A 55,919-nucleotide genomic window follows, 5' to 3' on the forward strand; every position below is an offset into this window, starting at 1 on the left:
TCCCGGCCGCCGCCGCAGCGGCCGCCGCCCTCCTCGCCTCCTGCTCCAGCGGGAGCGCGGCCGAGGACCCCGGCGGCACCGCCCCCGGACCCGGCGCGATCGCGGAGGCCGAGCGGCTGTACCAGATCGTCAACGACAGCCGCGCCACCACCGACGAGCTCACCGACATCGAGCAGCGGGTCGCCAAGCGCTGCATGGAGGACGAGGGCTTCACCGTCCACTACCCGCCGTACTTCCAGGAGTCGGCCTTCGGCACGTACGGCGCCGCGGGCTACCTCACCGACGCGCCCGTGCGCGCCGTGCCGACCCCCGAGGCCGCGGAGCAGTGGGGCTTCGGAGTCTGGACCGAGTTCACCTATGTGGACGAAGACGCCGCCGCGGAGCTGCTCACCCCCGAGGCCCGCATCGCCTTCAACCTCCCCGACCTCCCGACCGGCCCGCCCGACACGAGCGAATGGGACGCCGAGTCCGATGCGTACCAAGCGGACTGGATCAAGGCCTACACCGGCGCGCCCGCGATCACGAGCGACCTCAAAGGCCCCGAACCCGACACGACCGCGCCGCCCGGCGGCTGCTGGCTGGCGATGGTCGAGACGATCTACGGCGAGCCCTACATGATCGAATCCGACGGCGAGTCCTACCCGGCCACCCACCGCCCCAGTCCCGCCTCCACCGTCGAGGACTTCGAGGACACCGGCGAACTGAGCGCCCGCCTCGACGGCGAGATCGCCGACTTCGACGCGTGCCTCGCCGAATCCGGCCACGAGGGCTGGGAGCTCGGCGACGACCTGTACCCGCCGCTGTGGCAGTACTTCGGCGGCATGTACGACCCCGCCTACTTCGAGGAGTACGGCGACGAGGAGGGCATCGAGGTCCCCGACCTCCCCGACGACGCGCCCGCCGACTTCGCGGGCGTCCTCGACCTGGAGCGCGCCATGGCGGTCGACTTCGCCGCCTGCGGCCAGGAGACCGGCCTGCGGCAGGCCGTCGAAGAAGGCTGGGCCGCCATGCTCGTGGACGCCTTCGCGCCGATCGAGGCCGACATGACCGCCTGGCAGGAGGAGATGCAGGCCCACCTCGACGCCGCTCAGGACTACCTCCAGGAGTAGCTACCCGGGCCAGCGCCGCGCGAGAGCCCCTCTCCGCCGCTACCAGGTGGTGCGGCGCGCGCGGCGGGCCATGAGGAGGCCCGCGGTGCCGACGGCGACGACCGCCGCCGCGAGGATGCCGATCCTGACGGGGGAGCTGCCGGTCTCGGGGAGCGCGCCGTCGTCGCCGTCCTCGCCTCCGCCCGGAGCCCCGGGCTCGCTCGGGCCGCCGCTCGGCTCGACCGGCGGCGTGCCGGTGTTCGTGACGGTGCAGGCGATGTCGTCGCCGACGTTGACGGCGACGGTCTGCTCCGTGCCGCTCCCGGACGGCAGGCCGGGGTCGGCCGCGCCGTTGTTCGTGCACGACCAGTCCTGCGTGTACGAGGCGAGGTCGGTGGCGTTCTCGGCGGTCTCGCCGAACGTGTACTCGCGGCCGGCGCGGTTCGCGACCACGGTGACCGGGTCGATGGCCGCCGTGTCGGCGTCCCCGGTGGACGCCTCGCCGATGCTGTTGCCGTCGGCGTCGGTGATCGACAGCGCGAACGAGTCGCTCGCCGAGGTGCGGTCCTCGATCTCCTTGGTGAGCGCCACTTTCGCGGTGAGGAGCCCGAACGCTACGCCCTGGACGGCGTTCGCGGTCCGGTCGAGGAACCCGATCGACGCGGTCGTCGGCGAGTCGGCGTAGAGCAGGATCTCCTGCACGGCCAGGCCGCCCGCGGTGTTGCCGCGGCACGTCACCGACGTCGTCCCGAGCCCGGAGAGCTCCCCGCCGCACGCGGGTTCGGCCCCCGGCATGTCGGCCACGCCGAGCTGGTCGATGGTCTCGTCGGAGGCGAACGTGAGGCCCTCGCCGCGGTTGGTGGTCTCGGCGTCGGCCATGACGATGCCGTACCCGCCGAGGGCCCGGCCGGAGGGTCCGGTGACCGCGAGGTCCTCGATGGTGAGGGTCCCGAGGTCGCCGCTGGCGCCGGTCCCGGCGTCGACCTGCTGGTACAGCGCGGGCGACCCGGAGGTCCCGGTGTAGGCGGTGTTCCCGATCGGAGCCTTGCTGTACGTGGGGAACGGGACTGCCTTGATGACGCGGTAGCCGTTCGCGCCCGCGGTGTACTTGAACGTGAACGACATCGTGTAATCGGCGTTGAGCTCGATCGTCATCGGCTGGCCCGCGGCGCTCATCGCGGTCGCCATGTCGAAGCCGCCCATGTCGATCCAGCAGATCGTGGAGGCGTTGTCGCCGCCGCTCCCGTAGGAGCACCCGGTCTCCTGCGCGGCGGCGGGAGCGGGCGGCGCCAGGAACGCCATGGCGGCGGACGCGGCCGCCGCCGCGCCCGCGATCTTGAGGAACGTCGTCATCGTGCAGGAATCCTTGGGCTCGTGGGACGGGCAGTCCACCGAGCATAAGGGACAATTCAGTCGTTTCTTCGCACGTACGCGCCGCTCACGCGAGCAGGTCGCGGGCCGGCACCGCGGCTAGTCGCAGCCCCCGCCGCCGCCGGAGTCCCCGCCCCCGCCGCCGGAGTCGCCCGGGCCGCAGTCGGAGGAGGAGGAACTGCTGCCGCTGTCGGAGCTCCAGGTGTAGCCGGAGGTGTCCGTGTACGTGTACGAGCCGGAGCCGCCGCGGGACTTGCCGCGGCCGGCGACGGCGACGATCACCACCAGGGCGAACCCGACGAGGACCAGGGTCACGATGACTGCCATTGGGGGGCTCCTTCACTTGGGCGGGGGCTCCACCATAAAACGGTCGAGCCACCGCCTGGGTCCTGCCAGAATCGCCGCATGACAACACCATCCGAACTCCTCCTCATCGGCGGCCGCTCCGGGTCCGGCAAGAGCACCGTCGCATGGGAGGTCTCCGCGCTGCTCCAGGAGCGCGCGGTCGCCCACGCCCACATCGAAGGCGACTTCCTCGACCAGATCCACCCCGCGCCCGCGGACGACCCCGACCGGTCCGCGATCACCGCGCGGAACCTCGCGGCCGTGTGGGGCAACTACGCCGCCCTCGGCTGCCGCCGCCTGGTCTACTGCAACACCGTGGCCGTCACCGAGTCCGCGATGCTCGCCGAGGCGATGGGCGGGACCGTCACGCCCATCGGGGTCCTCCTCACCGCCGCGGACGCGACCGCCGCGGACCGGTTGCGCGGCCGCGAGATCGGCGGCGCCTACGACGCGCACGTGGAGCGCAGCGCCCGCGCCGCCGCCTACCTCGAAGCGAACGCCCCCGCATGGGTCCGCCGCGTGCCCACCGACGACCGCACCGTCACCGACATCGCCGCCGAGATCGTGGCGCACACCGGCTGGTAGCCGCCCGAACGCGCCCGGCGGCTCCTGGACCTCAACCGGTCCCTGCCCGACCGCGAATGGGACGCGATGGTCACACGGAAGGCCTGACTCACACCGGCGGCGCGACGGCCGCGAGCAGACGCAGCCGCTCGTGGCTCTCGCTGCCGGGCACGGCCGTGTACACCAGGAGCGAATGCGTGCTGTCGGGGTCGACGAGGCGCTGGCAGTGCAGCTCCATCTCGCCGACCTCCGGGTGGACGAAGTGCTTGACCTCGTCCGGGCGCACGCCCACCTCGTGGCCGGCCCACAGGCGGCGGAACTCCTCGCTGCGGTCGAGGAGCAGCCCGGCGAGCTGCGCGGCCCGCGATCCCGGGCCGCGCAGCGCGGCGATCTCGCGCAGCCCCGACGCGAACAGGCGGCCGAGGAACGCGTGCTCCCGCGGCGCGTACCGGTCCCGCGCCCCCGGCACGGTGAACCACCTGAAGCCAAGGCTCCGTTCGGGTCCGGTGTACCGGGAGGCGTCCCCGGTGAGCGCGGCGCCGAGCGCGGTCTGCCGCAGCGTCTCGCCCAGCTCGGTGACGATCTCGGCGGGCGTGTCCCCGAGCCGGTCGAAGATGCGCAGCAGCCCGGGGCTCAGGTGCTCGGCGCCCGCCCCCGCGACCGGCGGCCGGTGGCCCGCGAGGCGGAACAGGTGGTCGCGCTCGATCAGGGAGAGGTGCAGGCCCTGCGCGATCGCGGCGAGCATCTGCTCCGACGGCTGCGGGCCCCGCTCGCGTTCGAGCCGCGAGTAGTAGTCCACCGACATGTGGCACAGCGCCGCGACCTCCTCGCGGCGCAGCCCCGCGGTCCGGCGCCGCGCGCCCCGCGGCAGCCCCACGTCCTCCGGTTGCAGCGCCTCGCGGCGCGACCGGAGGAACCCGGCCAGTCCCGTGCGGTCGATCAATGCGCCTCCCTCGTCACGACCTGTATACCGCCCCCGGCGGCGCCGAACCACGGCCCGCCGATCCCCCCTTCCACAGCCGCGCCCCTCGCAGCCTCGGATCGGCGGGCCCTGGATCGGGCCCGCGATCCGTCGCATTGTGGTTGTCTGACCAGCGAGGAGCCGCCTTATGCCACGACACATCGACATCACCGTCCCCGACCTGACCGGCCGCCGGGCCGTCGTCACCGGCGCCAGCGACGGCATGGGCCTCGGCATCGCCGAACGCCTCGCCGCCGCCGGGGCCCAGGTCGTCATGCCCGTGCGCAACCGCGCCAAAGGCGAACGCGCCGCCGAGCGCATCCGCCGCGCCGTCCCCGGTGCCGACGTCGAGCTCCAGGAGCTCGACCTGTCGTCCCTCGACTCCGTCGCCGCCCTCGCCGACGCGCTCATCGCCGACGGCCGCCCGGTCCACCTGCTCGTCAACAACGCGGGCGTCATGACCCCGCCCGAGCGCCAGGCCACCGCCGACGGCTTCGAGCTCCAGTTCGGCACCAACCACCTCGGGCACTTCGCGCTCACCGCCCGCCTGCTGCCGCTGCTGCGCGCCGGACGCGCCCGCGTCACCTCCCAGATCAGCATCGCCGCCCGCAGCGGCCGCATCAACTGGGACGACCTCAACTGGGAGCGCGGCTACCACGGCCAGCGCGCCTACAGTCAGTCGAAGATCGCGTTCGGCCTGTTCGGCCTCGAACTCGACCGCCGCAGCCGCGCCGCGGGCTGGGGGATCAGCAGCAACCTCTCGCATCCCGGCGTCGCCCCCACGAGCCTCCTCGCCGCCCGGCCCGAACTCGGCCGCGACACTGACACGCCCGCGGTGCGCCTCATCCGCTGGCTCTCGGCCCGCGGCATCCTCCTCGGCACGGTCGCCACCGCGCAGCTCCCGGCCCTGACCGCGGCCACCGGCGAACCCGGCGTCCTGTACGGCCCCAGCGGACCCGGGCACCTCGGCGGCCCGCCCGCGCCGCAGCGCCTCTACCCGACGCTGCGCAGCGAGGCCGAGGCCGCGCGCATCTGGGAGACCTCCGAACGGCTCACCGGGGCCGCGTTCCCTCCGCGGTCTTGAAGCCGCGCTGCGGCCCGGGGCCGTCGGCGGCGTGGCGGTCGCGGAGGTTGTAGACCGCGCACTTGTCGAGTGAGAGGCAGCCGCAGCCGACGCAGCCGTCGATGTCCTCCTTGAGCGCCTGGAGCCGCTTGATCTCCTCGTCCAGCCGCCGCCGCCATTCGGCGGAGAGCCGCAGCCAGTCCGCCCGGTCGGGGACGCGCCTGCCGGGCAGCCGGTCGAGCGCGTCCTTGACCTCCTCCAGCGAGAGGCCGATGGACTGGGCGGCGCGCACGAACGCGACGCGCCGCAGCTCGGCCCTCCGGTAGCGGCGCTGGTTGCCGCCGGTGCGGACCGAGGCGACCAGGCCCAGCGACTCGTAGTACCGCACCGCCGAGGTCGCGACCCCGGCGCGCGCGGCGAAGTCCCCGATCGTCAGCACCGCGTGCGGATCGTGCTCCGTCATGTGTCCCCGCTCACTAACCGCTTTACTTCAAGTCGACTTGAAGTTACATGATGTCCGCTATGACCGCCACCTACGAGGACGCCCTGGCGCTCGCGCGCCGCTCCGTCACCGATATCCGCTACCCGGTCGTCAAGACCTACACGCTCGACCCGATCTGGGTCCTGTACGACCGGGTCCTGCGCATCGACCCGCGGCGGCCCGACGACCCGGCCCGCGACCGGTTCCTGCTGTCGAAGGGCCACGGCCCCAGCGCCTACTACGCGGTGCTCGCCGCGAAGGGGTTCTTCCCGGAGGAGTGGCTCGACTCGATCGCCGACGTCGACTCGCGCCTGGGCTCGCACCCCGACGCGACGCTCGTGCCCGGCGCGGAGATCTCCGCCGGGTCCCTCGGGCACGGCCTGCCGCTCGGCGTGGGCCTCGCACTCGGCCTGCGCGCCAAGGGGTACGACTCGCAGGTGTACGTCCTGGTCGGCGACGCCGAACTCGACGAGGGCTCCAACCACGAGGCCATCGCGTACGCGGGCGCCACGGGCCTGCCGAACCTCCACGTGATCGCCGCCGACAACGGCTCGGCGTCCCACGGCTGGCCCGGCGGCATCGAATCGCGCTTCACCGTCAACGGCTGGACGGGGTCCACCGTCGACTCGGCCGACCACGACGCGCTCTACGCGTCCTTGACCGAGCCCCACCCCGACGGCCCGCGCGTCACCGTCGCCGTCAGCGCCACCACCCCCCACGCCTGAGCCACCTGGAGGACCGCCATGTTCCGTTCGCACCCGCTGGACTCCGACGTCCAGGACCGCACCATGCGCGAGGCGTTCGGCGCGCATGCCAGCGCGCTCGTCGCCCGCGACCCCCGCGTCGCCGTCGTCCTCGCCGACATCTCCACCGACCTGTTCACGGAGGCCGCGGCGGCCCACCCCGACCGCGTCGTCAACGTCGGCATCCGCGAGCAGCTCCTCGTGGGCGCCGCCGGGGGCCTCGCCCTCGCCGGGCTGCGCCCGATCGCGCACACCTACGCGCCGTTCCTCATCGAGCGCGCCTTCGAGCAGGTGAAGCTCGACTTCGAGCACCAGGGGACCAGCGGCGTCCTCGTCTCCGTGGGCGCCTCCTACGACTGGGCCGAAGGCAGCTACACCCACTTCAGCCCCCGCGACGTGGCCCTGTTCGACACGCTCCCCGGCTGGCGCGTCCTCGTCCCCGGCCACGCCGACGAGGTCCCGGCGCTCCTCGACCGCGCCGTCGACGGCCCTGAAGGCGCCTACCTGCGACTCTCACTGCGCCACAACGCCTCCGCGCACGCCGGGGCCGACGGCAACCTGCGCGTACTCCGCGAAGGCGCGCAGGCCACGGTGATCGCGGTCGGCCCGCTCCTCGACAACATGCTTTCGGCCGCCGAGGGCCTCGACGTCACGGTCGCCTACACGAACACGCCGCGCCCGCTCGACACCGAGGGCCTGCGCGACCTGGCCTCCCGCACCGGGAACACCGTCGTCCTCGTGGAGCCCTACCTCGAAGGGACTTCCGCCGCGGTCGCCTCCGCGGCCCTCGCGGACCGGCCGCACCGGCTGCTCTCCGTGGGCGTCGGCCGCGCCGAGCTGCGACGCTACGGCACGGCCGACGACCACGAGCGCCTCCACGGCCTCGACGCCGAGGGCATCGCGGCCCGCCTGAAGGCGTTCCTCTGAACTACTGCTGCGGCATGCCCGGCCAGCCGCCGCTCTGCTGCGGCTGCTGCTGGGTCTGCTGCGTCGGCTGCGGCGGGACCGGCTGCTGCGGCGGGGCCTGCTGGTAGGGCTGCTGCTGGGGGTACTGCGGGGCCGCCGGGCTCGGGGCCCAGCGCATCAGGAAGATGCTGACGGCGAGGAGGACGGCGGCGAGGATGAACAGCCAGATGCCGCCGCCCGCGTTCGCGGAGATGTCGGCGTCCTCCCATGCGTCGCTGCCGAAGACGCCGTTCAGCTCGATCACCGGGTGGAGCGCCGCGGCGGCCGTGAGCGCGGCGAGGCCGATGCCGCCGAGGCGCACCGCCCACTGGAGGCCGGGCTTGACGCCCGCCGCGGCCCAGCCGACGAGGACGACGAGGATGAGCGCGGGGGACAGGCCGGGCAGGCTCACGCCCGCCGTCTCCAGGCCGAACCCGCCGACGTCGTCGGCGTCGCTGCCGCCGAGGGAGATCTGCGGGATCAGCGACCCGACCGCGAGGAGGAGCAGGCCCGCGCCCGCGAGCGCGAGGCCCACCGGGGTGGGCTTGTCGGGACCGGTCGGGAGCAGGCCGCCCTGCGGGGTCGGCTGCGGGCCGGTCGGGTAGTACTGCGGTTGTGCTGCGGGGTTGTCGTTCAAGGGGGTTCAACACTCCAGACTGTGAATTCCGCTGCCGCACGAGGTTGTCGGCCGTCGCATCCTAAAGGATCGGCGCCATCGGGAACCGCGCCCGCCCGCGCGGCGTCATACCGGTTATGAACGGACATATGAAACGGATCGCCCCGCTCGCGGCCGTCTTCGCGCTGGCCGCGTGCGGACAGGGCGACACCACCGGCGGCGACGCGGGCGACGCCGACACCGCTTCGGACCCGCTCGTCTACCAGGGCGCCATCACCGTCCTCCAGCCGAAGGAGCGCGACAGCGCCGGGCTCTGCGCCTTCGTCGCCGAGTCCTACCCGCCCCAGTGCGAGGGCCTCCCGGTCGCCGGCTGGGAGTGGGACGCCGTCGAACACGAAGAGGCCGAAGGGGTCCGGTGGGGCACGTTCGTCGTCACCGGCACCTTCGACGGCAAGCAGTTCACGCTCACCGAGGACCCGCTCCTCCTCAGCGAGGTCGACCCCGCCGACTACCAGCCCGCTGAGCCCGAGATCGGCGAGCCCGCCGAGGACCTCACCGCCACCGAGCTCACGGCCATCGCCGACGACATGGGCGAGCGGTTCCCGGCCACCGTCTTCGGCGGCGTCGCCGACGAGGCCCACGGCGTCGCCCTGGTCGACGCGCTCCTGGTCACCCCGGAAATGTGGGCCTACGCGGAGGACAACTTCCCGGAGGGCGCGGTGGCCTTCACCGCGGTCCTCCAGCCGGTCGAATAGCGCAGCCTAGGGCAGTCGGACATACGACATGACGCCCTTTCGTGTATTGCCCATCGCGGCGTCCCGAGCCCCCATGGTGGGTCGGAGGACGACCGAAGGAGGGTCCATGCAACGGCACACCAAGGCGGCGCTCGCCGCGGGGTTCGCGGTCATCGCGACGGGAGCGCTGGCCGGGCCGGCCGCCGCGGCCGAAGGCGCGGGGGACGAGCCGGACGGGCGCGGGGTGGACGACGGCTTCACCGTGAGCACGTTGAACGACAACGGGTACGCGACGTTCGTCGACTACGGCCCGGGCAAGCCCGGGCACGGCGACAACGACGACTACATCGAGATCGACGACACCTGGGCCGACGGCTACGACGTCCGGGTCGAGGCCTGGCTCGACGGCGACTCGCAGGGCGTGCGCGTCTACGACGACGGCGCCTGGGGCGACGTCCTGGTCTGGGACCCGTTCCCGAACGTCAAGGCCGGCCAGGAGGTCGAACTCGAAGTCTGCCTGACCGACAGCAGCGGCATCCACTACCAGTGCGGCGAAGGCGGCGACGTCTCCGCCGACGGCTGATCCCGCAGCCCGGCGCCCCGCTCGACACCGGCGGGGCGCCGCGCTCTGAGTGAACGTTCATCCTTGTGTCAGTATTGCCTTCGATCGAGAAGGGATACTGAGGGGATGACGGAGCGTTCCACCGGCCGGAGGCGGCCGACCATCCGGGAGGTCGCGCGGCTCGCGGGGGTGTCGCACCAGACCGTGTCGCGGTATCTGCGCTCCCGGGAGGGGCTGAAGCCCGCGACGCTGGAGCGGATCGACGCGGCGGTACGGGAGCTCGACTACCGGCCGAACCTCCTCGCGAGGTCCATGCGCACCAAGCACACCGGGCGGATCGCCGTGCTCATGCCGAACCTGGTGCACAGCCACCCGGCGAAGCTCATCAGCGGCGCCGCGGTCGCCGCGCACGAGGCCGGGTTCACCGTCGAGGTCGTCGCCATCGAAGGCGGCGCCGAGGAGCGCTCGGCGCGGCTGCTCGAACTCGCGTACTCCGGGCAGGTCGAGGGCATCCTGGCACTGGCCCCGATCCTGCCGTCCGTGGAGGCCGACCTCCCCGCCGACGCGGCCGTCGTCGTCTCCGCCGACTTCGACGACCGGATGCGCGGCCTCGGCGAGCTGTCGGACGCCGCGCCCGTCTACGAGATCGTGGAAGGCCTTGCGGCCCTGGGCCACAAGCGGCTCTATCACGTCGCGGGGGACCCCGAGTTCGCCTCGGCGCGCGCCCGCCGCGCCGCCTACCTCGACGCCGTCGAGCGCTTCGGCCTCGAATCGGTTGGCGTCTTCGACGGCGACTACAGCGCCGAGTCCGGCGTGGAGGCCATGCGCGCCCTGCCCGCGGGCCGCCTGCCCACCGCGGTGGTCGCCGCCAGCGACGGGATCGCCGCGGGCGTCATCCGCGGCGCGAGGAACCGCGGCCTCGAAGTGCCGCGCGACCTCAGCGTGACCGGCTGGGACGACCTGGAAGTCGCCCGCTACCTGCCGCCCTCCCTCACCACGGTGCACATCGACCTCGCCGGGCTCGGCCGCCGCGCCATGATCCGCCTCGTGAAGGCCCTCTCCGGGATCGAGCTCGACCCGCCCGAACTCCCGCTCAACCAGGTCATCTGGCGCGAGTCCACGGCCGTCGCCCGCCCGCACTGAAACCGCATACCAGGATGCAAGCCGCGTATTGACTTTGCAGTGATCGTTCACTAGATTCGGCGCAACCGCTGTAGTGAACGATCACTAAACGTCGATCCGAAGGAGTGTCGATGCCGGTCCAACGACCCCCGTCCCCCGGGGCCGCGACATGACGGCCGCCGCCGAACTGCGCCACCTCAAAGGCGCCGCACCGAAATCCAAGCCGCAGAACAAGGCCGCGTTCTGGTTCCTGCTCCCGTGGTTCCTCGGCCTCTTCGCCGTCACCCTCGGGCCCATGGCCGCCTCGCTCTACCTCAGCTTCACGAAGTACAACCTCCTCCAGCCCCCCGAGTTCACCGGCCTCGCGAACTTCGAGCGGATGCTCACCGACGAGCGCCTCCACAGCTCCCTCGCCGTCACCTTCACGTACGTGCTCGTCTCGGTCCCGATCCAGCTCGCCCTGGCGCTCGGCCTCGCCGTCCTCCTCGACCGCGGCATCCGCGGCCTCGCGTTCTACCGCTCGGTCTTCTACCTGCCCTCGCTCCTCGGCGCGAGCGTCGCCATCGCCGTCCTGTGGCGCACCGTCTTCGGCACCGACGGCCTGTTCAACGAGGGCCTCGCCCTCTTCGGCATCGAAGGCCGCGGGTGGATCTCCGACCCCGAGACCGCCCTGTCCACGCTCATCACCCTGAACGTGTGGACCTTCGGCTCCCCCATGGTCATCTTCCTCGCCGGGCTCCGCCAGATCCCCGTCATGTACTACGAGGCCGCCGCCGTCGACGGCGCGAGCCCCTTGCGGCGCTTCACTTCCGTGACCCTGCCGCTGCTCACCCCGATCGTCTTCTTCAACCTGGTGCTCCAGATCATCCACGCGTTCCAGTCGTTCACGCAGGCGTTCATCGTCTCCGGCGGCACCGGCGGACCCACCGACTCCACACTGTTCTTCTCGCTGTACCTCTACCAGCGCGGCTTCGGCAACTTCGACATGGGCTACGCCTCCGCGCTCGCCTGGCTGCTGCTGGTCATCATCGCCGCGTTCACCGCGATCAACTTCTGGGCCTCCAAGTACTGGGTGCACTACGATGACTGACGCCCTCCGCAAGCTCGCCAAGCACCTCGTCCTCATCCTCTGCGCCGTGGTCATGCTCTACCCGGTGCTGTGGATGGTCGTCTCCTCCTTGCGCCCCAACGACGAGATCTTCCGCAGTCCAGGCCTCGTCCTCAGCGACCTGGAGACCGCGAACTACGAGGCCGGATGGAACGCCTTCGAGCACCCCTTCGGCTACTTCATGGTCAACTCCGGGATCGTGGTCCTCGGCGCCATCATCGGGAACCTCATCGCCTGCTCGATGGCCGCGTACGCGTTCGCGCGCCTCGAATTCACCGGCCGCCGCTGGTGGTTTGCGATCATGCTCGTGACGATCATGCTCCCGATCCACGTCATCATCGTCCCGCAGTACGTGCTGTTCTCCGAGTTCGGCTGGGTGAACACGTTCCTGCCGCTCATCGTCCCGAAGTTCCTCGCCACCGACGCGTTCTTCGTGTTCCTCATGGTCCAGTTCATCCGCGGCATCCCGCGCGAACTCGACGAGGCCGCCCGCATCGACGGCGCCGGGCACCCCCGCATCTACCTGCGGATCGTGCTGCCGCTCATGGTGCCCGCGCTCGCCACGACGGCGATCTTCACGTTCATCTGGACGTGGAACGACTTCTTCTCCCAGCTCATCTACCTCATCGACCCCGACATGCACACCGTGCCGCTCGCCTTGCGCGCCTTCGTGGACCAGCAGGCCGGCACCAACTGGGGCGCGACGTTCGCGATGAGCGTCGTCTCGCTCCTGCCGGTGTTCCTGGTGTTCCTGTTCGGCCAGCGCTACCTGCTGCGCGGCATCGCGACCACCGGAGGCAAGTGATGCGACGAGAAGGGAACGCCCAGATGCGACCGCGACTGACCCGCCGCACCCTCGGCAAGGCCGGACTCCTCGGCGCCGCCCCGGCGCCGCTGCTCGCCGGGTGCGGGATCGGCGGCGGCGGGGAGATGGTCCTCAGCGACGAGCCCGTGGAGCTGCGGATCGCCTGGTGGGGCTCGGATCTGCGGGCGCAGCAGACGAACGAGGCGATCGAGGCTTTCCAGAAGGAGTACCCGCGGATCACCGTCCGCGGCGAGTACAAGGAGTTCGGCGCGTACTGGGACGGCCTGGCGACGACCTTCGCCGCCAATGACGCCGCCGACGTCGTGCAGATGGACGAGCAGTACTTCAACTCCTACTCGGACCGGGGCGCGCTCTGGGACCTCAACGAGGCCGCGGAGTTCCTCGACCTGTCGAAGATCGACCCGGAGCTCCTGCCGACCGGGCAGGTCGACGGCGCGCAGTTCGCGCTGCCGATCGGCTCGGGCGTGCTCGCGTTCGCCGTGAACGCCGACCTGTTCGCGCAGTACGGGATGGAGCTCCCCGACGACACGGCGTGGACCTGGGACGACTACGCGGACATCGCGCTCGAACTCGCACAGCGCGGCGGCGGCGACATCACCGGCACCGCGATCACCGGCGGCGTCGACGTCGGCTCGCTCCGCTACTGGTCCCGCCAGCACGGCAACGAGCTGTTCGCCGAGAACGGGGACGTCTCGCTCGACCCGGGCCTGCTGGTGGAGCAGTGGGAGTACTACGCGGGGCTCATCGCCTCCGGCGCGGCCGACACCGCGCAGCAGATGGTCGAGGACACCGGCGCGGGCGTCGAGGGCGGGCGCCTCGCCACCGGCAAGACCGCGTTCGGGCTCATCCACAACACCCAGATCACGGCCCTGCGCAGCGGTTCCGGCGCCGACATGCGGCTGCTCCAGCTGCCGCAGAACGGCACGCCCGCGAACTTCATCAAGCCGGCGATGTACTGGTCGGTCTCGGCCGGCTCCGAGCACCCCGCCGAGGCCTCGCTGCTCGTGGACTTCCTCGTCAACAGCCGCGAGGCCGCCGACATCCTCGGCACCGAGCGCGGCGTCCCCGCGAACACCGAGATCCTCGAATACCTGGGGCCGCAGCTGGACGAGAGCGAGCGGATGGCCGTGGACTACCTGGAGGCCGTCGTCACCGGCGACCCGATCCGGGTGACCCCCAACGGCGGCAGCTCCGTCAACCCGCTCATCACCCGCTACGGCCAGGAGGTCTACTTCGGAGAGACGAAGCCGGAGGACGCCGCCGACGCGTTCATCGCCGAGCTCCAAGGCGAGATCGACGCGACCAGATGACCCGACCCGCGGCAGGAGACCGACTTCCCGCCGCGCCGGGCCCGCACGTCCGAGCCGGGGACGTGCGGGCCCGTCTACCGGGCGGTAGGGTGAGGGCGCCCATATGCTGAGAGGACCCCGTATGCGCGGCCCCGCCCTGCACCTGCCCCCGCGGCCCTGGGCCGCCCTCGCCGTCCTGACCGCCTTGACGCTCATCGGGATCGCCAACTGGGCGATCGACGAGACGCCGCCCGCGCCCGCCGCTGCGGACGCCCCCGCCGACGAGTTCAGCGCCGACCGCGCCTGGTCCACCGTCGAGGCGATGGCCGTCGAGCCCCACCCCATGGGCACCGCCGAGCACGACCGCGTGCGCGGCCTCCTCGCCGCCGACCTCGAAGCTCTCGGCTTCGACGTCGAGATCCAGACCGAACTCGCCCGGGACTCCGTCGACGGCGACGCGCTCGTGCGCTTCGGCGTCGTCGACAACATCGTCGCCACCCTCTCCGGCACCGACCCGACCGGCACGGTGCTCCTCACCTCCCACTACGACTCCGTGCCCTCCGGGCCCGGCGCGGCCGACGCCGCCTCCGGGGTCGCCGCGATCGTCGAGTCCGCCCGCGCCTTGAGTCTCGAAGGGCCCCACCGCAACGACGTGGTCGTCCTCATCACCGACGGCGAGGAGATGGGGCTGTTCGGCGCCGAGGCCTACGCCCGCACCCACCCCGCGGGCGAGACCCCCACGGTCGTCTTCAACCTCGAAGCGCGCGGCGTCTCCGGGCCCTCCCTCATGTTCGAGACCTCAGTGGACAACGCGGGGCTCATCGACGTGTTCGCGGCGAACGCCCCCAGCCCCCACGGCGACTCCTCCGCGATCGAGGCGTACCGCCAGCTCCCCAACGACACCGACTTCACCCGCTTCCACGAGGCGGGCTACATCGGACTCAACTCCGCGTTCATCGGCGGCGCCTCCTGGTACCACACCCCGCACGACGACACGGACCATCTCGACCCCGCCAGCCTCCAGCACCACGGCGAGAACCTCCTCGGCACCGCCCGCGCCCTCGCCGGAATGGACCTCGCCGATCTGGAGACCGGCCACGACGAGACCTTCTTCGGCTTCCTCGGCCTGTTCGTCCACTACAGCGACGCCTGGAACCTGCCGATCGCCCTCATCGGCCTCCTCGCGGCCGCCGCGGCGATCGTCCTCGCCCGCGTCCGGCGCGCGCTCAGCCTGCCCCGCTTCGCGATCGCGTTCCTCTCCTTCGTCCTGCCGATCGCCGTCTCGGGCGCCGCCGCGGTCGCGCTCTGGCCCGCCCTCCAGGCCCTGCGCCCCGGCTACGCCGACCAGTACGGCCTCCTGTTCAACCGCACCTGCTACTACCTGGCGATCCTCGTCTTCGCCGTCGCCGCCCTCACCGCCTGGTACGCGGCCGTGCGCCGCCGCCTCGGCGAGGCCGCGACCACGCTGGCGCCGCTCGCCTGGCTCGGCGTCCTCGGCACCGCCACTGCGGTCCTCATCCCCGGCCTGTCGTTCGTGTTCGCGATCCCCGCGCTGGCCGCGGTCGGCGTCCTTGCCGCCATGATCCTCCAGCCGCGCTCGCGCCGCGCCCGCCTCGTCGGCTACGGCCTCTTCGCGGTCCTCCTCGTCCCCGCCGCGGTCCAGCTGAGCTGGACCTCGAACCTTTTCGAAGCGTTCGGCATGGAGCTGGCCGCCGTTCCCGCGGTCCTCATCGTCCTGTTCGCCGCGCCCGCACTGCCGCTGCTCGCCATGTGCCGCATCCGCATCCGCTTCGTCCCGGCCGCCGCCGCGGTCACCGCGCTGGCGCTCGTCGGGGCCGGCCTCGCCGCGGACCGCTTCGGCCCCGAGCATCCGCGCCAGGCCTACCTGTCCTATGTGTTCGATTCCGACACCGGTGCGGCCGCGTGGGTCTCGACCGACCTCGACCGCTCCGAGTGGACCGCCCGGTACGTCACCGAAGACGGCCTCGACGGCTCGGGCCTGCCCGCGGCCTACACCGACACCGCCGCGGCCACGGGCTACGGCCCGGCCGAGCCGATCGACCTCGCACCCCCGACCGCCGTCTACGAGTCCCGCACCGCCGACGGAGCCGTGCTGCGCGTGGCCTCGCCGCGCGGCGCGGACACCATGTGGCTCACCGTCTCCGGCAGTGCCGACCGCGCTGATGTGACCCTCCCGGACGGCACCGCCGCGGAGGTCCCGATCGCCGCGCCCGCCGAACCCGGCGGCCCGGCCGTCGTCTGGTGCTACAACGTGCCCGCCGAGGGCTTCACGCTGACGCTCCACGGCGACCTCGGCGATGTCACCGTGTTCGACCAGACCCACGGCATCGAGGGGATCGACGGCTACACCGAGCGGCCCGAGGGCCTCATGCGCTCGCGCGACCGCCTCTCCGACACCGTCACGATCGCCGCCGCGGCGGTCTAGGGCGCGACGATCACCCGCACGCCTCGCTCCTCGAACGGGGCGAGCTGCTCCGCGGTCGCGGCGGCGTCGGTGACGAGCGTCCAGTCCGCGCCCAGGCGCGTCCACGCGTGGAACGGCGCCGCTCCGAGCTTCGTCGCGTCGGCGAGGACCACGACCTCCTCGCTGGAGCGGACCATGAGCTCCTTGAGGCGGGCCTGCTCGCGGTCGGCCTCGCAGATGCCGCGGACCGCGTCGACGCCGTCGGCGCCGAGGAACACCTTGTCGAACGTCATCCGCTCCAGCGCGGCCTCGGCGATCGGCCCGACCATCGAGTCGCTCATTTCGCGCAGCCGCCCGCCGAGGCACTCGACGACGACGCCCGGCGCCGACGCGAGCGCCTGCATGATGTGGAGCGCCGCGGTGACCACCGTGAGCGGGCTCCGGTCGTGGACGGCGTACGCGAGCTGGAGCACCGTGGAGCCGCCGTCGAGGAGCACGACCTCGCCGTCGCCGACGAGCGCGGCCGCCCGGTCGCTGATCGCGGACTTCTCCCTAGTGGACTCCTGGAGCCGCTCGCGCAGCGACGACTCCGGATGCGCCACAGCGGGGATCGCGCCGCCGTAGGTCCGCGCGAGCCGCCCGTCGGCGTGGAGCCGGGCGAGGTCGCGGCGGATCGTCGAGGGGGAGATGTCGAACTGCCCGGCGAGCTCCTCGACGGACGCGAGGCCCGTCCGGGAGGCGCGTTCGACGATCAGCTCGCGCCGCCGCGCGGCCGACAGAGGCTTGTCCATGCGTGCATCCTACCCACCTGACCGATCCCATATTGCGCGATGTGCGCACCCGACTTGCGCGATCTGCGCAATCTGACGTATGGTGTTGCGCACCGGGGGCACCCCCGGCCCCTCGCCCGCGTCAAAGGAGACTGCATTGGCATCCCGAACCGCCACCCCGGCCAAACCCTTCGACCCGTACGCCCTCGACCCCGAGACCGTCCTCGAACCCCCGCGCACCCTCCGCGGCCGCTTCCGCTACCTCGGGCCCGGCCTCATCCTCTCGGCCGCCGTCGTCGGCTCGGGCGAGCTCATCACGACCACCGCCCTCGGCTCCCAGGCCGGATTCGTCCTCTTCTGGCTCGTCATCGTCTCCACCGCCATCAAGGTGTGGGTCCAGGTCGAGCTCGCCACCTGGGCCATCCTCACCGGCAAGACCGCCCTCCAGGGCTACGCCGAGGTCGAGCCCCGCACCAGGCGCGGCTCCTGGGTCACCCTGCTGTGGATCGTCATGGACTTCGCGAAGATCCTGCAGCGCGGCGGCATCATCGGCGGCGCCGCCGCCTGCCTCTCGATCATGTTCCCCGTCCTCGGCGAGCCGCTCGGCTTCGCGTCGCTCGCGTTCTGGACCGGCATCACCCTCGTCGCGACCGTGGTCCTCCTGGTCACCGGCAAGTACTCGATGATCGAGCGGCTCTCCGTCGTCTCCGTCGTCCTGTTCACCCTCATCACCGTCGCGCTCGCGCTCGGCCTGCCGCTCACGCCGTTCTCGTACACCGCGGGCGACGTCCTCGACGGCCTCTCGTTCGCGCTCCCGGTCGCCGCGGTCGGCTTCGCCGTCGCGATGTTCGGCCTCACCGGCGTCGGCGCCGACGAGATGACCACCTACACGTACTGGGTCCTCGAAAAGGGCTACGGCCGCTGGACCGGGCCCGACGACGGCACCGAGGAGCGCGCGCAGCGCGCCGAGGGCTGGATCAAGGTCATGCGCCTCGACGCCCTCGTCTCCTGGACCACCTGCACGATCTGCACGCTCTCGTTCTACGTGATCGGCGCCGCGGTCCTCCACCCGCAGGACCTGGTCCCCGAGGGCAACGAGATGATCTCCACCCTCTCGCGCATGTACACCGACATCCTCGGGTCCTGGGCCCAGTGGCTGTTCCTCATCGGCGCGTTCTTCGTCCTGTGGTCCACGTTCGTCGCCTCCACCGCGTCCGTGCCGCGCCTGTGGACCAACACGCTCGGCATCCTCGGCTTCTTCGACTGGACGAACGTGCGCGTGCGCGAGCGCATCATCCGCGTCCTCACCGTCGGCTACCCCGTGATCTGGGCCGCGAGCTTCCTCATCGTCCAGTCCCCGGTCGTCATGGTCATGATCGGCGGCGTCGCCTCCGGCCTGTTCCTCATCGCCGTCGTGGTCGCCGTGTGGGTCCTGCGCCGCCAAGTGGACCGGCGCTACCGCCGCAGCCCCGTCTGGACCGTCATGCTGACCGTGTCGAGCATCGCCATCGCCCTGCTCGGGAGCTACACCGTCGCCACCATCTTCGGATTCACGATCGGCTGAGAGGGAACGCATGCGAGTACTGGTCACCACCCCGAGCTTCGGCGCCCAGTCGCCCGACCCGTGGACCGTCCTGACCGACGCCGGGATCGAGGCGGTCCGCCCCGCGGCCGCCCACCCGCTCGACGCCGCCGCGCTGGCCCGGGAGGCCGAGGGCTGCGACGCCCTCATCGCCGGACTCGACGACGTCAGCGGACCCGTGCTGGCCTCGCCGACGCTCAAGGTGATCGCCAAGCACGGGACCGGCACCGACAACATCGACGTCGAAGCCGCAGCGGCCCATGGCATCACGGTCGTCAACGCCCCCGGCGCCAACACCGGCGGCGTCGCGGACCTGACGCTCGCGCTCCTCCTCGCCGTCGCCAGGCGCCTCCCCGAGGCCGACGCGTCCTGCCGCGCCGGCGAATGGCGCCGCTTCCCCGGCCTGGAACTCGCAGGCAAGACCCTCGCGATCCTCGGCTACGGGCGCATCGGCCGCGCCGTCGCGGCCCGCGCCCTCGCCTTCGGGCTCACCGTCGTCGCCTACGACCCGTACGTGAGCGACTTCGGCCCCGACGTGCGCCCCGCGACGCTCGCCGACGCGCTCGCCGCCGCCGACATCGTCTCCCTCCACCTGCCCGGCGGCGGCGGACCGATCCTCGACCGCACTGCGCTCCTGTCACTGCGCGAGGGCGCGATCGTCGTCAACGCCGCCCGCGGCGACCTCGTCGACGAGACCGCCCTCGCCGAACTCCTCACCTCCGGACACCTCCGCGGCGCCGCCCTCGACGCCACCGCAAGAGAACCACTCCCCACCGACAGTCCGCTGCTCACCGCCCCCAACCTCCTCCTCACCCCGCACATCGGCGCCCAGACCGACCTCGCCAACCGCGCCATGGGCATGGCCGTCGCCGAAGACGTCGTCCGCGTCCTGGGCGGCGAGGCCCCCCGCAACCCCGTGCCGCCCCAGGAAGGGACCACCGCATGACGTACGGCACCGCCGTCCTCGGCTCGATGACGTTCGGCGACACCATGGACGAGGCCGCCGCGGCCGAGACCCTCGCGCTCGCCGCCGACGCGGGCGTGCGGATGGTCGACACCGCCAACGCCTACGCCGGAGGCGAGACCGAGCGCCTCCTCGGCCGCCTCCTCGCCGGCGACCGCTTCCTCATCGCCACCAAGGCCGGGATGCCCCACCCCGACGCGGGGGACCGGCCGCTGCTCTCGCCCGCCGCGCTCCGCGACTCGCTCCACGGCAGCCTGAAACGCCTCGGCCGCGACCGCGTCGACCTCTTCTACCTCCACCAGCCCGACCGCGACACCCCGATCGAAGCGACCCTCACCGCCATCGGCGAGCTCCTCGCCGAAGGGCTCATCGGCGCCTACGGCGTCTCCAACTACGCCGCCTGGCAGATCGCCAAGGTCCAGGCGACCGCCGACCGGCTCGGCATCGCCCAACCCGTTGTCGCCCAGCAGCTCTACAACCTCGTCGCCCGCGGCCTCGACACCGAGTACGCCGAGTTCGCGCAGACCACCGACCTGTCCACCATGGTCTACAACCCCCTCGGCGGCGGCCTCCTCACCGGCCGCCACCGCTTCGCCGAACGACCCGCCGACGGCCGTTTCGGGTCCTCCCGCCTCGCCGCCATGTACACCGACCGGTACTGGAACGAGCAGCTGTTCACCGCCATCGACGCCCTCGCCCGCATCGCCGCCGACACCGGCGTCCCCCTCGTGGAGCTGTCCCTGCGCTGGATCCTGAGCCGCCCCGTCGCCGACTCGGTCCTCATCGGCGGCTCCGCGCCGCACCAGATCGCCGCCAACCTCGCCGCCCTCGCGAAAGGCCCACTGCCCGCCGACGCCGTCGCCGCCTGCGACGAGGTCGGCCGCGCCCTGCGCGGCCCCATGCCCGCCTACAACCGCTGAGGAGACACCATGCACCACAACGACATCACCGAAACCCTCCGCGGCGGCGGCACCGCCGTCGGCTACTGGACCGTCCTCGACGCGCCCGTCGCCACCGAACGCGTCGCGCGCGCGGGCTACGACTACATCGGCATCGACGCCCAGCACGGCCTCATGGGCTACGACGGCGTGCTGCGCAACCTCATGGCCGTCGACGCCGCCCACGCCGCCGCCGGGATCGTCCGCACCGCCGCCAACGACCCCGTCTGCATCGGCCAGGCCCTCGACGCGGGCGCCCTCGGCGTCATCGTGCCCCTCGTCGACACCCCCGAGGATGCGGCCGCCGCCGTCAGCGCCGCCCGCTACTCTGCTCGCTTTTCTGGCCGCCGCTCTTACGGCCCCATGCGATCCGCGCTCCGCATCGGCCCTCGCCCCGCCGACTCCGACCGCGAAACCCTCGTCCTCGCCATGATCGAGACCGCCGAAGGACTCGCCAACGTCGAGCAGATCGCCGCCGTCGACGGCCTCGACGGCCTCTACATCGGACCCTCGGACCTCATGCTCGCCGTCGGCGGCGCCTACCCCGCCGACCCCGACCGCGCCGACGCCCTCGAAGCCGCCGTCGAACGCACCCGCGCCGCCGCCGACGCTGCCGGGATCGTCCCCGCCATCCACTCGCTCGACGGCGCCACCGCCAAGCGCCGCCTCGACGCCGGATTCCGCATGGTCACCATCGCCTCCGACCTCACCCACCTCGAAGCCGCCGCCCGCGCCCACCTCGCCGCGGCGAAGGCGTGACGCCGATGCAGCACACCGGGTCCGCGGTCGCCGTGATCGCCGACGACGCCACCGGCGCCGCCGACGCGGCGCTGGCCTTCGCCGAGACCGGCTGGACCGCGCACCTGGAACTCGCCGGGGCCTGGACCCCCTTCGACGGCGACCACGCCGCCGCGGCGCTCTCGACCGACGCCCGTGCCGCCGCCGACGCCCGGGACCGCACCGAGCACGCCGTCCGCACCGCGGGCGCCGACCGGATCTACCTGAAGGTCGACAGCACCGGCCGCGGCACCGTCGCCGAGCAGATCGCCGGAGCCCGTGCGGCCCTTGGCAACCCGCTGACGGTGCTGAGCCCGGCGTTCCCGGCCGTGGGCCGCACCGTCGCCGCCGGACGCCTCCTGGTCGACGGCGCCGACGCCGCCGCAGGACCCGCTGGAACCGACCCTGTGACGCCCTTGAACACGAGCGACCTCACGGCCCTCGTCCCCGGCGCACGCGCAGCGGATCGGCTTGTCCCTGGTGCCACCGGCATCGTCGTCCTCGACGCCGCCGCGGACGAAGACCTCGACCGGATCGCCGCCTCCATCGCGATCCTCGAACGGCGCCAACGGGTCCTGGCCGTCGGCTCCGCGGGCCTCGCCCGCGCGCTCGCCCGCGTCTGGCACCCGGCCCCGCACGACGTCACCGTCCCGCCCCAGCCGACCGACCTCGTCGTGGTCTCCTCCCTCAACCCGGCCACCCGCGCCCAGATCACGCACGCCGTGCGGCGCGGCATCGCCCACACCGTGCTCGACGTCCCGAACACCGCCGACGCCGCACTGGAAGCCGCGATCCGCGCCCTGCCCCGGCCCGCGATCGTCTCCACCAGCGCCTTCCGCGACCCCGAAGGCGCCCAGCACCTCGCACACCGCCTCGGCACCGCCGCCGCCCGCGCCGTGCAGGCGACCGAGCCGGGCACGGTCGGCCTCGTCGGCGGCGACGGGGCCGCCGCAGTGCTCACCGCACTCGGCGCGCCGCGCGCCCTCGTCGCCGGGCGCATCGCCCCCGGCGTCCCCCTCCTGCGCCTGCCCGGCCTCGACGTCTGGACGAAAGCGGGCGGCTTCGGCCCGCCCGGCCTGCTCACCGACCTCATCCAGCCCGCACACTGACACACAGGAGACCAGCCACCATGGACATTCCCCGCCTCGCCGTCACCCAAGGCGACGTCGCCGGCATCGGCCCCGAGATCATCGCCCGCGCGCTCCTCGAACATCCTGACCTGCGAGAGCGCTGCGCCCCGGTCGTCATCGGCGACGCCGACGCGATGCGCCGCGGCGCACGCCTCGCGGGCCTCGACCCCGACACGGTCGCCGTCATCGCCGACCCCGCGGACGCGACCAACGACCCCGGCCTGATCGAACTCGTCCAGACCGGTCCCTCCCTCGGCGACATCCCTCTCGGCGAACTCTCGGCCGCCGCCGGGGACGGCGCGCACCGGTTCGTCGTGCGCGCCTGCGACCTCGCCAAGGAAGGCAAAGTGGACGGCATCGTCACACCGCCGCTCAACAAGGCCGCCATGCACCTCGGCGGCCACCCCTACCCCGGCCACACCGAGCTCCTCGCCCACGAGTTCGGCGTGCAGAACTTCTCGCTCGTCCTCGGCGCGGGGGACCTCTACCTGTTCCATCTCACCACGCACGTCTCACTGCGCCAGGCGATCGAGGACATCACGCCGCAGCGCACCGACAACGTGATCGCCCTCGCCGCCGCCTTCGGCAAGGCCCTCGGCCGCGAGCACCCGCGCATCGGCCTCGCCGGGCTCAACCCGCACGCGGGGGAGAACCGCCTCTTCGGCGACGAGGACGCCGACGTCCTCGCGCCCGCCGTCGCCCGCGCCCGGGACCGCGGCATCGACGCCCACGGCCCCATCGCCGCCGACGCCCTCATTCCCCAAGCGGTGCGCGGCAAGTGGAACCTCGTCATCGCCTGCTACCACGACCAGGGTCACGCCCCCTTCAAAGCGGTCTACGGCGACGACGGCGTCAACATCACCGTCGGCCTGCCGGTCGTGCGCGTCTCCGTCGACCACGGCACCGCCTTCGACATCGCGGGCAAGGGCATCGCCCGCGAAGGCTCCCTCGTCCTCGCCATCGAGCGCGCCGCCGAACTCGCGCCCGGCTGGCACCACGTGTGGGACCAGGCGCGGCAGGTGGACCTGCAAGCCTGACGAACCGGACTAGAGTCGGCGGTATGGACACCACCCAGCGCCCGCCCCTGACCATCGCCCTCGCCCAGCCCGACCTGGTGCCCGGCGACGTCGAAGGCAACGCCGCGGCGCACGCCGCCGCGATCCGCGCGGCCGGCGCCCGCGTCGTCGTCTTCCCCGAGCTGTCCCTCTCGTCCTACGCCATGGCCGCCCCGACCGTGTCCCTTGAGGACCCATCGCTCGGCGCGATCGCGGAGGCGTGCAAGGAGACCGGCTCGATCGCACTCGTCGGAGCGCCGCTCGCCGAGGACGGCGAGGAGCACATCACGATGGTCCGCTTCGACGCCGACGGCCCGGAAGTCCTGTACCGCAAGATGTTCCCGGGCGGACCCGAGCAGGAGCGGTTCACGCCCGGGTCCGCGCCCGCGGTCGCGGAGGTCGACGGCTGGCGCCTGGGCCTGTCGATCTGCCGGGACTTCGCGATGGACGCGCACATCGAGGCCACGGCGGCGCTCGGCATCGATGCGTACGTCGGCGGCAACCTCCACGACGAGGAGGGCGCCGCCCGCCGCGACGCCCGCATCCCGAAGCTCGCCGCCGACTACGGCGTCTGGGTCGCCATGGCCTGCTTCGCCGGTCCCGGCAGCGACTACCCCGACGCCTCCGGCGGGTCGGCCGTGTGGGGCCCGGACGGCGACGTCGTCGCCCGGGCCGACGACCGGCCGGGCCGCATCGTCACCGCGACCCTCACCTAGGGCTCGTGTAGCGGTCGAGCGTCCGCAGCACCTCCGAGGCCGTCACCGCGTCGATCGCGGTCGGGTGCTCCCGCACCGCGACCGACGCGTCGTAGTCCACCGTGGACGACAGGTGCACGGTCTTGACCGCCTGGTCGGGCTGGTCGGCGTCGACGGTCCCCAGGTAGGCGTCGAAGCCCGACTCCAGGACCAGCACGACGTACCCGCCGCCGGGCAGCGGCAGGTGCACGCCCGGCTCGACCCACAGGTTGTTCGCGGGTCCGGTGTGCCAGCCCGCCTTCGTCAGCGCGAACACGCGCCCGACGCTGATCGACCTGCCCGTGAACCGCTCCAGGCGCCCGGTCCGCAGCTCCTCCTCCGTGAAGGCCATGACCTGGCGGCCGAGTTGCTCGAACGGTTGCAGCACCTCGTAGTCGGCGAACACCTGGGTCCAGGCCGCGAGCGCGTCGCCGAGCGCCGCCGGGTGCGCGAGGCGGATCCGCGCACCTTCGGGGATCGCGACCGTCTCCTCCTCGACGTCCGCGTAGGTGCCGTCCTCGGCGATCCGGAACGCCAGGGCCCCTTCAGCGGTCACCGCCTCCCACACCAGGCGCCGCGCGAGGTGGCGCAGGAGCGGGTGGTCGGCGAAGAACTCCAGGAACTGCGGCCCGGTCCAGGTCCGCTGCGCGGCCATGGCGCGTTCGAGCCGCCGCACCTGCTCCTCGGCGACCTTCTTCACGTCCCGCTTCAAGTGCGCGAACCGCTGGTACGCCTCGTCGGCGACCGCCGCGTCGTCCTGCTTGCCGGGCTTGGGGAGCCGCGCGAGGCGCTTCCCGTCGCCGTCGATCGCGCAGGGGACCAGGCGCTCGTCGAAGCCCACGGTGAACCGCCGCGGCCCGTAGTCGAGGACGAGGCCGCCGCCGAGCCCGAAGTCGGGCACGAGCCGGTCGGCGAGCTGCTCGGGGCTGAGGCCGAGCCGGCCGGCGACGAGGTCGATCTGGCGCACGGCCTCCTGCTTCAACGGGCGGAACGCGACCTTCCGGGAGATCGCGTAGAGGGCCCGCAGCGCCGTCTCGGTCCCGATGGCGCTCAGGCGTTCGAGTCCCGCTACGGCCCGCTTGTGCTGGCCCTGGCCGGGCCAGCGCCGGATGAGCGCTTCGAGCCGCGCCACGGTCTCGTCGTCGGCGAAGTGCGCGAGCTGCGAGAACGCCCACGAGTCCTTCGCGGGCGCCCCTGCTGCCGTCCACAGCTCGAACACGGCCCACGAGAACGCGGTGAGCGAGGCGGCGTCGCAGGCTTCCGCAACGGCGGCGACCCCGGCGTACGGGACCTCGGGGGAGTCGAGGGCCAGGACCGTGAGCAGGTGCCGCACCGCTTCGGCGGGCAGCGCGACCTCTTGTCCCTTGAGGAGCACTTGCGGGAGGAGTGCCGGTGCGGCCCAGGCGGCCTGCTTGGGGATCGTGGCGTCGAGGGGGTCGAGCGGGTCGGTGGCGATGAGCGCGCCGATGGCGTTCGAGGCGGCCTCTCCGTACGCCTTCGCCGCGGCGGCGATGGGTTCGGCGCCGTGCTCGGCGATGAGGTAGCGCAGGGCGGCGGTGGCGGCCTTGCGCGCGGGCTTGTCGCTTCCAAGAGCATCCGGGATGAGCAGGTGCGGGGCGGCGTCGGCGTGCCGTGAGAGCCACTGCTTCGCGATGGGCGCCAGCGACTTCGAGCGCGAGATCCAGTCGGCGGCGAGGCGTGCGGCCTCCAGGCTGCGGATCGGCACCAGCGCCTCGGCCATGGCGGTGCGGCCCTTGACGAGCGGCACGATCCGGTCGGCGACGCGGGCGTCGAAGCGGGCGAGCATCCGCTGGAGCTCGATGAGGAAGACGTCCTTGGCCCGGCCGTCCCAGCGGTCGAGCAGTATTTCGGCGGCGTCCGTCCGCGCCCAGGCGAGGAACAGGAGCGGCCGGTCGAGCTTGCCGTTCTGCTCAAGGCGGGCGAGGAGCCGCTGCACTTCCTCCTCGTCCATGCCGCCGTCGCCGTCCTCCTCGCGGAGGGCGGCCCAGCGGTGCCGCTCGTCCTCGTCGGCCCACACGACCGCGGTCGCGGCTTCCGGCTCCAGCCCTGCGACGACGACCGGCTTGGGCCGCTTGGCCTTCCACGGCGGCGAGGCCAACAGCGGCGGCAGCGCGTCGAGGTCCGCCTCCGGGGCCCGGTCGCCGGTCGCGACGAGCCCGCCGACCGCCTCGCGGGTCGCGGCGTCCGCGGTCTCCAGTGCGGTCCGCATCGCCTCCGACGAGCCGACGAGGCCGCCGAGGAGGCGGCGCCGCTCGTCGTCGGCGTCCTGGGCGCAGAGCGCGACGGCCCGGAGGGTCCGCTGCGGGAACCGCTCGGCGGTCGCCATCGCGACCGTGAGCGCGCCGGGCCGGTGGAGCCGGTCGATGAGCTGCGCGGTCGCCTCGTCGGCGGGGAGCAGGCCGATCGCGGTCATGAGGGCCGCGCGGGCGGGCTTCGAGAGGCGCTCGAACCAGACGTCGATCTGGTTGATGAGCAGGGGGATCGCCTCGGTGCCGACGCCCGCGATGAGCGGGGCGAGGCTGCGCTCGTCGGCGGTGGTGAGGCCGCGGCGCTGCGTGAGGTGGTAGTCGCGGGGGTCGGCGGCGATGTGCCAGGCCATCCAGTCGTCGGCGCGGCGGCGCTCGAAGTATCCGGTCATCTCGGTGACCGCCGCCTCGACCCAGGCGGCCTCGGTGGGCATGAGCAGGGCCGCGCCGACGATGCGCTGCGGGTCGGTCCTGAACTGCGCGACCGTGTCGACGGCGACCTCGTACTCCTCGTCGCTCGCCGCTGCGAGGAGCGCCCGGATGCGGTGGGCCGCGGGCTCGGCGCCCCGCCAGCCCTCGGGCTCGACCCATTCCAGGTACGTGTCCAGGTGCGCGTCGGTGATCGACCGGTCGTCCTTGGCGTAGGTCCGGTTGTAGACCGTCGCGGATTCGAGGACCGCGGCCGCCGCGAAGCCGAGGCCGTGCCGGGCGACCCAGGCGTCGAGGTGCCGGAGCCGGTCGGCGGCCGTGACGGTCTGCGTCCCGGTGGCGTCCATGAGGTGCATGAGCGCGGCCGCGCCGACGGGGTCGAACCGGCCCTGGAGGTACGCGCGGATCGCGTCCCGGTACGCGGCGTTCCGCTCGATGCCCTGCTCGATGTGCGCCCAGTTGTCGGCGATGCGCCGCTCGACGTCCTGGGGCGCGGCGGTGTCGAGCTCCACGGGGGCCGCCTGGTCCCTGCCGCGCCTGGGCATCACGTGCCGCGCCCACTTCGGGGGCAGGACGAGCCGGTCTTCGCTGGGGGGATTCGTCATGCCGTGCAGCCTAAAGGGACCGGCCGACAGTCACCCCGGCCGGTCGACGCTCACTTTTCGGGCACGAACGCTTGCAGCGCACTGGGATCGGCCAGCGCGCCCGGTGCGACGGCCTGGTCGACCGGCACGCCTTGCAGGATCCGCTTCACCGGCACCTCGATCTTCTTGCCGGTGACGGTGCGCGGGATCTTCGGGACCGCGATCACCTCGTCGGGCAGGTGCCGCGGCGACAGCTCGGTGCGGATCGCGGTCGCGATGGCGCGCTTGAGGTCCGCGTCGACCTCGACGCTCGCCTCCACGAACACGAGCAGCCGGTCCTCCTCGTCCAGGTGCACCACAAGGGAGTCGGTGACGCCGGGGACGGCCTCCACGACGGCGTAGAACTCGGCGGTCCCCATGCGCACGCCGCCGCGGTTCAGCGTGGCGTCGGAGCGCCCGGAGATGACCGCCGAGCCGCGCTCGGTGATCGTGATCCAGTCGCCGTGGCGCCACACGCCCGGGTACCGGTCGAAGTACGTCTCGCGGTACCGCTCGTCGTCCCGGTCGCCCCACAGCCCCACCGGCATCGACGGCATCGGCGAGGCGATCACCAGCTCGCCTTCGCGGCCGATCCCGGGCGTCCCGTCGGGCGCGAAGGACTGCACGTCCGCGCCGAGGCACCGGCACGACAGCTCGCCGCGCCACACCGGCACGTTCGGCGCGCCGCCGACGAACCCGGTGCACAGGTCCGTGCCGCCCGACAGCGACTGGAGCTGCGCGGTCGCGCTGACCGCCTCGACCACGTAGTCGAACCCGGCCGCCGGGAGCGGCGCCCCGGTCGAGCCGATCCCCTTGAGCCGCGACAGGTCCGCGACCTCCTTGGGGACGACGCCGCGGTCGCGGCAGGCCATGAGGAACGGCGCGCTCGTCCCGAAGTACGTCGCCCCGGACTCCTCGGCGAGGCGCCACAGGCCCTCCAGGTCCGGCGCCCCGTCGAACAGGACCACCCCGGCGCCCACGAGCGGCGCCGACGCCAAGTAGTTCCACATCATCCACCCCGTGGTGGAGTACCAGAAGAACCGGTCGCCGGGCCCGAGGTCGTGGTGCAGGCCGTGCATCTTCGCGTGTTCGAGCGCGATCCCGCCGTGGCCGTGGACGATCGCCTTCGGCAGGCCCGTGGTCCCCGACGAGTACAGGATGTACAACGGATGTGAGAACGGCACCTGCTCGAACGCCAGATCGCCGTCGCCTCCGAAGTCCTCCCACCGCTCGCCGGTGCTGAACCCTTCGTCCAGATAGGAGAACGTGACGAGCCGCTCCGGTGCCAGCGCCGCTACGACCTGCGCGATCTCCTGGTCCCTGCGGATCGTCTTGGCGCCGTAGCGGTATCCGTCGGTGACGAACAGGATCTTCGGCTCGACCTGCTTGAGCCGGTCCACGACCGCCCGCGCCCCGAACTCCGGTGCGCACGAGGAGAACACCGCGCCGATCGACGCGGAAGCGAGCATGAGCGCGTACGTCTCGGGCACGTTCGGCATCCACGCCGCCACACGGTCCCCGCGCCCGACCCCCGCCGCGACCAGGCCCGCGCGCAGCCGCGCGACCGCCGACCGCAGGTCGGCGAGCGTCCAGTCGACCGGCCCGCGCGTGTCCGAGTACGCCGTCACCGCGACATCGTCCGCACCCATCCCCGGCGCCGCGAGCACCGCCTGCGCGTAGTTCAGCCGCTCGTCGGGGAACCACATCGCGCCCGGCATCCCGGCCGAGGCGAGCACCCGGTCCTCCGCGACCGGCCCGCCGAGCCCGAAGTGCTCCCACACCCCGCCCCAGAACAGGCCCGGCCGCTCCACCGAGCACCGCCACAGGTCGTCGTACGCGGTCAGGTCAGTGCCCGCCCGCCCGGACAGCCACTTCCCGAACACCTCGATGTTCGCGGTCCCCTCAGTCCCGGGCCGCCACAGCACCTCGCCGGTCACACGTTCCTCCTCGAATCTGCGCCTGAGCCAGTCTGCCCGACGCACGCCTCCACGGCAGTGGGGGCGGGCCACATACCGCCGCCCGTCCGCATGGGCGCCGGAACCATGGACCCGGCGGCCCCGGGCCCCTAGGATCGGCCCATGGGTATCCACCACGAATCCACCGTCATCCTCGCCGCCGCACGCACCCCGATCGGGCGCTTCGGCGGGAGCCTCGCCGACGTCCCCGCCACCGCGCTGGCCGGCGCCGCGATCCGCGCCGCCCTCGACCGCGCGGGCGTCGACCCCGCCCGCATCGGCCAAGTCATCCTCGGCCACGTCCTGCCCGCCGGGTGCGGCCAGAACCCCGCCCGCCAGGCCGCCGTCGCCGCGGGCATCCCCATGCACGTGCCGAGCCTGTCGGTCAACAAGGTCTGCCTCTCCGGCATGACCGCGGTCGGCCTCGCCGACGCGCTCCTGCGCACGGGCGCATGCGAATTCGTCGTCGCGGGCGGCATGGAGTCCATGACCCGCGCCCCGCACCTGCTCCCCGGCTCGCGCCGCGGCTTCAAGTACGGCGACGTCACGATGCTCGACCACACCGCGTTCGACGGCCTCACCGACGCCTACGACGGCGTCTCCATGGGCGAGTCCACCGAGCGCCACGCCCAGCGCCTCGGCCTGGCCCGCGCCGACCAGGACGCGTTCGCGCTCGCCTCGCAGCAGAAGGCCGCCAAGGGCGCCGACGCCCGCGCCGCCGAGATCACCCCCGTCGACACCGGCAAGGCGATCGTGGAGGCCGACGAGGGCCCGCGACCGCAGACCACCCTCGACGGCCTCGCCGCGCTCCGCCCCGCGTTCACCCCCGACGGGTCCCTGACCGCCGGGAACTCCTCCCCGATGAACGACGGCGCCGTCGCGCTCGTCCTCACCACCCGCGCCAACGCCGAGCGCCTCGGCCTCGACTGGGAGTCCGAGATCCTCGCGTACGCCACCGTCGCCGGGCCGGACAACTCGCTGCTCCTCCAGCCGTCGCACGCGATCCAGGCCGCCGCCGCGCAGGCCGGGACCGCCGTGACCGACTTCGAAGCCGTCGAGATCAACGAGGCGTTCGCGGCCGTGGCCCTCGCCTCCGTCAGCGAACTTGGCATCGACCCCGAGCGCGTCAACCGCGACGGCGGCGCCATCGCCCTCGGCCACCCGCTCGGCGCCTCGGGCGCCCGCCTTGTGCAGACCCTCTCGCGCCAGCTCCCCAGCGGGGCGGTCGGCGCGGCCGGGCTCTGCGGCGGCGGCGGTCAGGGGGACGCGGTCGTGCTGCGCCGCAGGTAGTCAGCGCGGACCGGACAGCCGGTGGACCCGCAGCGCGAGCTGCACCTCCAGCGACCTGGCGGGGGAGTTCCAGTCCCGCCCCAGGACCGCCGCGACCCGGTCGAGCCTTTGCGACACGGTGTTGACGTGGACGTTCAACGCCGCCTTGGTCTTCGCGAGGTGCCCGCCCGCGGCGAAGTACGCCTCCAGGGTCCCCACGAGGTCGGTGCCGCGCCTGCGGTCGTAGTCCAGGAGCGGGCCGATGGTCCGCTCCACGAACGCGCCGGTGCCGGCCTCGCCGAGCAGCACCCCGATGAACCCGAGCTGCTCCATGCACGCGCCCTCGCCGCGGCGGCCCAGCGTCAGCATCGCCTCGGTGCACCGCACGGCCTCGGAGTACGCCTCCGGGAGCCGTTCCAAGTCGTCGACGCATCCTGATGCGCCGACGGTGACGCGCTGGCCCGCGCTCCGCGCGAACGAGGCGGCGAGCTTCGCGGCCCGCTCCCCGGGGTCGTCGGCGGGCAGCAGCAGCACCGGGCGGCCGTCGCGGCCCCCGGCGAGCCCGCCTTCGGCGCGCGCGAACCGCTTCGCCTCCGAGGCGAGGCGCGGCTGCACGGCGCCGTCGAGGACGAACACCGCGTGCGGGCGGGCCAGGTCGATCCCGAGCTTCCCGGCGCGCAGCCGCAGGCTCGACCCGCCGGAGCGGCGCCTGCCCGCGTCGGTGAGCAGGTCGTCGAGCAGTTCCCCACGCACCAGGTCCTCGGCGTCGGCGACGGACCGGCGCAGGAGGAGCAGCAGCGCGGTCACCAGCGAGGCCCGCTCGAACAGCTGCCGGTCGGCCTCCGCCAGGTCCGCGCGCCCGCCGAGCACGATGGAGCCCAGCGGTTCCGGGCCCGCCATGACCGCGCACACCCACAGGCCCTCCGCGAGGACCGCGCTGCGCGACGCCTGCGAGCCGTCCACGCCCTCGGCGACGAACCGCACCGCGCCGTCCCCGGCCCGCGCCAGCTCCGTCCCCTCGGCGTCGTAGATCCCGATCGGGCCCGCGAACAGCTCCGCGGTCTGCGACGCGAGGTCGCCGACGTCCCCGCCGGAGAGCACCAGGCCCGTGAGCCGGTCGTGCGCGTCGGCGGCCCGCCGCAGCGCCCCGTTCAGCCGCGCCGAGGTCTCCGCGGCCCGGCTCCGCTCCCGCAGCGCCTGCCGGGCCTCCTCCAGCTGCCGGACGCTCTCGATCGCCACGGCCGCGTGGTTCGCCAGCGACACGAGCATCGCCACGTCGTCGGGCGCGAACCCGCGCGGCGCCCGATCCGCGGCGAACAGCACCCCGATGACCTGCTCGCCCACCCGCATCGGCACGCCCACGATCCCGTGGACGCCCTCCTCGGTGACGGCCGTGTCGATCCGGTCGGTGTGGTTGAACCGCGAGTCCACCCGGTAGTCGGTGCTCGCGTACGGCAGCGCCGTCTCCGCGACCAGGCCCCCGAGGCCCTCGCCCATGCCCAGGCGCAGCTGCTGGAACTTCGCCGACACCGACCCGTCGGTGACCCGCATGTACGTGTCGCCCGCCTCCGGGTCCCGCAGTGCGATGTACGACAGGTCCGCGGCCAGCAGGGTCCGGGCCCGGTGGACGATCGCCCGCAGCACCGAGTCGAGGTTCCGCAGCGCCGCGAGGTCCCCGGCCGTGTCGAACAGGGCCGCCAGCTCGGCCTCCCGGCGGCGGCGCTGCGCGAGCGTCCCGCGGACGCGCCGCACCGACTCCGTCGCCTCCTCCACGGCCGCGACGGCGGCGGCCGAGGCCCGGGACCGCTTCAGGTCCCGGGCCGGGGCCGCGAGCTCGTCGTCCGAGACGTCCGCGCCGATGAGCCCGATCAGCCGCAGCAGCGCGGCCGCCGCGGGGTCGACGCCTTCGGACACGGGAGCCTCTCTCAAATCGGGGACGGGGGAAGCCTAATCCCTGATGCCGCTGGTCAGATCGCGTCCCCGCGTCTCGCGGACGACGGCCGCCGTGATCGCGGTGACCACCGCCGCCGCGCACAGGTACGCCGACACCGGCGTCGACGAGCCGTACTCGCTCAGCAGCTTCACCGCGATGATCGGCGCCAGCGCCCCGGCCACGATCGACGCGAGCTGCGATCCGATCGCCGCGCCCGAGTAGCGGACCTTCGTGTCGAACAGCTCCGACACGAACGCGGCCTGCGGGCCGTACATCGCGCCGTGGAACAGCAGGCCCACCGTCACCGACAGCGTCACGACCCCGAACTCGCCGGAGTCGACCAGCCCGAAGAACACGAACGCCCACACGGCCATCCCGGCCGCGCCGACGAGCGTCACCGCGCGCCGCCCGATCCGGTCCGACAGGGCGCCCCACAGCGGGATCGTCACCAAGTGGATCGCCGACCCGATGAGCACCGCGTTCAGCGCGAGGCTGCGCGACAGCTCCAGCTGCACCGTGACGTACACGAGCACGAACGCGGTGAGGATGTAGTACGAGACGTTCTCGCCGAAGCGCAGCCCGATCGCGCCGAGCACCTCGCGCCAGCCCGTGCGGAACACCTCCACGATCGGCGGCCTCTCCTTGACGCCGCTCGCGGCCCGCTCGGCCTGGGCCTGGAGGAACACCGGGGACTCCGACACGGAGATGCGGATCCACAGGCCGATGACGACCAGGACCCCCGAGAGCAGGAACGGGACCCGCCAGCCCCAGTCGAGGAAGGCCTCCTCGGACTGGACGACCGCCAGGAACGCCAGCACGCCGGTGGCGAGCAGGTTCCCGCCGGGCGCCCCGGCCTGCGGCCACGACGCCCAGAACCCGCGGTGCCGCGCGCCGCCGTGCTCGGAGACGATGAGGACCGCCCCGCCCCACTCGCCGCCCAGCGCGAAGCCCTGGACCAGGCGCAGCAGCGTCAGGAGGATCGGCGCGGCGACGCCGATCTGCGCGTAGACCGGCAGCAGGCCCATCGCGAACGTCGCGCCGCCCATGAGCAGCAGGCTGAGCACGAGGAGCTTCTTGCGGCCCAAGCGGTCGCCGTAGTGGCCGAAGACGAGGCCGCCGAGCGGCCGGGCGAGGAACCCGATGGCGTAGCTGGCGAACGCGATGAGCGTGCCCGTCAGCGGGTCGTGGGTGGGGAAGAACGCGGTGTTGAACACCAGCGCGGCGGCCGAGCCGTACAGGAAGAAGTCGTACCACTCGACGGTGGTGCCGACCAGGCTGGCGGTGACGATGCGGCCTATGCCGTTGCGGCGCTTGACTGGTGTTGCGGTGAGGGCTGGGTCGGTCATGGGCGGTGCCTGTTCTCTAGAGGGGACATGTCGGGGCTAGGTGGCGGTCCAGCCGCCGTCGAGCGTGAGGGAGGACCCGGTGACGAAGCCGGAGCCGGGGCCGCACAGCCACAGGACCGCGGCCGCGACCTCTCCGGGCTCCAGCAGGCGCTTCACGGGGGTCCGGTCGAGGAGCACGGTCGCGAGCGGGTCCTCGGCGCCCGCGGCCGCGAGGTCGTCGAGCTGGCGCTCCACCAGCGGGGTGCGCACGTAGCCGGGGTTGACGCAGTTGCTGGTGACCCCGTGGGGCGCGCCCTCGATCGCGGCGACCTTGCTCAGGCCCTCCAGGGCGTGCTTGGCCGCGACGTACCCGGCCTTGTTCGCGCTGGCGCGCAGGCCGTGGACGCTGGAGACGTTGACGATCCGGCCCCAGCCCCGCTTCTGCATGTGCGGCAGGCACTGCTGCATGAGCTGGAGCGGCGCGGTCACCATGACGCGCTGCATGAGGTCGAACCGGTCGAGCGGGAACGCCGCGAGCGGGGCGACGTGCTGGAACCCGGCGTTGTTGACCAGGACGTCCACGTCGTGCGGCAGCGCGGCGACCGCCCCGGGGTCGGCCAGGTCGGCGACGTGCGCCGTCCCGCCGACCGCCGCGGCGACCGCGTGTACGGCCTCGGCGTCGCGGTCCACGGCGTGCACCGCGGCCCCGGCCGCGGCGAGCGCGGCCGCGCAGGCCCGCCCGATCCCCGACCCGGCCCCGGTCACCAGCGCCGTCCGTCCACTCAAGACCGGACTCGCGCCCGCGGCCGGGCCTTCCCCAACGGGTGTTACGGTATTCATGCCGGTAAATGCTATGGACGCAGCGGCCCCGGGACCATGTCGATCAGTCCCACAATTCCGCCCCGACCCGTGTGGCCGACCCACGCCTAGCGCTCCGGGTGCAGACCCTTCCCCGCCCCCGCGATCGATCCGGATCGATCAGCGCCGCAAGCGGACGGGCGGAGCACTCTCGCTGAAGGCGTTGCTCAGGGCGACCCGACCGCGGTCCGCTCCCGCGCGGGCTCGGTCGTCGCCAGTCCCGCCGCCACCGCCGCGGCGGCGAACACCGCCCCGGTCAGGGCGATGGCCCCAGCCCCGGCGTGCGCGAGCGTCAGGCCCCCGAGCGAGGACCCGAGGGCGATCCCCACGTTGAACGCCACCGAGTTCGCCGCCGAGGCGGTGTCGGTGCTCCCCGGAGCGAACTCCATGACCCGGTTCTGGAGCGCCGGACTGAACATCCCCATCGACACGCCCGTCAGCACGATCGCGGTCCCGGTCACCAGCGGGCTCGCCCCGAACACCCACATCGCCGTGAAGATCCCCGTCAGCAGCACCAGCGGCAGCACCACCGCCAGCCGCTGGGACCGGTCCGAGAGCACCCCGCCCGCCGCGATGCCCCCGAAGTCCGCGACGCCCCGCACCAGCAGCAGCGGCCCGAGCATCGCAGGCGCCATGCCCGCGACCGCGGTGATGACCTCCGAGGTGTACGTGTAGACCGCGAAGAACCCCGCCACCGACAGCACCGTCGTCGCCAGGACCAGCGCGAACCGCTTGGCGTCCGGCACCGTGCCGCGCCCGGCGTGCTCGTTGCGGGTCGGCTTCGCGGGGAGCGCCGCGAACAGGACCGCGAGGGCGACCAGGCCCGTGGCCGCGAGCGCGAGGAACGCGGCCTGCCATCCGGCGCGCTGGCCGAGCCAGGTCGCGGCGGGCACGCCGAGCATCGGGCCGATTGAGCCGCCGGTGTAGACGACGGCGAGGACGCGGCCGCGGACGTGCGCGGGGAACATCCCGGCGGCGACTGGTCCGACGACGCCCCAGAACACGGCCTGAGCGAGGGCCGTCGCGACCCGGGCCGCGAACAGCATCCCGTACTCGGTGGCGGCGGCGGAAGCGGCGGTGGCGACGACCATGACGGCCATGAGCGTCAGCAGCAGCGGTCGCCGCGGGACGCGCGCCACGAGCTTCACCAGCGGGAGCGTGACGACCGCGACGGTGACGCTGTACCCGGTGACGAGCAGGCCGACCTGGGAGAGCGACACGTCCAGGTCGGCGGCGACCTCGCCGAGGAGCCCGACGGGCGCCGTCTCGACGGTGACGTAGCAGAACGCGGCGACGGCGAGCGCGATGAGCGCCGCCGTCGACCTCCGGTCGCCGAAGGCCGAAGTGGACGAAGACGGTCCGGGCACGGGGGCACCTCGTTCGCGGGGGGCTGCGCGGGGCGGCAGCGCTGCGGGCAGGGGGAACCGGCCCTGCCGTGAGGCGCCGGCGAGGCCGTCGGAAGCCTACTCCTCGCGGCCGCCGGACATCGAGCCGTTTCCCGGGGCCCGGAACGGCCTCAGTGGGTGCGGTACTCCAGCTGCGTGAACGTCGCCGACCACCACGACCCGGGGTCGGCGAAGGCGTCGGGGTCGACGCGGGAGAGCTTGCTGCGGAGGACCGCGGCGCGGCGGGCCCGGCCCGCGCGGCCGGTGTCCTCGTCCACGAACTGCGCGAACCGGAACAGGAACTCGCTCAGGGCCTTGAAACTGGCGTTGACGAGTTCGAGCGTGCCGTCCTTGACGCCGAGCATGACGATCCGGCCGGTCGCCGTGTCGAAGCAGAACAGGGTCGCCTCCGGGTCGGCGGGCACCGCGCCCACGACCACCACTTGCATCGTGCCGCCCGAGCCGCGCCGCAGGTCCATGTCGTCGAACAGCCCGAACCGGCCCGTCAGGAACGAGGTGAACACCGCGGACATGTTCACCGGGATCAGGTCGGTGTCAGGATAGGACGCGGCGGGCGCGGCGAACTCGCGCATCCACCGGCTCCGCGGGAACCGGACCACGTTGTCCGCGCCCCAGACCCGCACGTACTCCCGCTGGTCGCGCATGCCGCTACTCCCCGGCGAGGCCGGTCTCGCGCAGGTACGCGAACCACGGGTCCTCGTCCCACCACGCGGTGCGCTGCCGCTCCTTCGGGCCGTGCAGCCCGGCGTACCCCGGGCCCATCGCCACGGTGTCGGCGAACTCGGTCGCCGACCCGCACTCGACGAGCACCCCGGAGTCCCAGCCGCGCTCGAAGTAGTTGAACCAGTAGACGATCACGGCCCCCGAGTCCAGGTCGAGGAGCACCGCGTCCTCGCCGACGTCTCCGATCCGCAGGCGCCTGCGGCCGTCGATCGGCTCCCCGTACGCGTCGATCGCGTCCATCGGGCCGAACGCGGCCTCCGGCAGGAACAGGATCTCCCCGAACCGGGCCGGGCCCGCCGCCAGGTACAGGTCCGCGAGGCCCCCCGGGTACGCGCCCGCGAGCGCGACGGGCTCGCCGAGCCGCAGCGGCGGCGCGTTGTACCGGCCCGCGTCGTCCTCCCAGCGGCGCGCCAGCTCCGCGTCGGCGCCGCGTTCGCGCAGCCCGTCGATCTTCGCCCGCATCGACTCCAGATGACCCATCGGACCCTCCTCACGGCTTGGGACTGTACTTGTCGTGGACGATGTTGATCTGGACCGGCTCGCCGTTCGGCACCTGCGCGAGCTGCTGCCGGAGCTGCCCGCCCATGCCGTGGTTGGTCGCCGAGTCGATGGCCCACATGTTGTCCGGGCTGTCCTCGCCGCCGAGCTGGAGGTCCTGCGCGTGGTCGACCTGCTGCCCGTCGAGCTCGGCGAGCCGCCGGTCCAGGTCGGCCTGGTCGGTGGCCTGCTCGAACGCCTCGCGCTCCTTGCCGGCGCGCCACGCGTCGGTCTTGTCCGAGCGCAGGTCGGCCGTGTCGGGGGTCTTGACGAGCTTCCCCTCGTCGCCGAGGTTCTTCAGGTGGTTGGCCTTCGCCTCGAAGTCCGAGCGGTCCCACCCCTCGTGCATGCGCAGGGTGACCGTCCACTTCCCGGTCTTCGGGTCCTTCACGGGCTTGGGGAGGTCCTGGGCGAACCCGCGCGTGTAGGTCGGCGCCTGCTTCACGCGGTCCGGGTCGAGCGTGATGTCCTTCCCCTTGGCGTCCTTGCGGGTCCGGCCCGCCGGGAGCCGGTCGGGGCCCTTCGGCGCGCCCGGCGCCTTCGGCCGCGCCGTGGTCCCGGTGGCGACCTTCTTCAGGCTCGCCTGCCGCGCCCGCACCGTGGCGCCCGTCGCGTGGCGGCTGCGCCGGGTCGGATCGGTGTCGGCCCCGGAGCCCTTGCGGCGCTTGCCCTCGGCGTCCGCGCCGCCGCCTTTGGGGCGCTTCCCGTTGGCGCCGTGCGGCGTGTTCACGTGCGGCGTGCGGGTCTTCTTGTGGAAGCCCAGCGCGAGGACGAAGGCGAGGAGGATCAGTCGGCGCATGTCGGACCTACCCGTCGATGAGTGCGCGGAGGTTCATCAGGCTGGTGACGAGGAGGCTCAGCCACCCGTAGACCCGCGCGACCCACTTGACGATCGCGGCGGTCGCCTGGGCCATGACCACGGGCGTCGCCAGGCCGAGCGTGAACACCTCCTCGGCGATCCACAGGCACAGCCGCCCGATGCAGTCGGCGATGAACCCGCGCACCAGCTCCCGCACCGTCGTCACGAGCGCCCCCGCGCCCCGCGTCGCCGCGCCCATCGCCTCGGCGGTCCCGCTCGCGCCGAAGAGGACGTCGACGTTCTCGGCGACCATCGCCCGGTACGCCTCGGCGGCCGTGTCGTGCCACCCGGTGATGTCGGACTCCGCGGCCGACTTCAGGGCGTCCCCGATGGAGGCGAGCTCCGCGGCCATGTTGTCCCAGGTGATCGCATGCGTCTCGATGGTCTCCGGGTCCCCGGTGACCGCGTCGAGCGCCTCCTTCAGCGGCTGGATCTGCTCGATCGCCCACTCCACGCCCATCGACAGGAGGCTCCCGAACGGGTCGATCGCGAACGACGCCAGGTTGAGCGCCCCGCCGGTGAGCGTCAGCCCCGCCGCGACCCACTCGCCGCTGAGGATCTGGACCGTGAGGTCGTGCACGTCCTCGGCGACCGAGAGCCCGGTGAGGATGCTCCGCTGCTGCGTCGGATCGATGTCCGCCTTCGTGGCGATGAGCGGGTTCGCGTCGTTCACGGCTCCACCGGCCCCGCCGTGGAGCTGTTGATCGCCTTGAACACGCTGGCGTTCTGCTTGTCGGCGTCCTCGTATTCGTCGGCGCTGTCGGACACCGCGCCCGCGAGGCTCGCGACGTTGAACGCGATCTCCCGGACCAGCTCCTCCTGCGCCGCATGGCGCTCGTGGAGGATCGACGGGAAGAACGCGCACAGCGCGCCGTACGCGTCCTCGCCGCCGGAGATGTGCGCGCTGGCGCCCTGCACGGCCTGGAACCGCTCGTGGATGCCGCGCAGGTGGACCGCGTGGGTGTGCAGCTCGTCGATCTGCACCTGGAGCCGCCCCATGGTCACCGCTCCCCGGGCTCGTCGATCCGTTCGAGGCGCCGCTCGTACCCGGCCATGAGGGCCCTCCCGGTGGCGGACCCGGACCCGACGCTGTCGGCGACGACCTCCTTGGCGGCCTCGGCGAGCTTCGCCTGCGCCTTCCGGTAGACCTCCATGACGGCGTCCTCGGTGAAGTGCGCGGACTGCTTCTGGACCCGGTGGGAGAGTTCGATCCTCGTCATCATCCCGTCGGCGTCGACGGTGATCGTGACGGTCCCGTTGTCGTCGGAGGCGGTGGCGGTGAGCGCCTGCAGCCGCTCGCTCGCGGCGAGCGCGTTCGCCGCGGCGGCGTCGGCCCGCGCCTTCCAGTCCTCGACGCGCCGCATCGCGTCCTCGGGGTCCAGGCTGAGGAGGGGGTTGTCCATGGCGTCTCCTTGACCAGGGGCTTCACTCGACGGGGGAGTGAACGGGCGGGCCCCTCACTGGACGATATGCCAGCGGGGCCAGCCCCGGTTCCTCCGTTTCCACCGGCTCCGGAGGGCACAAGGGACAGATCAGGTACAGGTGGACTCCCGTACCGAGCGCGATCGCGAATTGGTCCGTTCAGACGATAAGGGACTCACCCTTTCGGACGAACCGGTTCGGGTGCGGCTCAGACCAGGTCGGCGTCGTGCGCCAGCAGCGCGATCTGCGTCCGGTTGTCCAGGCCGAGCTTGGCGAGGATGCTGGAGACGTGCGACTTCACCGTCGTGACGCTCATGTCGAGGTTCCCGGCGATCTCCGCGTTCGACTCGCCGAACCCGACCGCGACGGCCACGTCGTGTTCGCGGGGCGTCAGGGCCGCGAGCCGCTCGCGGGCCCGCTCGTACGCGCCCGCCTGCGTCACCGAGCGCTCCATGAGCCGCCGGGTGATCCGCGGCGACAGGATCGGCTCCCCGGCCGCGACGTTCGCTATGGCCTCGGCGATCCGGGCCGGCGGCGTGTCCTTGAGGAGGTACCCGCTCGCGCCCGCGCGCAGCGCGTGGAGGAGGTTCTCGTCGGTGTCGAACGTGGTCAGCACGACCACCTCCGGCGGATTCGGCAGCGCGCGCAGCCGCCGGGTCGCGGCGATCCCGTCGACGTGCGGCATCTGGAGGTCCATGAGGACCACGTCGGGGGAGTGGGCCTCGACCGCGGCGAGCGCCTCGCGCCCGTCGCCCGCCTCGCCGACTACGCGGAGGTCGCCGACGCCGTCGAGCATCATGGACAGCCCGGCCCGGACCAGGGCGTCGTCGTCGACGAGGAGCACGCGGATCACGTCGGCCATGGTAGCCGGGCCCGCAGCTCGAACCTCCCGCCGACTGCGGAGTGGTCGAGCGTCCCGCCCGCCAGCCGCACGCGCTCGGTGAGCCCGACCAGGCCGAGCCCGCTCCCTGGCACGGCCGGACCCGTCCCCGCCGGAGGCAGCGGGTTCCCGACCGCGACCACCAGCTCGCCGCCCGGCGCGCCCTCCAGCGACACGTCCGCGGGGAGCCCGGCGGCGTGCTTGCGCGCGTTCGTCAGCCCCTCCTGGACGACGCGGAACGCCGTGCGCCCCACCGTCGGCGGCGGCACCGCGCCGCCGAGCCCGTCGCCGACCTCCACGACCTGCCCGGCCGCCCGCGCGTCCGCGAGCAGCCCCTCCAGGGCCTCCAAGGTCGGCTGCACCCCCGTCGCACCCTCGTCCTCGCGCAGCAGCCCGATGACCTCCCGCAGCTCTTCGAGTGCCTGGTGGACGCCGTCGCGGACCACGCCCGCGGCGAGCGCGATCTTCTCCGGCGGCGCGTCGGGCCGGAACTCCAGCGCCCCCGCGTGCGTCGCCACCAGTGACAACCGGTTCGCGAGCACGTCGTGCATCTCCCGCGCCAGGCCCCGCCGCTCCGCGGCCCGCGCCTCCGCGACCCGCCGCCCCTGCTCGGCCTCGGCGCGCCGGGCGCGCTCGCGCAGCGAGATCACCAGGTCCCGGTGCGAGCGCGCGAGCGTCCCCCAGCCCAGCAGCGCCCCGTACGCCACGGTCACCAGCAGTGCCCACCAGTCGAACCCCAAGGCCGCGTTGGGATGCCAGATCCACTGGAGGAGGTGTGCCGCGATCCCCGCGAGCGACACCGCGACCGCGGTGCGGAACCGCGTGCGCCACGCGACCTGGAGCGCCCCCACGGTCGCCGCGGTCGTCGCCATCGGCGACACCACCGCGAGCACCGTCGCCGCCAGCGCGCCGGTCACCGGCCGCCACAGCTGCCCCATCGCCGCCGCCCACGCGAGCACCGCGACCGCGTACTCCAGCGGCCCGACGGAGGGCCGGGACAGCAGCGACAGCGCGGTCAGCAGGCCGACGCCCGCGCCCATGGAGGCGATTTCGACGGGGCGCGGCGCACGGCGATGGATCACCGGCACATGCTAGCCACCGCCCCCGCCGGGCCGTCACCTCCGAAAGTAGGAGGCGCCCCGTCCCTCCGCAGGGACCCCCGCGGCCCCCCGACCGAGGCGCCGGGCCCGCCTCCCGGGCGAGACTCGTCGGCATGAACCGCAACGCCCGCCGACTCCTCGTCGTCATCGCCGCCGCCGCGGCCGCCCTCCTCGTCTGGGTCGTCGCGGCCCCGCTCGCCGGAGTGGACCTCACCGTCCCGCAAGGGAACACGGACATCACCGTAAGCCCGGTCCTCGTCATCGCCGCCGCACTCGCGGCGGGCCTCGCCGGGTGGGGCCTCCTCGCCCTCCTCGAACGCGCCACCGCCCGCGGCACCCGCATCTGGACGATCGTCGCGGTCGTCTTCCTCGCCCTCTCCCTCCTCGGCCCGCTCGGCGCCGCTGACGCCGCAGCCGTCGCGAGCCTCCTGTGCATGCACCTCGCCGTCGGCGCGGTCGTCATCACCGGGCTGGCGCGCCGATGAGCGTCCCCTGGGGCTACCTGATCGGCCTCGCGGTCCTCGCCCTCCCCGCGGTCCCCGTCCCCCGCCTGCCCGAGCGCCTCGGCACGGTCTGGTACTTCGTCTGCCTGGCCGTCAACGAACTCCCGCTCCTCGTGATCGCGTTCTTCATCGCCGACACCGCCCTCGCGGCCTCCCAAGGGGACCTCGCGAACCCGGTCGCCGCCGTGGCCGCCGTCCTCGCCGGGGCCTGCGTCGCCCTCGCCGCCTGGCGCGGCCTCCGCACTCCGCACGCCCTCCGCAAGGCCCTCGGCGCGGCCTACACCCCGCGCCGCACCAGCCTCGCCCGCCTGCTCAGCCCCTTCGCGATCCGGCCCCGCACCGTGGAGCGCATCGCGGACCTCGCCTACGGCCCCGCCGGGAAGCGCCACCTCCTCGACCTCTACCGGCACCGCTCGCACCCGGCCGACGCCCCCGTCCTCGTCCACTTCCACGGCGGCCACTACGAGACGGGCCGCAAGAACACCCAGTCCCGCCCGCTCCTCCACCGCCTTGCCGCAAACGGCTGGATCTGCATCAGCGCCAACTACCGGCTCCGCCCCGACGCGGGCTACGAGGACCACGTCACCGACGTCAAGCGCGTCATCTCCTGGATCCGCGAGCACGGCCCCGAGTGGGGCGCCGACCCCGACCGCATCGTCCTCTCCGGGTCCTCCGCGGGCGCCCACATGTCCGCGCTGGCCGCCCTCACCCCCGGCGACCCGGCGTTCCAGCCGGGCTTCGAGGGCGTCGACACGACCGTGGCCGCCGTGGTGGGCCTGAACGGCTACTGGGGCCGGTACTTCGGGAACGAGCCCGGTTCGGCCCCGCTCGACCGCGCGCACGCCGGCGCCCCGCCGTTCCTCATCGTCCACGGCGACCACGACACGCTCGTGCACGTCGCGGACGTGCGCCGCTTCGCCGCCGACCTGCGCGCGGTCACCGGCCGCGTCGTGTACGCGGAGCTGCCGGGCGCGCACCACGGCTTCGACCTGTTCCACTCGCCGCGCTTCGAGGCGGTCGTGGACGCGGTCGAGCAGTTCGCGACCGCGGCCGTCGCGGAAGCGGTCAGGCGCGCGTGAACGTCAGGTGCGTGGTGTTCGACGGGCTGGAGGTCGCCTCGACCTTGTAGTCGCGCTCGACGGCTTCGAGCCCGTCCCACAGGCGCACGCCCCGGCCGAGCACGATCGGGACGACCGCGACGTGCATGTAGTCGATGAGCCCCGCGGTGAGGAAGTCCCGGATCACCGTGGCGCCGCCGCCGATCCGCACGTCCAGACCGCCCGCGGCCTCCTTCGCGGCGGCGAGCGCCTCCGCGGGGGAGGCGTCGAGGAAGTGGAACACCGTGCCGCCCTCCATCTCGATCGGGGGCCGCACGTGGTGGGTGAGGACGAAGACCGGGGAGTGGAACGGCGGGTTCGGGCCCCACGCGCCCCGCCAGTCCGAGTCCTCGTGCCAGCCGGGGAAGCCGAACTTCCCGGCGCCCATGATCTCGGCGCCGATCCCCGGGTCGTGCTGGCGCACGAAGGCGTCGTCGACGCCGCCGCTGCCGCCCTCCTCCCACCACCTGGTGGCGAACATCCACTCGTGCAGGCGCTCCCCGGCGTGTCCGAAGTAGGCGTCGCGGCTCGTGCCCTCCCCGGTGCCGAAGCCGTCGAGCGAGACGGAGAAGTTGTGGACTCGGGCGAGTGACATGGCTGCTCCTCTGCTCAGGGGGCCGCATCGGCGCGGCCCCGTACCGATCCTGCCAATACGGGGCCGCGTTGTCCAACAGGTCAGGCCCCGGGGCGGATCTGGAGTTTGCGGCCCGCGCCGCGGCGGAAGCGGTCGACCGCGTCGGCGTAGCCGTCGAGGCCGAACGAGTGGGAGATCATCACCTCGGGGTCGATCACCTTGCGGGCCAGGAGCTCCACGGCCCGGCCGAAGCTGTGCAGCACCGCCATCGACCCGACGACGGTGATCTCGTCCTTGTAGACCCGGAACGGCGAGAACGAGGCCGTCGCCTGCTCGGGGGCGACGCCGAACACCTGGAACGTGCCGCCCTTGCGGACCCGGGTGAGGCCGTCCTCGATGGCGGGGACCGCGCCGGTGCAGTCGACGACGACCTCCCAGCCCTCGGGCCGGTCGAGGTCGTCGGCCGACGTCGCGGTCCGGTCCGCGGCGAGGCGCTCCGCGACCCCGAGGCGGTCGGCGTTGATGTCGACCACCTCCACGCTCGCGGCGCCCGCGAACCGCGCGAGCTGGGCCATCATGAGGCCCATGGTGCCCGCGCCGTACACGAGGTAGTGCTCCCCGACGCGGCCGGGCAGCAGGTCGAAGCCGTGGACGGCGCACGACAGCGGCTCGATGAGCGGCGCGTGCTCCAGCTCCACGCCCTCGGGGATCGGGTAGCAGTTCCCTTCGGGCACGGCGCAGTACTCCGCGGTCGCTCCCGGGGTCCGGATGACCCCCATGGCGTTGTACCGCTCGCAGAGGTTCCCGCGCCCGATCCGGCAGTAGTGGCACTCCCCGCAGAACAGATTGGGGTCCACGGCGACCCGGTCGCCGACCGCGAGCTTCTCGACCGCGGACCCCGCGGCGACCACGGTCCCCGCGAACTCGTGGCCCGGGATGATCGGGTACTCCGAGCCCTCCAGGTCCCCGTCCAGCACATGGAGGTCGGTGCCGCAGATGCCGACGCCCGACACCTCCAGCACCACGTCCCGCGGCCCCGGCGCCGGGTCCTCCACAGTGGTCGTATTGATCGTTCCGGGCTTCTCGATGACGACGGCGCGCATCACTTCACGGCTCCCATGGTGAGGCCGCGGACCAGCCATTTCTGCGCGATCCAGCCGGCGAGGATCACCGGCAGCGCGGCCATGGTCGCGGCGGCGGACAGGCGGGCGAGGAACAGGCCCTCGCTGGTGATGAACCCGGTCAGGAACACCGGCACGGTGGCCGCCCGGGTCGAGGTGAGGCTCACGGCGAAGAAGAACTCGTTCCACGCGAAGATGAAGCAGATCAGCGCGGTCGCGGCCAGGCCCGGCGCGATCATTGGGAGGATGATCCGCCGCACCTCCGTGAGGAACCCGGCGCCGTCGATCTTCGCGGCCTCCAGGACCGCCGTCGGCAGCTCCAGCAGGAACGAGCGGATCATCCACACCGCGATCGGCAGGTTCATCGCCGTGTACACCAGCGCGAGCATCGTGACGTTGTCGAGCACGCCCGCATTGCTCGCGATGATGTACAGCGGCAGGATGATCGCCGCAGGGGGCATCATCCGCGTCGAGATGAAGAAGAACAGCGAGTCGCGCCAGCCGGGGACCGGCCGCAGCGACAGCGCGTACGCCGCGGGCGTCGCCAGCGCGAGCACCAGCAGCGTCGACCCGATCGACGCCATGAGCGAGTTCAGCAGGTACGGGGTGAAGTCGCGCCCGAGGATCGCCTCGAACTGGTCCATCGCGGGCGCGAACAGGAACGTCGGCGGGTCGGTGCTCGCCTGGGCCTCCTGCTTGAAGCCCGAGGCGAACATCCACAGCACCGGGAAGAAGAACACCAGGGCGGCGGCCCAGGCGAGCACGCCGACCAGCACGTTCCCCTTGCGGCGGGATCGCTTCGCGGACATCTCAGCGCTCCTCTCGGAACAGGCTGGAGATGACCCGCAGCGCGAACGTGGCGATGAGGATCGTGCAGCACACGACCACGACGCCCGCCGCGGCCGCCTCGCCGACCTCGAAGGCGCGGAAGGTCACCTGGTAGATGAAGTACGGCAGGTTCGTGGTGGCCTGGCCCGGCCCGCCCTGCGTGATGAGGTAGATCGGGTCGAACGTGTTCACGATGAAGATCGACCCCAGCAGCAGCCCCAGCTCGATGAACCGGCGCAGGTGCGGGAAGGTGATGCGGCGGAACGTCTGGAGCGCGTTCGCGCCGTCCACTTTCGCCGCCTCCAGGATCTCCGGGTCCTGGCTCTGGAGCCCGGCGAGCACGATGAGCATCATGAACGGCGTCCACTGCCACGTCAGCATCAGGATCAGCGAGAACATCGGGTGCTCCGACACCCAGTCGACGCGTTCGACCCCGAACGGCGACAGCACCCAGTTGAGGATGCCGAACAGCGGGTTGAACATCGCATGCTTCCAGATCAGCGCCGCCGCGGCGGGCATCACCAGGAACGGCGTGATGAGCAGCGTCCGGACCACGTTGCGGCCCAGGAACTTCTGGTCCAGGAGCACCGCGAGCGCGGTCCCCAGGGCCATCGCCAGCAGCACCACGCTCGCGGTCAGGACCACCGTGTTGAGCACGGCGCCCCTGAAGTGCGCGTCGCCGACGACGGCCGCGTAGTTGTCGAGCCCGGCGAACGCGGTCTCGCCGGGGCGCAGCAGGTTCCGCGACTGGAGGCTGTAGTAGACGGTCACCAGCATCGGCAGCTGCGTGAGCACCAGGACCAGCAGCAGCGCGGGCAGGAGCGGTTCCCGGCGGCTCCAGCGCTCGCCGAACGGCATCTTCTGCGGGCCCGGCCCGCGGCGCCTGCGCGCCGGGGCCGGGGTCACGACGGCGGTCATCTCATCAACCGCCCTGGTACCCACCGGTCTGCGCGGTCTCCTCCGCGTACTGCTGGGCCTTCTCCAGGGCCTCCTCGACCGTCTGGTTCCCGGCGATCGCCGCCGAGACCTCCTGGCCGACCCTGGTCCCGAGGTCCTGGAACTCCGGGATGGTGATGTACTGGACGCCCGCCCAGTTCTGCTCGTACAGGCCGGGCTTCGTCACGTTCACGTTCGCGATCTGATCCAATGTGGGCTGCGCGTAGGCCGCCGCGGCCTCCTGGTACTCCGGGATCTCGTACGTCGACGCGCGGCTCCCCGGCGGGACGCGGGTCCAGCCCAGCTCCTCGCCGACCAGCGAGATGTACTCCTTCGAGGTCGCCCAGGACATGAAGTCCCAGGCCGCGTCCTTGTTCTGCGAGGTCTCCGGCAGTGCGAGGTTCCACGCCCACAGCCACCCCGAGTGCTCGGTCTCCATCACCGGCGCGGGCGCGTACCCCATGAGCCCGGCCGCGTCCGAGGACTCCGGGTCCTCCAGGACCGAGGCGCCGACCGTGGCGTCGAACCACATGGCCGCGTTGCCCTGGCTCGTGGCCGTCAGGCACTCCGAGAACCCGGCGTTCGCCGCCCCGTCCTCGCCGTAGTCCCGCACCAGGTCCACATAGAACTGCACGGCCGCCGCGGTCTCGGGGCTGGTCAGCTGCGCGTTCCAGTCCTCGTCGTACCAGCGGCCCCCGAACGTGTGGATGATCGTGTTCAGCGGCGCGAGGTTCTCGCCCCAGCCCGCCAGGCCCCGCAGGCAGATCCCGGCCACGTCGTTCTCCGGGTCGTCGAGCTGCGCGGCCAGGTCCGCGACCTCCGTCCACGTCGGATTCGCGGGCATAGTGAGGCCCGCGGCCTCGAAGAGGTCCTTGCGGTACATCAGGAACGACGACTCGCCGTAGAACGGCACCGCATACAGGCCCTCCTCATAGGTCACGGCCTCGCGGATCGGGGCCAGCAGGTCGTCCACGTCGTACTCGGGGTCGGACGCGTACTCGTCCAGCGGTGCGAGCCAGCCGTTCTCCGCCCAGATCGGCGTCTCGTACGTGCCGATCGTGACGATGTCGTACTGGCCCGACTCCGTCGCGATGTCCTGCGTGACCTTGTCGCGCAGCTCGTTCTCGGGGAGGATCACGAACTGCACGTCGATGCCGGTCTCCTCCTCGAAGACCGACGAGAGCTGCTCGATGTCCTGCATCTGGGGGTTGGCGACCGTGGCGATGGTGATGGTCTTCGCGTCGTCGCCGCCGCCTCCCGCGCCGGAGCAGGCGCTGGCGGCCAGGACCGTCGCGAGTCCGGCGGCGACGGCGTATCGGGTGCGTACTGAGGGTTGCATCGGGGGACCTCCTCGTCCTCGATGTGGGTGGTGCACTTGCGGTCAGGCCGAGGCGGGGATCTCCCCGGATTCCCTCGGCACGAGGCGGACCGGGACGGTGGTCCGGCGGAACGGGGCGCCCGGCTCGTCGAGGCGTTCGAAGAGCAGGCGGGCGGCGGTGGCGCCGAGGGCCGCGGTGTCCTGCGCGATCACGGTGAGCGCGGGCCGCAGCAGGTCGGCGAGTTCGACGTCGTCGAACGCGATGCAGGCGACGCGGTCGCGAATGCCGAGCTCCTGCAGGGCGTGGACGGCGCCGATGGCGGCGAGGTTGTTGCCGCACACGAGGGCGGTGGGGGCCGGGTCGAGCCCGAAGACCTCGACGGCGGCGTCGCGGGCCTGGCGCGGATCGCGCAGGCCGGTGCGGATGTAGCGCTTGTCGGCCCCGCCGTGCAGGGACTCCATCGCGGCCTTGAAGCCCGCGAGGCGCTGCGCGGCGGTGTAGACCGACTGCCGGTCGCCGAGGAACGCGATCCGCTCGTGGCCGCGCGCGGCGAGGTGCCGCACGGCCGCGGCGGTGCCCTCGGCGTTCTCGGAGACCACCGCGTCGGCCTTGAACCGCTTCCCGGGCCGGTCCACGAACACGACCGGGACGCCGTGCGCCCGCTCGTACTCCAGATAGGACTGGTCGGCGCCGGAGGGGACGATGATGAGGCCGTCGACCAGGCGCGACCCGAACTCCTGCACGAGCGTGCGCTCCCGGGCGGGGTCGCCGTCGCTGGAGCCGACCAGGACCAGGTGCGAGCGCGCGGCGGCGTAGTCCTGGATGGCGCGGGTGACGCTGGAGGCGAAGGGGTTCGCGAGGTCCTCGACGACGAGCCCGATCGAGGCGGTGCGGCGGTCGCGGCGGCGGATGCTGGAGGCGATCGTGTTGCGCCGGTAGCCGAGCGACTCGACGGCCTTGAGGACGCGGTCCCTGGTCTCGGGGCGCACGCCCGGCTCGTCGTTGAGGACGCGCGAGACGGTCTTGATGCCGACCTCGGCGAGCAGCGCGACGTCCTTGATCGTCGGGGCCCTCCGGTCGGGCGGCTCGTCCGTTCGCGCCATGTCGATCCTTCGCGGTCGTCTGCGAGAATCGGTGACAACGTTGGCGACAACGTTGTCACCGGAGACTCGAAAGTAGCATGACTCACATTTGGAGTCAATCTCCCGTGCGGACCGCGAGAACCCAAGGAGGAAACCAGTGTTGACCGTCGTCGGCGAAGCCCTCATGGACCTGGTGCGACCCCCGGGCCCGGCGGCCCCGCCCGCCGAGCACCCGGGCGGCTCGCCCGCCAACGTCGCGCTCGGCACCGCGCGCCTGGGCCTGCCCACGACGCTCCTCACCCAGCTCGGCCCCGACCCGCGCGGCGAGGCGATCCGCCGCCACCTGGCGTCCGCGGGCGTCGCCGTCCGGACCGTGAGCGACGCGCCGACGAGCACCGCGACCGCGGTCCTCGACGAGCGCGGCGCTGCCCGCTACGAGTTCGACATCGACTGGGCCCCCACGCGGCCGCTCACCCTGCCGCCGGGCTCGACCTGCCTCCACACCGGCTCCCTGGCGACCGCGCTCGAACCGGGCGCCGCCGCGGTGGAAGCGCTCCTGGCCGCCACGGATGCCGTGATCAGCTACGACCCGAACGTGCGCCCGACCCTCATGGGCCCGCCCGACGAGGCCCGGCAGCGGATCGAGCGCCTCGTGGCCCTCGCCGACGTCGTCAAGGCCAGCGACGAGGACCTCGCCTGGCTCTACCCCGGCGCGTCGCCCGCGGAGGTCGTCAAGTCCTGGCGCGGCCTCGGCCCCGCCATGGTCGTGGCGACCCTCGGCGCCGGCGGCGCCTACGCGGTCACCGCCTCCGCCGAGCACCACTGCCCGGCCCGCCCGATCACCGTGGCCGACACCGTCGGCGCGGGGGACGCGTTCACCTCGGGCATGCTCTGGCGCCTCGAAACCCTCGGCCTCCTCGCCGACCGCGAGGCACTGCGCCGCATGGGATCAGCCCACCTCGCAACCGTCCTCGACACCGCCGTCACGGCCTCAGCGATCACTTGCACCCGCAGCGGCGCCGAACCCCCGACCCGCGAAGAGCTCGAATCGTTCACCGCCTGACCCGCGCGGGCCTCACTCACCCGGTGAAGTCCGCGTACGCGCTGGAGACGTCCACCGCCTCGATCGTCGTCATCTCCGCGGCGCTCGGGGTGCCGCTGTCGCCGTAGCCGCGGAGGAGCCGCAGATCGCGCTGCGCGGCGGCCTTGCGCGACAGCTCTCGTGCGAACCGCCCGTTCCCCAGCTCGTCGACCCGTCCCGAACTCGCCGCCCGCGTGAACGAGACCAGCAGGGCCCGTTCCGCCTCCGCGGTGAGCGTCTCCCCGCCGGCGCCGAGCACCGAGGCCGCGATCGCAGCGAGCTCCTCCGCCGAATACGTCGGGAAGTCGACCACCGTAGAGAACCGCGACCGCAGGCCCGGGTTCGCGTCGAGCAGCTCCCGGATCTCCCCGGTGTACCCGGCGAGGACGATGACGAGCTCGTCGCGCCGGTTCTCGGCCGCGGTCAGGATCTCCTGGAGCGCCTCGTCCCCGAACGCGTCCTGATCGCCCGCATACCCCTTGCCCGCGAGCGAGTACGCCTCGTCGATGAACAGCACGCCGCCGACGGCCTTCTCGATCCGCTTGCGGGTCTTGATCGCGGTCTGCCCCAGGAAGCCCGCCACGAGGTCCGCGCGCTGCGTCTCGACGACCCTCCCGTGCTCCAGCAGCCCGAGTCCCGCCAGGATCTCGCCCATGATGCGCGCGACGGTGGTCTTGCCCGTCCCGGGCGGGCCGGTGAACACGAAATGGTGGGGCCGGGCGCCGCCCGGCAGCCCGCGCTCGCGGCGCAGCGACGCCATGCGGAACTGGGCCTTGAGCGCTTCGATCTGGGACTTGACCGGCTCCAGCCCGATCATCGCGTCAAGTTGCGCCGCAGCGTCTTCCAGCAGCGCCGTCCGGCGCCCGGCGTCGTCCGCCGGACGGTCCGCCTCCTCGTCGAAGTCGAGCTCGACCCGCTTGGCCGCCCCCACCGCCCGCGCCCGCTCGGCGAACCGCTCGTTGTCCGGCGCGAGCCGGAACGCCCGCTGGTACGCCTGGGCGGCGTCCGCGGTCTGCCCCAGGGACTCCAGCGCCGCGCCCCGCACGAACATCACGTGCGCGACGTACTCCGGATCCTCCAATGCGCCGGGCACCGTGTCGAGCACGTCGAGCGCCTCATGCGGGACGCCGAGGTTCACCAGCGACACGGCGACGTAGAACCGGGCCTCGTCGCGCAGCCGCGGGGCCTCGATCCCCTCGGCGGCCTTGAGCGTCGCGGTCCAGTCGTCCCGCTCGAAGCAGCAGCGGGCCTTCAGCAGCCGCGCACGGTCCTCAAGGGCGTGCTCCTGCTCCTCGGCCCGGTCGAGCTGCTCCGCCGCGAGCTCCAGCTCCCCGTCGTCGATCAGCGCCGCCACGTACGCGAGCCACGCATGGTACGCCCGCGCGATCCGGTGCTCCACGAACCGCCCCAACCGGAACGAGGACTCCAGCGGCCGTCCGGCCGCCTCCTGGAGCAGACCCATCCGCTGCCGGTGCTCCAGCATGCCGAGCAGCGCCTCGGTCCGCCGCTCGCCCGAGGCGTGCAGGCCGAGCCACGCGTCCGCGTTCGAGGGCGCGTAGTCGAGGACGTACTCGAAGCAGTCGGAGGCCCTGACCTTGTCTCCCGCATCGAGGAATTCGACGCCCCGCAGCCAGGTGTCGAGCACGGAAACCGTTGCGCCGGAGGGGGACATGCAAGCTCCAAGCCGAGGGGACACCGGGACCCGGCCCAGTCTATCGACGCCTGGGGTCCCGCGCACCCGCGTCGACCGGCAGCCTTCCGGCAGTTCTCCGGCACCGATCCCGTCGGCGGGCTCCGGTGCTAGCGGTCCCCTTCGCCGGCGGACTCCGTGCGGGGGACCAGCCGCTGGCCCATGACCAGGAACCGGGCCGGACCCTCATCGGCGCCGGTGAACTCGACGTACCCGGCGCCCGCGTTGTGGAACAGCCCGCGGCCGACCTCGCTGAGCCGCAGCTTCATCGGCTCGACCGGGAGGCCGACGCGCTCGAACATGAGGGCGGCGTCGCCGAGCGACTCGCCGACCGCGTCGAGCCCGCCGTCCGCCGCGGCGACCGTGATCCGCTGCGTACTGTTCGCGTACACGCCCGCGCACCGGTCGAGTGCGGTCCCCGCTTCGGCCGGCTCCAGGTCCGGTCCGGACAGCGCGACCCCGGACGCCTGCTCCACGAGCGGGTGCACGAGCCCCCGCATGAGCGACTTCCCTCTGCCGCCGTTGGAGACCAGTGCGACGGCCATGCGCTGGCCGGGCACGACGTACAGCACCGCGTCGCATCCGAGCGCACCGCCGCCGTGGCCGACGACCGCGCCGCCGCCGTAGATCTCCCAGCCGAGGCCGACCTGCTTGGGCACGACCGGGCTCGCCGGGATCGCGACGCGTCCGGTGCGCATCGCACGCGCCGAATCGGCGGACAGGACGTTCCCGCCATCCCCGGCGTGCATGCGGCCGAATGACAGGAGGCCCCGCGCCGACATCGCGAGCCGGTTCCCCGCTGCGGGGTTCGACGCGGGCATGCTCGCCCATGCCTTGAGGGGCCAGGGGCCCCGGTCGTCTTGCCGCACATGGCCGATGGCGGTGTTGAACCCGAGCGCGTCGTTCGGCCCGAACGCGAGGTCCTCGACCCCGAGCGGCTCGGCGAGCTGCTCGCGCAGCGCCTCGGCGAACGTCGTGCCGCGCAGGACCTCCACGAGCCTGCCGAGCACGGCCATCCCCGCGCTGCAATACGAGTACCCGGCGCCGGGCGCGCGCTCCTGCGGCAGCCGCGGCACCTCGTCCTCGACCAGCCGTCGCAGCGCGTCGTCGTCCTCAGTGGTCGCCGCCCACAGGTCGCCCTCGAACCCTCCCGTGTGCGTGAGCAGGTGCGCGATGGTGATCCCTTCGCTCGCAACGGGATCGGCGGTGCGGAACTGCGGGAGATGCGCCCGGACCGGGTCGTCGAGCGCGATGCGGCCCTCGTCGACGAGCTGCATGACGAGCGTCGCGGTCCAGACCTTCGTGACCGACTGGATCTGGAAGACCGCGTCGGGCGTCACCGCGATCCCGGTGCGGCGGTTGACGACCCCGGTCACCGCCTCGGCGGTCTCGTCGCCGATCGCGACGGCCACCGCGGCGCCCGGCACATCGTGCTCGCGGGCGAGGCGGTCCAGGTCGTCCTGGAGTTGTGCGCGGACTTCAGTGATCGAGAGCAACGGTTCCTCCTGCATGCCCGGTGACGGCGCGGCCCGCGCCGATGAGGATCAGGACCGCGACGGCGGCGAACACCGTGTTCCCGACCAGGTCCAGTGTCGCCGATCCGGGCGTCTCGGGCTGGACCGGGAACGCGGTCCACGCATAGGTCAAGGTCGCGCCCGCGGCGAGGGCGAAGACGTGCACCGGACTCCAGCCGTCCATCCTGGACCACCGCAGCGCCAGGACCGTTCCGGCGACGGCGACGACGCACCACACCGCCACGTTCACCCACTCGTACCAGTCGGCCGTCACCAGGTTCGCCGGCCCCCAGAACGCGCTGGTGCCGATGAGCGAGGCGGCCCCCACGGCCCACGGCGACGGCGCAGGGCCCGGCAGCGGCGGGCGCGGGTCGCGGCCGACCCGGAACGCGAGCACGATGAGCGCCGCGATGACGACGCCGATCGAGGCGAACTGGAGCTGCGAGGCCATGAAGTCCTCCTCCGCGAGCGTCCCCCAGAACACGAGGTTGACGCCGCCCAGGTAGACCAGCGCGGTCATGATGAACCCGGGGACGCCCAGCCACGGCTCCGTGCGCCGGTCGGGCACGAACGCCTCCACGATCGCGATCGGCACGCAGATGCTCCAGACCGTGTGGAGCGCCAGGATCGTCACCGTCAGCTCCACGTTCATGCCGATCGCCGGGAGGTACGACTCCCCGTGCAGCAGATCGTGTCCCGCGTACGCGTCGTTCCACAGGAGCTGGTCGACCGGGCCCTCCTCGACGAGCGCGTACGCCGCCGCGAGGAGCACCATCGTCGGCCATCCGCGCCCGGCCCGCCGCGCGGTCTCGCGGATGAGCAGCGCCCCGCCGCCGTACAGCGGCGCGAGCAGCAGCGCGAGGCCGAACTCCGAGATCGCCAGGTTCCCGAGCAGCAGCTCCCCGACGAACGGCGCCAGCACGAACAGCCCCAGCGCGGGCGCGATGCGCCGCCGCAGGCGAGGTTTCGACACGGTTCCTCCCATAGTCGCCGCATCGTATCCCGGCCCGGCTCCGGCGACCCGCTTCAATCCCCGGAGCTGCGCCGCAGCAGCGGGGGATTGAGCAGGGCAGCGTCTCCGCGGCGGTACAGCCGTGCCGGGCGGCCCGCGCCGCCCTCGGTGGAACCGCCCGTGGGGGAGACGAACCCGGGGGTCGAGGTCGCCTTGCGGTGGAAGTTCCGCGGGTCGATGGCCTCGCCCCAGACCGCCTCGTAGACCTGCCGCAGCGCCGCGATCGTGAACTCCGGCGGGCAGAACGCCGCCGCGAGCGGCGTGTACTCCAGTTTGGAGCGGGCACGCTCGATGCCATCGGCGAGGATCCGGTCGTGGTCGAACGCGAGCCCCAGGTCCCCGACCGGCCGCCACTCCGCCTCCGCCGCATCGGTGCCCGCCGTCGGCACGGGCAGGTCCGGCAGCAGCGCCAGGTACGCCACCGTCACCACCCGCCCGCGCGGATCGCGGTCGGGCGCACCGTAACTCGCGAGCTGCTCCAGATGCCCGCCCGCGTCCGCGAGGCCCGTCTCCTCCGCCAGCTCCCGCCGCGCCGCCGACCCCAGGTCCTCGTCTTCGAGCACGAACCCGCCCGGCAGCGCCCACTTCCCTTGGTACGGCTCGATCCCGCGCCGCACCAGCAGCACGTGCAGGCCGCCCTCCCTGACCGTGAGCACTACCAGATCGACCGTGACCGCGAACACCGGATAACTCATTCTCACCACCTTGACGATAACCTAGCACGAGGATTATCGTCATGATGACGAGAAAAGGAGGCCCACCCCATGGCCGATGTCACCAACCGCCTGTTCCTGCGCCACCTGCGCGGCACCCCCACCGTCTGGGTCCGCTTCCAGAAGCGCGGCCGCGCCGTCAAGGAGGGGACCGGCCAGTCGTTCTGGTACCGGCCCCTCACCGCCGTCCTCTCCGAAGTCCCCGTCGACGACCGCGAACTGCCCCTGATGTTCCACGCCCGCACCGCCGACTTCGCCGACGTCACCGTCCAGGCCACCGTCACCTACCGCATCGCCGACCCCGCGCTGGCCGCCGCCCGCCTCGACTTCTCCGTCGACCCCTACGGCGGCCAGGCCCGCGCCCGCCCCCTCGACCAGGTCGCGACCCTCCTCACCGAGCTCGCCCAGCAGCCCGCCCTCGACCTGCTCGCCCGGGTCCCGCTGGCCGACGCGCTCACCGTCGCCATCACCGAGGTCCGCGAGGCCGTGGCCGCCGCGCTCTCCGACGACGCGCGCCTGGGGGACGTCGGCGTCGCGGTCGTCAGCGCCCGCGTGGTGGCGATCCGGCCCGAGCCCGAGATGGAGCGCTCGCTCCAGACCCCCACCCGCGAAGCGGTGCAGCAGGACGCGGACAAGGCCACGTACGCCCGCCGCGCCCAGGCCGTCGAGC

Annotated in this window: 54 protein-coding genes (2 of these 54 running past the window's edge); 24 read left to right on the forward strand and 30 right to left on the reverse strand. The window is 72.9% G+C overall.

Features of this window, described 5'->3' with window-relative positions:
* Positions 1–1,109: the 3' portion of a hypothetical protein gene (locus tag WA640_RS11260; RefSeq protein WP_335987737.1), read on the forward strand. Its footprint begins 25 nt before the window's first position; the window shows 1,109 of its 1,134 coding nt (coding positions 26–1,134); its start codon lies beyond the left edge, outside the window; it ends in the stop codon at positions 1,107–1,109.
* Between the two features lie 39 nt (positions 1,110–1,148).
* On the opposite strand, the gene WA640_RS11265 is transcribed toward WA640_RS11260, so the two are convergent.
* Positions 1,149–2,441: a CshA/CshB family fibrillar adhesin-related protein gene (locus WA640_RS11265; protein ID WP_335987738.1), complete on the reverse strand. Its 1,293-nt coding sequence runs from the start codon at positions 2,439–2,441 to the stop codon at positions 1,149–1,151.
* A gap of 117 nt (positions 2,442–2,558) precedes the next feature.
* Complete coding sequence (locus WA640_RS11270; protein ID WP_335987739.1) at positions 2,559–2,786, reverse strand: hypothetical protein; 228 nt, start codon at positions 2,784–2,786, stop codon at positions 2,559–2,561.
* Positions 2,787–2,864: 78 nt separating this feature from the next.
* On the opposite strand from WA640_RS11270, the gene WA640_RS11275 reads away from it, so the two are divergent.
* A complete protein-coding gene (locus WA640_RS11275; protein ID WP_335987740.1) occupies positions 2,865–3,389 on the forward strand; it encodes a hypothetical protein in 525 nt (174 codons plus the stop codon).
* Between the two features lie 88 nt (positions 3,390–3,477).
* Here WA640_RS11275 and WA640_RS11280 read toward each other — a convergent pair whose 3' ends face one another.
* A complete protein-coding gene (locus WA640_RS11280) occupies positions 3,478–4,311 on the reverse strand; it encodes a helix-turn-helix transcriptional regulator (RefSeq protein WP_335987741.1) in 834 nt (277 codons plus the stop codon).
* 166 nt (positions 4,312–4,477) lie between these two features.
* Between WA640_RS11280 and WA640_RS11285 the strand changes: the two genes are divergently transcribed.
* Positions 4,478–5,413 (forward strand): SDR family oxidoreductase, encoded by a 936-nt coding sequence (locus WA640_RS11285; RefSeq protein WP_335987742.1) that lies wholly within the window; start codon positions 4,478–4,480, stop codon positions 5,411–5,413.
* On the opposite strand, the gene soxR is transcribed toward WA640_RS11285, so the two are convergent.
* The gene (gene soxR / locus WA640_RS11290; RefSeq protein WP_335987743.1) at positions 5,382–5,855 is read right to left on the reverse strand and encodes a redox-sensitive transcriptional activator SoxR; all 474 of its coding nucleotides are present in this window, start codon (positions 5,853–5,855) and stop codon (positions 5,382–5,384) included. The genes WA640_RS11285 and soxR overlap by 32 nt on opposite strands.
* 50 nt (positions 5,856–5,905) lie before the next feature.
* Between soxR and WA640_RS11295 the strand changes: the two genes are divergently transcribed.
* The gene (locus WA640_RS11295; RefSeq protein ID WP_442904732.1) at positions 5,906–6,598 is read left to right on the forward strand and encodes a transketolase; all 693 of its coding nucleotides are present in this window, start codon (positions 5,906–5,908) and stop codon (positions 6,596–6,598) included.
* A gap of 63 nt (positions 6,599–6,661) precedes the next feature.
* Complete coding sequence (locus WA640_RS11300; RefSeq protein ID WP_442904747.1) at positions 6,662–7,543, forward strand: transketolase family protein; 882 nt, start codon at positions 6,662–6,664, stop codon at positions 7,541–7,543.
* 1 nt (position 7,544) lies between these two features.
* Here the strand turns inward: WA640_RS11300 and WA640_RS11305 are convergent, their stop codons facing one another.
* Entirely contained in the window at positions 7,545–8,198 is a 654-nt protein-coding gene (locus WA640_RS11305; protein WP_335987746.1) for a hypothetical protein, read from the reverse strand.
* Between the two features lie 128 nt (positions 8,199–8,326).
* Here WA640_RS11305 and WA640_RS11310 point away from each other — a divergent pair, with 128 nt between their 5' ends.
* From WA640_RS11310 to WA640_RS11340, 7 genes are all read left to right on the forward strand, one after another.
* Complete coding sequence (locus WA640_RS11310) at positions 8,327–8,932, forward strand: hypothetical protein (protein ID WP_335987747.1); 606 nt, start codon at positions 8,327–8,329, stop codon at positions 8,930–8,932.
* A 106-nt stretch (positions 8,933–9,038) separates the two neighbouring features.
* A complete protein-coding gene (locus WA640_RS11315; RefSeq protein ID WP_335987748.1) occupies positions 9,039–9,494 on the forward strand; it encodes a hypothetical protein in 456 nt (151 codons plus the stop codon).
* Between the two features lie 105 nt (positions 9,495–9,599).
* Entirely contained in the window at positions 9,600–10,616 is a 1,017-nt protein-coding gene (locus WA640_RS11320; RefSeq protein WP_335987749.1) for a LacI family DNA-binding transcriptional regulator, read from the forward strand.
* A 148-nt stretch (positions 10,617–10,764) separates the two neighbouring features.
* Positions 10,765–11,685 (forward strand): carbohydrate ABC transporter permease, encoded by a 921-nt coding sequence (locus tag WA640_RS11325; RefSeq protein WP_335987750.1) that lies wholly within the window; start codon positions 10,765–10,767, stop codon positions 11,683–11,685.
* Complete coding sequence (locus WA640_RS11330; RefSeq protein WP_335987751.1) at positions 11,678–12,508, forward strand: carbohydrate ABC transporter permease; 831 nt, start codon at positions 11,678–11,680, stop codon at positions 12,506–12,508. Before WA640_RS11325 ends, WA640_RS11330 begins: the two co-directional genes overlap by 8 nt.
* A 23-nt stretch (positions 12,509–12,531) precedes the next feature.
* Entirely contained in the window at positions 12,532–13,839 is a 1,308-nt protein-coding gene (locus WA640_RS11335) for an ABC transporter substrate-binding protein (protein ID WP_335987752.1), read from the forward strand.
* 121 nt (positions 13,840–13,960) lie between these two features.
* Positions 13,961–16,264 (forward strand): M28 family peptidase, encoded by a 2,304-nt coding sequence (locus tag WA640_RS11340; RefSeq protein WP_335987753.1) that lies wholly within the window; start codon positions 13,961–13,963, stop codon positions 16,262–16,264.
* On the opposite strand, the gene WA640_RS11345 is transcribed toward WA640_RS11340, so the two are convergent.
* A complete protein-coding gene (locus WA640_RS11345) occupies positions 16,261–17,034 on the reverse strand; it encodes a DeoR/GlpR family DNA-binding transcription regulator (RefSeq protein ID WP_335987754.1) in 774 nt (257 codons plus the stop codon). The two genes, WA640_RS11340 and WA640_RS11345, sit on opposite strands and share 4 nt — an antisense overlap.
* Before the next feature lie 136 nt (positions 17,035–17,170).
* Here WA640_RS11345 and WA640_RS11350 point away from each other — a divergent pair, with 136 nt between their 5' ends.
* The 7 genes from WA640_RS11350 to WA640_RS11380 are packed head-to-tail and all read left to right on the forward strand — an operon-like array spanning position 17,171 to position 24,175.
* Positions 17,171–18,577 (forward strand): Nramp family divalent metal transporter, encoded by a 1,407-nt coding sequence (locus WA640_RS11350; protein ID WP_335987755.1) that lies wholly within the window; start codon positions 17,171–17,173, stop codon positions 18,575–18,577.
* A gap of 10 nt (positions 18,578–18,587) precedes the next feature.
* Positions 18,588–19,541: an NAD(P)-dependent oxidoreductase gene (locus WA640_RS11355; RefSeq protein ID WP_335987756.1), complete on the forward strand. Its 954-nt coding sequence runs from the start codon at positions 18,588–18,590 to the stop codon at positions 19,539–19,541.
* Positions 19,538–20,479: an aldo/keto reductase gene (locus WA640_RS11360; protein ID WP_335987757.1), complete on the forward strand. Its 942-nt coding sequence runs from the start codon at positions 19,538–19,540 to the stop codon at positions 20,477–20,479. The genes WA640_RS11355 and WA640_RS11360 overlap by 4 nt, the downstream gene beginning before the upstream one ends.
* A gap of 9 nt (positions 20,480–20,488) precedes the next feature.
* On the forward strand, positions 20,489–21,256 hold the full coding sequence (locus WA640_RS11365; RefSeq protein WP_335987758.1) for an HpcH/HpaI aldolase family protein: 768 nt from the start codon (positions 20,489–20,491) through the stop codon (positions 21,254–21,256).
* A gap of 5 nt (positions 21,257–21,261) precedes the next feature.
* Positions 21,262–22,383, forward strand: a complete 1,122-nt coding sequence (locus WA640_RS11370; protein WP_335987759.1) for a four-carbon acid sugar kinase family protein — start codon at positions 21,262–21,264, stop codon at positions 22,381–22,383.
* Positions 22,384–22,403: 20 nt separating this feature from the next.
* Complete coding sequence (pdxA, locus tag WA640_RS11375) at positions 22,404–23,441, forward strand: 4-hydroxythreonine-4-phosphate dehydrogenase PdxA (protein ID WP_335987760.1); 1,038 nt, start codon at positions 22,404–22,406, stop codon at positions 23,439–23,441.
* Positions 23,442–23,464: 23 nt separating this feature from the next.
* The gene (locus WA640_RS11380; protein WP_335987761.1) at positions 23,465–24,175 is read left to right on the forward strand and encodes a carbon-nitrogen hydrolase family protein; all 711 of its coding nucleotides are present in this window, start codon (positions 23,465–23,467) and stop codon (positions 24,173–24,175) included.
* On the opposite strand, the gene WA640_RS11385 is transcribed toward WA640_RS11380, so the two are convergent.
* On the reverse strand, positions 24,168–27,494 hold the full coding sequence (locus tag WA640_RS11385) for a DUF4132 domain-containing protein (protein ID WP_335987762.1): 3,327 nt from the start codon (positions 27,492–27,494) through the stop codon (positions 24,168–24,170). The genes WA640_RS11380 and WA640_RS11385 overlap by 8 nt on opposite strands.
* Positions 27,495–27,544: 50 nt before the next feature.
* On the reverse strand, positions 27,545–29,449 hold the full coding sequence (locus WA640_RS11390) for an acetoacetate--CoA ligase (RefSeq protein ID WP_335987763.1): 1,905 nt from the start codon (positions 29,447–29,449) through the stop codon (positions 27,545–27,547).
* Between the two features lie 141 nt (positions 29,450–29,590).
* Between WA640_RS11390 and WA640_RS11395 the strand changes: the two genes are divergently transcribed.
* Positions 29,591–30,757 (forward strand): acetyl-CoA C-acyltransferase, encoded by a 1,167-nt coding sequence (locus WA640_RS11395; RefSeq protein WP_335987764.1) that lies wholly within the window; start codon positions 29,591–29,593, stop codon positions 30,755–30,757.
* On the opposite strand, the gene WA640_RS11400 is transcribed toward WA640_RS11395, so the two are convergent.
* The 12 genes from WA640_RS11400 to WA640_RS11455 all read right to left on the reverse strand — a co-directional run bounded on the left by WA640_RS11400 (position 30,758) and on the right by WA640_RS11455 (position 41,761).
* The gene (locus tag WA640_RS11400; protein ID WP_335987765.1) at positions 30,758–32,650 is read right to left on the reverse strand and encodes a helix-turn-helix domain-containing protein; all 1,893 of its coding nucleotides are present in this window, start codon (positions 32,648–32,650) and stop codon (positions 30,758–30,760) included.
* Between the two features lie 33 nt (positions 32,651–32,683).
* The gene (locus tag WA640_RS11405; RefSeq protein WP_335987766.1) at positions 32,684–34,015 is read right to left on the reverse strand and encodes an MFS transporter; all 1,332 of its coding nucleotides are present in this window, start codon (positions 34,013–34,015) and stop codon (positions 32,684–32,686) included.
* A gap of 36 nt (positions 34,016–34,051) precedes the next feature.
* The gene (locus tag WA640_RS11410) at positions 34,052–34,834 is read right to left on the reverse strand and encodes an SDR family oxidoreductase (RefSeq protein WP_442904734.1); all 783 of its coding nucleotides are present in this window, start codon (positions 34,832–34,834) and stop codon (positions 34,052–34,054) included.
* 185 nt (positions 34,835–35,019) lie between these two features.
* Entirely contained in the window at positions 35,020–36,219 is a 1,200-nt protein-coding gene (locus WA640_RS11415; RefSeq protein ID WP_335987768.1) for an MFS transporter, read from the reverse strand.
* A 149-nt stretch (positions 36,220–36,368) separates the two neighbouring features.
* Positions 36,369–36,902: an SUKH-4 family immunity protein gene (locus WA640_RS11420; protein WP_335987769.1), complete on the reverse strand. Its 534-nt coding sequence runs from the start codon at positions 36,900–36,902 to the stop codon at positions 36,369–36,371.
* 4 nt (positions 36,903–36,906) lie between these two features.
* On the reverse strand, positions 36,907–37,461 hold the full coding sequence (locus tag WA640_RS11425; RefSeq protein WP_335987770.1) for a hypothetical protein: 555 nt from the start codon (positions 37,459–37,461) through the stop codon (positions 36,907–36,909).
* A 10-nt stretch (positions 37,462–37,471) separates the two neighbouring features.
* Complete coding sequence (locus WA640_RS11430) at positions 37,472–38,317, reverse strand: hypothetical protein (protein ID WP_335987771.1); 846 nt, start codon at positions 38,315–38,317, stop codon at positions 37,472–37,474.
* Positions 38,318–38,324: 7 nt separating this feature from the next.
* A complete protein-coding gene (locus WA640_RS11435) occupies positions 38,325–39,050 on the reverse strand; it encodes a WXG100 family type VII secretion target (RefSeq protein WP_106363659.1) in 726 nt (241 codons plus the stop codon).
* Complete coding sequence (locus WA640_RS11440) at positions 39,047–39,376, reverse strand: type VII secretion target (RefSeq protein ID WP_335987772.1); 330 nt, start codon at positions 39,374–39,376, stop codon at positions 39,047–39,049. Before WA640_RS11440 ends, WA640_RS11435 begins: the two co-directional genes overlap by 4 nt.
* 2 nt (positions 39,377–39,378) lie before the next feature.
* Positions 39,379–39,780: a YbaB/EbfC family nucleoid-associated protein gene (locus WA640_RS11445; RefSeq protein WP_335987773.1), complete on the reverse strand. Its 402-nt coding sequence runs from the start codon at positions 39,778–39,780 to the stop codon at positions 39,379–39,381.
* Positions 39,781–40,007: 227 nt separating this feature from the next.
* Complete coding sequence (locus tag WA640_RS11450) at positions 40,008–40,661, reverse strand: response regulator transcription factor (protein ID WP_335987774.1); 654 nt, start codon at positions 40,659–40,661, stop codon at positions 40,008–40,010.
* A complete protein-coding gene (locus tag WA640_RS11455) occupies positions 40,649–41,761 on the reverse strand; it encodes a sensor histidine kinase (protein ID WP_335987775.1) in 1,113 nt (370 codons plus the stop codon). The genes WA640_RS11450 and WA640_RS11455 overlap by 13 nt, the downstream gene beginning before the upstream one ends.
* Positions 41,762–41,892: 131 nt before the next feature.
* On the opposite strand from WA640_RS11455, the gene WA640_RS11460 reads away from it, so the two are divergent.
* The gene (locus WA640_RS11460; protein ID WP_335987776.1) at positions 41,893–42,264 is read left to right on the forward strand and encodes a DUF6069 family protein; all 372 of its coding nucleotides are present in this window, start codon (positions 41,893–41,895) and stop codon (positions 42,262–42,264) included.
* On the forward strand, positions 42,261–43,361 hold the full coding sequence (locus WA640_RS11465) for an alpha/beta hydrolase (RefSeq protein WP_335987777.1): 1,101 nt from the start codon (positions 42,261–42,263) through the stop codon (positions 43,359–43,361). The genes WA640_RS11460 and WA640_RS11465 overlap by 4 nt, the downstream gene beginning before the upstream one ends.
* On the opposite strand, the gene WA640_RS11470 is transcribed toward WA640_RS11465, so the two are convergent.
* The 6 genes from WA640_RS11470 to WA640_RS11495 form a co-directional block, all read right to left on the reverse strand.
* Positions 43,348–43,974 (reverse strand): dihydrofolate reductase family protein, encoded by a 627-nt coding sequence (locus WA640_RS11470; protein ID WP_335987778.1) that lies wholly within the window; start codon positions 43,972–43,974, stop codon positions 43,348–43,350. The two genes, WA640_RS11465 and WA640_RS11470, sit on opposite strands and share 14 nt — an antisense overlap.
* Before the next feature lie 80 nt (positions 43,975–44,054).
* Positions 44,055–45,056 carry a zinc-dependent alcohol dehydrogenase family protein gene (locus WA640_RS11475; protein ID WP_335987779.1) on the reverse strand — a complete coding sequence of 334 codons (1,002 nt, stop codon included), beginning with the start codon at positions 45,054–45,056 and terminating at the stop codon, positions 44,055–44,057.
* Positions 45,056–45,883, reverse strand: coding sequence for a carbohydrate ABC transporter permease (locus tag WA640_RS11480; RefSeq protein WP_335987780.1), 828 nt, complete (start codon positions 45,881–45,883; stop codon positions 45,056–45,058). Before WA640_RS11480 ends, WA640_RS11475 begins: the two co-directional genes overlap by 1 nt.
* Position 45,884: 1 nt before the next feature.
* Positions 45,885–46,820 (reverse strand): carbohydrate ABC transporter permease, encoded by a 936-nt coding sequence (locus WA640_RS11485; RefSeq protein WP_335987781.1) that lies wholly within the window; start codon positions 46,818–46,820, stop codon positions 45,885–45,887.
* A gap of 4 nt (positions 46,821–46,824) precedes the next feature.
* Complete coding sequence (locus WA640_RS11490; protein WP_335987782.1) at positions 46,825–48,177, reverse strand: ABC transporter substrate-binding protein; 1,353 nt, start codon at positions 48,175–48,177, stop codon at positions 46,825–46,827.
* 42 nt (positions 48,178–48,219) lie between these two features.
* Positions 48,220–49,260, reverse strand: a complete 1,041-nt coding sequence (locus WA640_RS11495) for a LacI family DNA-binding transcriptional regulator (protein WP_335987783.1) — start codon at positions 49,258–49,260, stop codon at positions 48,220–48,222.
* Positions 49,261–49,396: 136 nt separating this feature from the next.
* Between WA640_RS11495 and WA640_RS11500 the strand changes: the two genes are divergently transcribed.
* Positions 49,397–50,302, forward strand: coding sequence for a carbohydrate kinase family protein (locus tag WA640_RS11500; protein ID WP_335987784.1), 906 nt, complete (start codon positions 49,397–49,399; stop codon positions 50,300–50,302).
* Between the two features lie 16 nt (positions 50,303–50,318).
* Here the strand turns inward: WA640_RS11500 and WA640_RS11505 are convergent, their stop codons facing one another.
* From WA640_RS11505 to WA640_RS11520, 4 genes are all read right to left on the reverse strand, one after another.
* Positions 50,319–51,992 (reverse strand): AAA family ATPase, encoded by a 1,674-nt coding sequence (locus tag WA640_RS11505; protein WP_335987785.1) that lies wholly within the window; start codon positions 51,990–51,992, stop codon positions 50,319–50,321.
* A gap of 128 nt (positions 51,993–52,120) precedes the next feature.
* Positions 52,121–53,506 carry a serine hydrolase domain-containing protein gene (locus WA640_RS11510; protein ID WP_335987786.1) on the reverse strand — a complete coding sequence of 462 codons (1,386 nt, stop codon included), beginning with the start codon at positions 53,504–53,506 and terminating at the stop codon, positions 52,121–52,123.
* Positions 53,490–54,497, reverse strand: a complete 1,008-nt coding sequence (locus tag WA640_RS11515) for a DUF998 domain-containing protein (protein WP_335987787.1) — start codon at positions 54,495–54,497, stop codon at positions 53,490–53,492. Before WA640_RS11515 ends, WA640_RS11510 begins: the two co-directional genes overlap by 17 nt.
* Before the next feature lie 53 nt (positions 54,498–54,550).
* Positions 54,551–55,231 carry an NUDIX hydrolase gene (locus WA640_RS11520; RefSeq protein ID WP_335987788.1) on the reverse strand — a complete coding sequence of 227 codons (681 nt, stop codon included), beginning with the start codon at positions 55,229–55,231 and terminating at the stop codon, positions 54,551–54,553.
* A gap of 69 nt (positions 55,232–55,300) precedes the next feature.
* Here WA640_RS11520 and WA640_RS11525 point away from each other — a divergent pair, with 69 nt between their 5' ends.
* A protein-coding gene (locus WA640_RS11525) for an SPFH domain-containing protein (RefSeq protein ID WP_106363642.1) crosses the window boundary here: on the forward strand, positions 55,301–55,919 show its 5' portion. The gene runs 383 nt beyond the window's last position; the window shows 619 of its 1,002 coding nt (coding positions 1–619); its start codon is at positions 55,301–55,303; the stop codon falls past the right edge of the window.

The sequence above is a fragment of the Glycomyces sp. MUSA5-2 genome (genome assembly GCF_037034145.1).
In the GTDB taxonomy this organism is placed as follows: Bacteria; Actinomycetota; Actinomycetes; order Mycobacteriales; family Micromonosporaceae; genus Glycomyces; species Glycomyces artemisiae.

Excerpts from the sequence above, each read along its gene's own strand:
- WA640_RS11265 (WP_335987738.1), bottom strand. The coding sequence starts at position 2,441 with ATGACGACGTTCCTCAAGATCGCGGGCGCGGCGGCGGCCGCGTCCGCC.
- WA640_RS11270 (WP_335987739.1), bottom strand. The coding sequence starts at position 2,786 with ATGGCAGTCATCGTGACCCTGGTCCTCGTCGGGTTCGCCCTGGTGGTG.
- WA640_RS11275 (WP_335987740.1), top strand. The coding sequence starts at position 2,865 with ATGACAACACCATCCGAACTCCTCCTCATCGGCGGCCGCTCCGGGTCC.
- WA640_RS11285 (WP_335987742.1), top strand. The coding sequence starts at position 4,478 with ATGCCACGACACATCGACATCACCGTCCCCGACCTGACCGGCCGCCGG.
- soxR (WP_335987743.1), bottom strand. The coding sequence starts at position 5,855 with ATGACGGAGCACGATCCGCACGCGGTGCTGACGATCGGGGACTTCGCC.
- WA640_RS11295 (WP_442904732.1), top strand. The coding sequence starts at position 5,906 with ATGTCCGCTATGACCGCCACCTACGAGGACGCCCTGGCGCTCGCGCGC.
- WA640_RS11300 (WP_442904747.1), top strand. The coding sequence starts at position 6,662 with ATGCGCGAGGCGTTCGGCGCGCATGCCAGCGCGCTCGTCGCCCGCGAC.
- WA640_RS11310 (WP_335987747.1), top strand. The coding sequence starts at position 8,327 with ATGAAACGGATCGCCCCGCTCGCGGCCGTCTTCGCGCTGGCCGCGTGC.
- WA640_RS11315 (WP_335987748.1), top strand. The coding sequence starts at position 9,039 with ATGCAACGGCACACCAAGGCGGCGCTCGCCGCGGGGTTCGCGGTCATC.
- WA640_RS11320 (WP_335987749.1), top strand. The coding sequence starts at position 9,600 with ATGACGGAGCGTTCCACCGGCCGGAGGCGGCCGACCATCCGGGAGGTC.
- WA640_RS11325 (WP_335987750.1), top strand. The coding sequence starts at position 10,765 with ATGACGGCCGCCGCCGAACTGCGCCACCTCAAAGGCGCCGCACCGAAA.
- WA640_RS11330 (WP_335987751.1), top strand. The coding sequence starts at position 11,678 with ATGACTGACGCCCTCCGCAAGCTCGCCAAGCACCTCGTCCTCATCCTC.
- WA640_RS11335 (WP_335987752.1), top strand. The coding sequence starts at position 12,532 with ATGCGACCGCGACTGACCCGCCGCACCCTCGGCAAGGCCGGACTCCTC.
- WA640_RS11340 (WP_335987753.1), top strand. The coding sequence starts at position 13,961 with ATGCGCGGCCCCGCCCTGCACCTGCCCCCGCGGCCCTGGGCCGCCCTC.
- WA640_RS11345 (WP_335987754.1), bottom strand. The coding sequence starts at position 17,034 with ATGGACAAGCCTCTGTCGGCCGCGCGGCGGCGCGAGCTGATCGTCGAA.
- WA640_RS11355 (WP_335987756.1), top strand. The coding sequence starts at position 18,588 with ATGCGAGTACTGGTCACCACCCCGAGCTTCGGCGCCCAGTCGCCCGAC.
- WA640_RS11360 (WP_335987757.1), top strand. The coding sequence starts at position 19,538 with ATGACGTACGGCACCGCCGTCCTCGGCTCGATGACGTTCGGCGACACC.
- WA640_RS11365 (WP_335987758.1), top strand. The coding sequence starts at position 20,489 with ATGCACCACAACGACATCACCGAAACCCTCCGCGGCGGCGGCACCGCC.
- WA640_RS11370 (WP_335987759.1), top strand. The coding sequence starts at position 21,262 with ATGCAGCACACCGGGTCCGCGGTCGCCGTGATCGCCGACGACGCCACC.
- pdxA (WP_335987760.1), top strand. The coding sequence starts at position 22,404 with ATGGACATTCCCCGCCTCGCCGTCACCCAAGGCGACGTCGCCGGCATC.
- WA640_RS11380 (WP_335987761.1), top strand. The coding sequence starts at position 23,465 with ATGGACACCACCCAGCGCCCGCCCCTGACCATCGCCCTCGCCCAGCCC.
- WA640_RS11385 (WP_335987762.1), bottom strand. The coding sequence starts at position 27,494 with ATGACGAATCCCCCCAGCGAAGACCGGCTCGTCCTGCCCCCGAAGTGG.
- WA640_RS11395 (WP_335987764.1), top strand. The coding sequence starts at position 29,591 with ATGGGTATCCACCACGAATCCACCGTCATCCTCGCCGCCGCACGCACC.
- WA640_RS11405 (WP_335987766.1), bottom strand. The coding sequence starts at position 34,015 with ATGACCGACCCAGCCCTCACCGCAACACCAGTCAAGCGCCGCAACGGC.
- WA640_RS11410 (WP_442904734.1), bottom strand. The coding sequence starts at position 34,834 with ATGAATACCGTAACACCCGTTGGGGAAGGCCCGGCCGCGGGCGCGAGT.
- WA640_RS11420 (WP_335987769.1), bottom strand. The coding sequence starts at position 36,902 with ATGCGCGACCAGCGGGAGTACGTGCGGGTCTGGGGCGCGGACAACGTG.
- WA640_RS11425 (WP_335987770.1), bottom strand. The coding sequence starts at position 37,461 with ATGGGTCATCTGGAGTCGATGCGGGCGAAGATCGACGGGCTGCGCGAA.
- WA640_RS11430 (WP_335987771.1), bottom strand. The coding sequence starts at position 38,317 with ATGCGCCGACTGATCCTCCTCGCCTTCGTCCTCGCGCTGGGCTTCCAC.
- WA640_RS11440 (WP_335987772.1), bottom strand. The coding sequence starts at position 39,376 with ATGGGGCGGCTCCAGGTGCAGATCGACGAGCTGCACACCCACGCGGTC.
- WA640_RS11445 (WP_335987773.1), bottom strand. The coding sequence starts at position 39,780 with ATGGACAACCCCCTCCTCAGCCTGGACCCCGAGGACGCGATGCGGCGC.
- WA640_RS11450 (WP_335987774.1), bottom strand. The coding sequence starts at position 40,661 with ATGGCCGACGTGATCCGCGTGCTCCTCGTCGACGACGACGCCCTGGTC.
- WA640_RS11460 (WP_335987776.1), top strand. The coding sequence starts at position 41,893 with ATGAACCGCAACGCCCGCCGACTCCTCGTCGTCATCGCCGCCGCCGCG.
- WA640_RS11465 (WP_335987777.1), top strand. The coding sequence starts at position 42,261 with ATGAGCGTCCCCTGGGGCTACCTGATCGGCCTCGCGGTCCTCGCCCTC.
- WA640_RS11470 (WP_335987778.1), bottom strand. The coding sequence starts at position 43,974 with ATGTCACTCGCCCGAGTCCACAACTTCTCCGTCTCGCTCGACGGCTTC.
- WA640_RS11475 (WP_335987779.1), bottom strand. The coding sequence starts at position 45,056 with ATGCGCGCCGTCGTCATCGAGAAGCCCGGAACGATCAATACGACCACT.
- WA640_RS11480 (WP_335987780.1), bottom strand. The coding sequence starts at position 45,883 with ATGTCCGCGAAGCGATCCCGCCGCAAGGGGAACGTGCTGGTCGGCGTG.
- WA640_RS11485 (WP_335987781.1), bottom strand. The coding sequence starts at position 46,820 with ATGACCGCCGTCGTGACCCCGGCCCCGGCGCGCAGGCGCCGCGGGCCG.
- WA640_RS11490 (WP_335987782.1), bottom strand. The coding sequence starts at position 48,177 with ATGCAACCCTCAGTACGCACCCGATACGCCGTCGCCGCCGGACTCGCG.
- WA640_RS11495 (WP_335987783.1), bottom strand. The coding sequence starts at position 49,260 with ATGGCGCGAACGGACGAGCCGCCCGACCGGAGGGCCCCGACGATCAAG.
- WA640_RS11505 (WP_335987785.1), bottom strand. The coding sequence starts at position 51,992 with ATGTCCCCCTCCGGCGCAACGGTTTCCGTGCTCGACACCTGGCTGCGG.
- WA640_RS11520 (WP_335987788.1), bottom strand. The coding sequence starts at position 55,231 with ATGAGTTATCCGGTGTTCGCGGTCACGGTCGATCTGGTAGTGCTCACG.